This window comes from Phaeodactylibacter sp. (genome assembly GCF_022763345.1).
Taxonomy (GTDB): Bacteria; Bacteroidota; Bacteroidia; order Chitinophagales; family Saprospiraceae; genus Phaeodactylibacter.
Genome location: NZ_JALEGS010000076.1, coordinates 1 through 41694, shown reverse-complemented (window position 1 = coordinate 41694; position 41694 = coordinate 1). Strand labels below are relative to the sequence as shown.

General features: G+C 51.3%; 30 protein-coding genes. 13 read left to right on the top strand and 17 right to left on the bottom strand.

Annotated elements, in window-relative coordinates; translation table 11 throughout:
* The first annotated feature begins 181 nt into the window (after positions 1–181).
* On the top strand, positions 182–532 hold the full coding sequence (locus MRY86_RS20755; protein ID WP_293571861.1) for a translation initiation factor: 351 nt from the start codon (positions 182–184) through the stop codon (positions 530–532).
* Positions 533–535: 3 nt separating this feature from the next.
* On the opposite strand, the gene MRY86_RS20750 is transcribed toward MRY86_RS20755, so the two are convergent.
* Entirely contained in the window at positions 536–1618 is a 1083-nt protein-coding gene (locus MRY86_RS20750; RefSeq protein WP_293571859.1) for a DUF3810 domain-containing protein, read from the bottom strand.
* 173 nt (positions 1619–1791) lie between these two features.
* Here MRY86_RS20750 and trxA point away from each other — a divergent pair, with 173 nt between their 5' ends.
* Together trxA and MRY86_RS20740 are read left to right on the top strand one after the other, a co-directional pair.
* Positions 1792–2109: a thioredoxin gene (gene trxA, locus MRY86_RS20745; protein ID WP_282773789.1), complete on the top strand. Its 318-nt coding sequence runs from the start codon at positions 1792–1794 to the stop codon at positions 2107–2109.
* A 76-nt stretch (positions 2110–2185) separates the two neighbouring features.
* A complete protein-coding gene (locus MRY86_RS20740) occupies positions 2186–3118 on the top strand; it encodes a DUF58 domain-containing protein (RefSeq protein ID WP_293563836.1) in 933 nt (310 codons plus the stop codon).
* Between the two features lie 130 nt (positions 3119–3248).
* Here the strand turns inward: MRY86_RS20740 and MRY86_RS20735 are convergent, their stop codons facing one another.
* The 11 genes from MRY86_RS20735 to MRY86_RS20685 all read right to left on the bottom strand — a co-directional run bounded on the left by MRY86_RS20735 (position 3249) and on the right by MRY86_RS20685 (position 23792).
* Complete coding sequence (locus MRY86_RS20735; protein WP_293563834.1) at positions 3249–6497, bottom strand: fibronectin type III domain-containing protein; 3249 nt, start codon at positions 6495–6497, stop codon at positions 3249–3251.
* A gap of 114 nt (positions 6498–6611) precedes the next feature.
* Entirely contained in the window at positions 6612–7370 is a 759-nt protein-coding gene (locus MRY86_RS20730; RefSeq protein ID WP_293563832.1) for a LytTR family DNA-binding domain-containing protein, read from the bottom strand.
* Positions 7358–10240, bottom strand: a complete 2883-nt coding sequence (locus MRY86_RS20725) for a sensor histidine kinase (RefSeq protein ID WP_293563830.1) — start codon at positions 10238–10240, stop codon at positions 7358–7360. Before MRY86_RS20725 ends, MRY86_RS20730 begins: the two co-directional genes overlap by 13 nt.
* Positions 10241–10243: 3 nt before the next feature.
* On the bottom strand, positions 10244–10780 hold the full coding sequence (locus MRY86_RS20720; protein ID WP_293563829.1) for a YceI family protein: 537 nt from the start codon (positions 10778–10780) through the stop codon (positions 10244–10246).
* Between the two features lie 37 nt (positions 10781–10817).
* Positions 10818–11711, bottom strand: coding sequence for a DUF5777 family beta-barrel protein (locus MRY86_RS20715; RefSeq protein ID WP_293563827.1), 894 nt, complete (start codon positions 11709–11711; stop codon positions 10818–10820).
* Positions 11712–11840: 129 nt separating this feature from the next.
* The gene (locus MRY86_RS20710; RefSeq protein ID WP_293564607.1) at positions 11841–12395 is read right to left on the bottom strand and encodes a YceI family protein; all 555 of its coding nucleotides are present in this window, start codon (positions 12393–12395) and stop codon (positions 11841–11843) included.
* 45 nt (positions 12396–12440) lie between these two features.
* Positions 12441–12851: a hypothetical protein gene (locus MRY86_RS20705; RefSeq protein WP_293564605.1), complete on the bottom strand. Its 411-nt coding sequence runs from the start codon at positions 12849–12851 to the stop codon at positions 12441–12443.
* Between the two features lie 13 nt (positions 12852–12864).
* The gene (locus tag MRY86_RS20700) at positions 12865–13236 is read right to left on the bottom strand and encodes a hypothetical protein (RefSeq protein ID WP_293564603.1); all 372 of its coding nucleotides are present in this window, start codon (positions 13234–13236) and stop codon (positions 12865–12867) included.
* A 6-nt stretch (positions 13237–13242) separates the two neighbouring features.
* Positions 13243–14019: a c-type cytochrome domain-containing protein gene (locus MRY86_RS20695; RefSeq protein WP_293564601.1), complete on the bottom strand. Its 777-nt coding sequence runs from the start codon at positions 14017–14019 to the stop codon at positions 13243–13245.
* A gap of 90 nt (positions 14020–14109) precedes the next feature.
* Positions 14110–15393 (bottom strand): efflux RND transporter periplasmic adaptor subunit, encoded by a 1284-nt coding sequence (locus tag MRY86_RS20690; RefSeq protein ID WP_293564599.1) that lies wholly within the window; start codon positions 15391–15393, stop codon positions 14110–14112.
* Between the two features lie 11 nt (positions 15394–15404).
* A complete protein-coding gene (locus tag MRY86_RS20685; protein WP_293564597.1) occupies positions 15405–23792 on the bottom strand; it encodes a plastocyanin/azurin family copper-binding protein in 8388 nt (2795 codons plus the stop codon).
* Positions 23793–23963: 171 nt separating this feature from the next.
* Between MRY86_RS20685 and MRY86_RS20680 the strand changes: the two genes are divergently transcribed.
* From MRY86_RS20680 to MRY86_RS20670, 3 genes are read left to right on the top strand one after another with little or no spacing between them, the layout of a single operon-like run.
* Positions 23964–24938: a cation diffusion facilitator family transporter gene (locus MRY86_RS20680; protein WP_293564595.1), complete on the top strand. Its 975-nt coding sequence runs from the start codon at positions 23964–23966 to the stop codon at positions 24936–24938.
* Between the two features lie 26 nt (positions 24939–24964).
* Positions 24965–26074 carry a DNA replication/repair protein RecF gene (locus MRY86_RS20675; protein ID WP_293564593.1) on the top strand — a complete coding sequence of 370 codons (1110 nt, stop codon included), beginning with the start codon at positions 24965–24967 and terminating at the stop codon, positions 26072–26074.
* Positions 26071–26370, top strand: coding sequence for a DUF721 domain-containing protein (locus tag MRY86_RS20670; RefSeq protein WP_293564591.1), 300 nt, complete (start codon positions 26071–26073; stop codon positions 26368–26370). The genes MRY86_RS20675 and MRY86_RS20670 overlap by 4 nt, the downstream gene beginning before the upstream one ends.
* Before the next feature lie 80 nt (positions 26371–26450).
* Here the strand turns inward: MRY86_RS20670 and MRY86_RS20665 are convergent, their stop codons facing one another.
* A complete protein-coding gene (locus MRY86_RS20665; RefSeq protein ID WP_293564589.1) occupies positions 26451–28136 on the bottom strand; it encodes a S8 family serine peptidase in 1686 nt (561 codons plus the stop codon).
* A 272-nt stretch (positions 28137–28408) separates the two neighbouring features.
* Between MRY86_RS20665 and MRY86_RS20660 the strand changes: the two genes are divergently transcribed.
* Positions 28409–29239: a class I SAM-dependent methyltransferase gene (locus tag MRY86_RS20660; protein ID WP_293564587.1), complete on the top strand. Its 831-nt coding sequence runs from the start codon at positions 28409–28411 to the stop codon at positions 29237–29239.
* Here MRY86_RS20660 and MRY86_RS20655 read toward each other — a convergent pair.
* Positions 29213–31087: a gliding motility-associated C-terminal domain-containing protein gene (locus tag MRY86_RS20655; protein WP_293564585.1), complete on the bottom strand. Its 1875-nt coding sequence runs from the start codon at positions 31085–31087 to the stop codon at positions 29213–29215. The two genes, MRY86_RS20660 and MRY86_RS20655, sit on opposite strands and share 27 nt — an antisense overlap.
* A gap of 125 nt (positions 31088–31212) precedes the next feature.
* Between MRY86_RS20655 and rfaD the strand changes: the two genes are divergently transcribed.
* The gene (gene rfaD, locus MRY86_RS20650) at positions 31213–32178 is read left to right on the top strand and encodes an ADP-glyceromanno-heptose 6-epimerase (RefSeq protein WP_293564583.1); all 966 of its coding nucleotides are present in this window, start codon (positions 31213–31215) and stop codon (positions 32176–32178) included.
* On the opposite strand, the gene MRY86_RS20645 is transcribed toward rfaD, so the two are convergent.
* The 3 genes from MRY86_RS20645 to MRY86_RS20635 form a co-directional block, all read right to left on the bottom strand.
* Positions 32179–32628, bottom strand: a complete 450-nt coding sequence (locus MRY86_RS20645) for a hypothetical protein (protein ID WP_293564581.1) — start codon at positions 32626–32628, stop codon at positions 32179–32181.
* Between the two features lie 67 nt (positions 32629–32695).
* On the bottom strand, positions 32696–33379 hold the full coding sequence (locus tag MRY86_RS20640; RefSeq protein ID WP_293571857.1) for a uroporphyrinogen-III synthase: 684 nt from the start codon (positions 33377–33379) through the stop codon (positions 32696–32698).
* 21 nt (positions 33380–33400) lie between these two features.
* Positions 33401–34843: a DASH family cryptochrome gene (locus tag MRY86_RS20635; RefSeq protein WP_293566071.1), complete on the bottom strand. Its 1443-nt coding sequence runs from the start codon at positions 34841–34843 to the stop codon at positions 33401–33403.
* Positions 34844–35005: 162 nt separating this feature from the next.
* On the opposite strand from MRY86_RS20635, the gene arfB reads away from it, so the two are divergent.
* From arfB to MRY86_RS20610, 5 genes are all read left to right on the top strand, one after another.
* Entirely contained in the window at positions 35006–35407 is a 402-nt protein-coding gene (gene arfB, locus MRY86_RS20630; protein ID WP_293566069.1) for an alternative ribosome rescue aminoacyl-tRNA hydrolase ArfB, read from the top strand.
* Between the two features lie 31 nt (positions 35408–35438).
* The gene (locus MRY86_RS20625; RefSeq protein WP_293566067.1) at positions 35439–36305 is read left to right on the top strand and encodes a ChaN family lipoprotein; all 867 of its coding nucleotides are present in this window, start codon (positions 35439–35441) and stop codon (positions 36303–36305) included.
* A 6-nt stretch (positions 36306–36311) separates the two neighbouring features.
* Complete coding sequence (locus MRY86_RS20620; protein WP_293566066.1) at positions 36312–36938, top strand: SCO family protein; 627 nt, start codon at positions 36312–36314, stop codon at positions 36936–36938.
* Positions 36907–37311 carry a cytochrome c gene (locus MRY86_RS20615; RefSeq protein ID WP_293566065.1) on the top strand — a complete coding sequence of 135 codons (405 nt, stop codon included), beginning with the start codon at positions 36907–36909 and terminating at the stop codon, positions 37309–37311. Before MRY86_RS20620 ends, MRY86_RS20615 begins: the two co-directional genes overlap by 32 nt.
* Before the next feature lie 170 nt (positions 37312–37481).
* Positions 37482–41694 (top strand): choice-of-anchor L domain-containing protein (locus MRY86_RS20610; RefSeq protein ID WP_293566063.1); only part of this gene is annotated, 4213 nt, incomplete at its 3' end.

Sequence of the window (41694 nt, the reverse complement as noted above, 5' to 3'; positions counted from 1 at the left end):
CTTTTGTACTATTAACAAACGTACGAGCATCTACGCTGAGAAGTGGCTTGCGCCTGTCCTGACAAGCTACGCTTCGTCAGTGGCCGATGTCGCAAACTACTTCGTATTGCGTATATCCAAAATCCCGCCGGGTTCAACATCCTACCGGTAGGACCGTTTTTAGAATACAACCAACCAGTATATGGGAAAAAAGAATAAAAAGAAGCGCTTAGGCGTAGTGTACTCTACCAATCCGGATTTTGACTATGACTACAGCCAACCGGAAGAACAAGATGAAATCCCCGCCAATCAGCAGCGCCTGCGGGTGCTGTTGGACCGCAAACAAAGGGGCGGTAAGGAAGTCACCCTTATTACCGGCTTCCAGGGGCCAGCTGACCGCCTGAAGGAAATCGGCAAAATGTTGAAAACCAAGTGCGGGGTTGGCGGCAGTGCCAAAGATGGTGAAATCCTCATTCAGGGCGACCACCGGGACAAAGTGGTGGAGTTGCTTAAAAAAGAAGGCTTTTCGGATACTAAGAAATCCGGTGGGTAAGGCCTACGATTTCCGGGCTTCTTTCCAGGCTTTCACCATCATGACCACACGGCTGTAGTTTTTAATCCCCTCTTTGATTCCCTGTGCTTTGAGGTAAGTATCGTATGCAGCGTAGCGCAGCTCCGGCATGATATCAGGGTACTTTCGTAAATTGTCGTTGATGGCATCAAGGTCTGCCTGAATGCCTGTAGGCAGCTGTTCCCGAAATGCGAAGTAAGCTTCCCGGTCGTAGCGGAGGTAATGCGCGGCAAGGGTGCGGAAGTGATCCAGGTGGCCAGCATAGGCAATAAGCGGGTCAGCTGAGCGGGTGCAGGCTACATAGGCCCAGAAATTGCAAGTCCCTTCATCTCCAAAACCGTAGCCATGAGACAATTCGTGCGCCATTACCGGGATGACGGACAGCGGATCAAGCCCCGCATCCACCTGCCCTTCTCCCGACCAGGGGAAATACATGCCCGAAGAACTAAACCGGAGAAAGATTCCCCTAGGGTAGATCCGCTTAGCCCGAACTTTACCGGTAGTGGGGAAGCCCAGCTCGCTGAGTACGCTTTCCAAGTCTTCACGCAACTGCTCTTCCAAATCTTCCGGCAGAAAAGACGCATCAATAGCGGCGGTGTCCGCGCCCTGTATTTTTTTTCGTAGTGCGATTACCTGTTCCGCCTCATCGATCAGCTCCGCCTTCAGTGCCTCTATCGGCAGCGGGCTGAGCACCAAGCCTAATTGCTGCTCTACCGGCACCCGGCCATAGTTGTAGCCCCAAAGCACCAGAAAGAAAAAAACCGCCCCGCCCGCAAAGCCAAGCAGCCCGAGCACTGCCCGGATACCTTTTTCCAAACGGGATATCGGCATGCGCCAGAGTGCTCTTGTTTTCACGAAAATGCCGACCAGCAACGCCAGCACAATCAGGTAAAGGACCGGAAAGGGAAGATAAGCCACCGTATGGTCAATAAAAGTACGGATGCCCAGGAAAAAGCCCCGGCTGTAGTATTGTTCGGTCCATTCGGGGTAAGCCCCCAGCAAGAGGCGCAGCAGAATAGCTGAGACGCCCAACCCGGCCCAAACCAGGCTACTTTTGTATCTGTTCATGCAGCAATAAACTTTTCTTTTTGTGTGGTTGTTGTGTTCAGGTGACTAAAATCAGCAATTGGAGACGTCTTTCACAGGACGTTTAGATAAGAACAAAGTACTATCTTTGCAACCTCAGGCAAACAACTGCTGTTTTATTTCAAATCATTTAATAACTGACAAAACCACTGAAAATGGCATTTGAATTCACGGATGCAAACTTCAAAGATACCGTACTGGACAAAGAAGGCGTAGCTGTTGTTGACTTTTGGGCAGAATGGTGCGGCCCCTGCCGTATGATTGGCCCGATCATCGAAGAGCTGTCTAAAGAATATGATGGAAAAGCACAAATCGGGAAAGTCAATGTAGACCACAACCCGGAAATTTCCATGAAGTACGGCATTCGCAGTATTCCTACAGTACTCGTCCTGAAAAATGGCGAAGTGGTGGATAAGCAGGTCGGTGTAACGACGAAGAAAGTACTTGCCGATAAGATTGAAGCTCAGCTTTAATCCTTCGGTCAGAATAAAGTGTATCTTAAGCCCTTATCACGCGCAAGCGGTAAGGGCTTAAATTTTTATTTCCTCTATGACACTTAGCGACAATTACGACATTCGGGACCTGGATCAGCTGGAGCTTCTGGCCCGGCAGGTGGTGGAAGGCTTTATCATCGGGCTGCACAAAAGCCCGTTTCACGGCTTTTCTGTGGAGTTTGCCGAGCACCGGCTCTACAATCAGGGCGAAGATACCCGCAATATTGACTGGAAGGTGTATGCCCGAACGGACCGTTTATTTACCAAGCGGTTTGAAGAGGAGACCAACCTGCGGTGCCAAATCGTTATCGATACGTCTTCCTCCATGTATTTTCCGGAAGCGGAAGGCAAAGACCGGGGCAACTACCTCAACAAGCTCCGTTTTTCGGCACTCGGCGCTGCCGCACTAATGAACCTGCTTCAAAAGCAACGAGATGCCTTTGGGCTCAGCCTTTTCGACGAATCCGTAAAGACCCATACCCGCTGCAAAAGCAGTACTTCTCACTACCGTCTGATGCTCACCCACCTGGAGGAAGCCATCAATAATCCAGTGCGGAACCGCGCCACCTCTGCCGCCGAAGCTATTCATCAGATTGCCGACAGCATCCATAAGCGCTCCATGGTCATGATCTTTAGCGACATGTTTGACCAGTCGGGCGATACCGAGCAGCTGTTTTCTGCCCTTCAGCACTTAAAGCACAACAAGCACGAGGTCGTCCTTTTCCACGTGGTAGACAAGGCTCAGGAAATGGACTTTGACTTCGAGAACCGCCCTTACCTGTTTGTGGATATGGAGACGGGCGAAGAAGTGCGCCTGCAGTCCAATCAGGTAAAAGACTACTATATTTCTCAGATGAAGCAGTTCAAGGAAGACCTGAAGCTTAAATGCTTGCAATACCACATCGACTTTGTGGAAGCGGACATTAATGAAGGTTTTAAGACTATACTTCAGGGGTATTTGGTAAAGCGGGGGAAGATGCGGGTGTAAAGCTTAGACCGGGCAGAGCAAGCCCTACCCGGTCTGTATGATTTACATTAAACTGGAAGCGCCGGAGATTATTGCAGGGTTAAAATGGCTCTTTCCTTACCATTACACGGACCCGACGCATCAAGTCTGTTTATTTTATCAGTAACAATCGCCTGGTAACAGGTTTTTTCCCTTCCTGCGTTATCCGGATGAGTACTACTTGCTGGCTGATGCCCCAATCCCTCGTATTCAGGCTTTGCTTTTGTCCACCAATGATCCTGTACCTGCCCAGTTCCTGCCCTAACAGACTGAGGACCGTTACATCAGCCGCTTCTCTGCTATTGGTTTCCAGGAAGACTATGTCACCTGCTGGGTTTGGAAAAAGCTTGAAATCGGCCCTATCTTCTCCTTCCTTTACCAATATTGGCTGACTGCTGTCCTGGTTAGCGGCCATTGCGCTACCGCCAATATTTAAATTTGGACCTATGACGAAGCCAGAATTAGCATTATTGCAAAGCGCTTTAACTCTCCATTGCACAATAGACCCCGGCGATAAATTATTGACCGTATAGTCGGAAGTATTGATGTCCAGGCTTACAGGGCTTCCACCTATCGGGCGATATTGCAACCGGTAACTATTAGCGTTAGGGACAGCACTCCAGGAAAGGGTTCCGCTAGTACCTGAAACCTGAACGGCTTGTAAGCTATTGGGGTCCATACAGCCTTCGTCCAAATCGCATATGTTATTATTGTTACTGTCTATTAGCGTACCTGTACAATTACAATCTGTTCCATACACATCGTTTTCGGTACAAGCGTTGCCGTCATCACACGGTGTGCCAATAAGTGCATCATCAAGCCCAGGGCACTGATCTTCGGCATCACAAATGCCATCTGAATCTGCATCCGGACAGGTATCCGTATCGGTAGCAAAAGATTGAATATCCGAGAAAGGACTGTTCTCATTACCACAAATCGCACGGACTCTCCAAAGATAAACCGTTGACGCTGAAAGGCCGGTCAGGTGGTAGCTGGTACTGCTGACCGTTTCTGACACCAGTTGGCTGAAAGGGGCTCCTTGTGGCAGGTATTGCAAGAGATACTGGCTCGCAGGCCCTACCTGGTCCCAGGTCAGCAAAGCGGAAGTGCCCGTAATACCTGTAGCTTGCAGGCTTACCGGCGCTGTGCAGTCCGCTGTTTCGTCCAAGTCACAAATGTTGTTATTGTTTTGGTCAATAAGATCGCCAACGCAGTTACAGTCCTGCGTATAGACATCATTAATGGTACAAGGGTCACCATCGTCACAGGGCGTGCCGATCAGGGCGTCATCCAGCCCGGGGCACTGATCAGCCGTATCACAAACGCCATCATTATCGGTATCGAGACAATTAGTAGTGAAAGTGCCAATATCAGAAAAAGAACTATTTGCACCGGCACATATCGCTCTGACCCTCCACTGATAGGTTGTACTCGGTTCCAGTCCGGTCAGGTTTACCGAGGCACCGGATGCAGAGATGGTTACAAGTGCGCTAAACGGTGCACCCTGAGCGAGATACTGAAACTCGTAACTATCAGCAGTGCTAACTGTACTCCAGCCCACCAGAGCAGTAGCTGCCGTTACATTATTCACCTGTAGCCCAACAGGTGCGCTACAACCCTCGTCCAGGTCACAAATATCATTATTGTTCTGGTCAATGAGGTCGCCAACGCAGTTACAGTCCAACGTGTAAACATCATTAATAGTGCATGGGTCACCATCTTCGCAGGGGGCACCGATAAGCGCATCATTCAGTCCCGGGCACTGATCAGCAAAATCACAGATGCCATCCTCATCGGTATCCTGGCAATCGGTTACGAAATTGGGTCCCTGGGCCGGCTGAGCAACTCCGTTGCTGCAATTAGCGATAAGCTCCCATTCATAGGTCACGCCGTCCTGCAGATTGGAAAGTGTAGCAGAATTACCACTGACTAATACTTCCGCCCATATTGCATTGACGAAGGCGCGCCGGTAACGCAGGGAGTAATTCACTGCGCCAGGAGCTGCAGCCCACGAAACCTGAGCAGTAGAGCTGGTCACAACTCCTACCGTGAGCCCGGAGGGAGACGGACATACTCCCGCGGCATTGCCATACCTGAACAGCTCTCTGGAGCCATTACCTAGCAGGTAAAAGCCACCAGACGAAAGAGCGTGGACCTCAAGGCCGCTTGTGGACTCCTCCTGATTGATGATAGTGCACGCCCGATCGCCATTTGCGGGGTTATACTTAACCGTTACATTGCTCAACCGCATCAGACCAGTTGGACCATGAGGATACTGTGGCCCTCCACTGCCCGTAGCGTAGAGCAACCCGTCAGCTCCGAGATGCAGAGAGGCAGGGATTTCATCATTATTTGTTGTTTCGTTATAACGGTCTGACCAGAGCACGTTGCCCATGTTATCACCTTTCACCGTTATCCAATCCACATATGGCAAACCGGAAGTTTGGGTGGACTGACATAAAAAGTAATAGTTCCCGGTGGCGTCGACGACCATACCTTTAGGCAGTTCATAAACCCCGGTGTCGTACGTACGGTTTCCTAAGAAAGTGCCAGAGGCTGAGTATTCTGCAACCGTAATATCATTATTTGAGCCGTTGTGCGTAGTCGTCAGCGCGAGAATGTTGCCACCCGGAGCTACCATTACAGCTTGCACTCCATTGTAATCACTCGTGTTATTGACCTCCCACATGATATTGCCGGAAGGATCAAATTGGCTGAGGTATAAATGCCCTCCGGTAGGGCCGCTGCCGGCAAAAAGGACATTGCCCTCTGACGTTAACTCCATATCAGTAGGATAGTCTACGGCACCGGTACCTGCAAACGCCGACCATAGCAGGTTACCCGAAGCATCAAACTTGTAGAGCACCAGTTCGCCTTGTGTATCTGCAGCCAGATAGATATCCCCATTGCTGCCAATCCGGTGGGTACAAAGGTGGGAAAAACTAAATATTTGGAACATATAGACACTATAGCTTTTGCGCCATAGCATGGTTCCTGCGCTATTGTAGCGGGCTATCCAGACACTGTCGCCTACCGGGTTACCGGTTATGAAAGACCAGTGGAAGCCGGAAACCACGAGGTCTCCGTTACCCGCAACCGACAGGTTCGCAGTTTCTTCTGAAGGGTTATTGGAAACAGTTTCCCAAAGCTGTGTACCATCCGGGCTGTATTTACGAAGACTTGAACCCGATGCTCCACTTGCTGATACATACACATTGCCTGCTCCATCCACCGCCATATCTTCGCCGGTTTCAGAAGGTGTATTTTGATCGAACTGACGCCAAATCTGATCGCAGTCCTGAGCTTTGCCTAAGGTAAGGAATAGGCTGAATAATACTAGAAAAAATAGGGGTTGACGCATAACTGATGTAGCTTTTGATTTTTTGTAATTCTGTTGCAATTACTAAGCTACAAGCCTTTAAGCATCTGGCTTCTAATTCATTACCGAACGGGAAAAAAATCATCCCCAATGGGATCACTCCTCCCCAACCAGCCACTTTTTGAAGTGAGGAGAGCGTTCCGTACTCACAATAACCTCAAAATCGGAAGGTGGTTCCAGTTCAATTTTCACCCTTGACTTTGAGTAGGTATACATCTCTTTGATCGCGTCCAGCCCGACAATAATCTGCCGGTTGATCCGGAAAAAAAGGCGGGGATCCAGCAATATTTCCAGCTTTTCCAGGGAGTAATCTACCGGATAGCGTTTGCAGTCTTTGGTATTTACGAAGGTGATCTTGTCTTCTGTATAAAAGTAAGCCGCCTCCGCCACATCAATGACTTTGATCGATTGCCCGATTTTGACGAGAAAGCGGCGGCTATAGGTATCCACACGCAGGGCTTTGGAGAGTTTTTGGTAATCCAGAGGCTGCGCCATGGAAGTATTACGATTACGGACCTTTTTAAGTGCACCGGCCAGTTCTTCCGGCTTTATGGGTTTCAACAGGTAGTCCACCGCATTTACCCGGAACGCCTGAATAGCATATTGGTCATACGCCGTGGTAAAAATGATTGGACAAGTGATTTGAGTGTGATTGAAAATCTCGAAGCTCGCACCGTCAGCCAAGTGTATATCCAGGAGCACCAAGTCCGGCATTGGGTGTGCCGAAAACCAGTCCAGGGCGCTTTCTATACTATCCAGCTTTGCCAGGATATGAGCCTCAGAACGAATCGCCAAAATTTGTTTTTCCAGCCGCCGGGCAGCAGCCTGTTCATCCTCAATAATTAAAACATCCATGTTGAAAATCCATTTTTTTGCAAATCTGCAGTGGCATCCAGCAGAGGCAGCTCCACCCTGAAGAGATGATCGTCAGAAACTACCTCCAATGGGGGCGCACCCAGCATTTCATATCGCTGCCGCAGGCTTTCTAGCCCAAATGAGGTGGACGATTCCTTCGTGAACTTTGGTTGTACATTATTAGCCACTATAATTTTTCTCCTGCTAATTTCAATTAGTATCCTAAGCTTGCGTGTTGTGGAAATCACATTGTGCTTGACCGCATTCTCCACCAACAGCTGCAACGCAAAAGGCACCACCGCGTACCGGTCGGCATCGGGTACCTTGTATTCTATTTCCAGATTCTCTCCGTAGCGATATTTGAGCAGATACCCATAATCTCTGACCAAGCTCAGCTCTTCTGACAGATTGATCACCGCCTGCTCCCTGTACTGCAGGATGCTGCGGTAAAAATCCGATAGCTTATCCACATACTGAACCGCTTCTCCGGGGCTCTCCTCAATGATGGCCGCCAACGTATTGAAACTATTGAACAGGAAATGAGGGTTAATCTGACTTTTCAGTGCCTCAAACTGGCTCTGCACTTTTTCCTTTTCCAGGCGGGCTATCCGCTGCTGCCGCCGGTCCCGTTGCCTGATCCAGCTAACCAGCAACAGGAATAAGCCAGCAAGTGCGAGGAGAATGAACCACCATCTCTGCCAGTAAGGAGGATGGATTGTAAACGCATAAGCCACTACCGGCTCGTCGCTGTAAGTATCATTTTCAGTGGAAACCACTTTAAAGGTGTAGGTACCAGGAGGCAGGTTAGAGTAAATCGCTTGCTGATCGCGGGTGGAAATCCAGTCCAGGTCAAAACCATCCAGCTTGTAACGGTATCTCACGGCTTTGGGGTCGGTATACCATAGTCCGGTGAATTCAAAAACGAGGTTGTTTTGATTGTGATTAAAGGTGGAAACCAATGGATAATCCACAGGCTCCAAAAAGACAGAAACATTAGTGATCAGCGTTTGGGGGTGAATACTGAGGAGTTCTTCCAATGCGGTATACCTGAGCACCCTGTTTTCCATCCCCAGCCATACCGATCTTCCACTACCAGCAGCTACTGCATTGAGGTTGGGCTCCAGCCCCTTTACCCCGATTCCTTCGTCGTAGTAAATGATATGCCGGGTAAGGGGGTCCAGTAAGTCCACCCCTGAAGGATGAACGATTACGATATTGCCATCCGGTGCCGTGATCAAGCTTGTGATAGCCAGGTCGCGTATACCTTCCCTAAGGGTCAGGTGGCGAAAGCGAACGCCATCGTATTCAAAGACTCCTTCCCGGGCTGTACTGAACCAAATATGCCCCTGCTTATCTTCGGTAATGGAGTAAACGGCCTGAATATCGATGCTGTCAATAGTGCTATAGTTGTGAAGCTTTCCATCTTCAAGCACACTCAGGCCTTCCCCATCCGTCCCAAACCAAATCCGACCATGACTGTCCGGAAAAACGGTATAGGTGAAATTGGTCCCCAGTGCAGACTGCTCATCAAACCTGGGGGTGATGACAGGGCGCTCACCGAATGGGGCTTCCTGAAAGCTATTGACCCCGCCCAGGGTAGCCAGCCAAATAGTGGACCCGCTACCCGTGATATCCAAAATACTGCCGTTGGATAAGCCATCTTTTGCAGTCAGATGAAGAGGCGGCCTCCTATCTGAAGCTAATATATACAATCCCTGCCCAAAGGTGCCGGCATAAAGCTGCCCACCGGGGCTTTCGTACAGGCTGAGCGTATTTTCGGGCAAGATTTTCTCAAATTGATGCGCGTTAAAGTCATAGCGGAACAACCCCGACTGACACCCCACCCAGAGAGCCCCATCCCTGGATTCCAGGACAGCCTGTATGTCGGGTAGCTTTTGCAGCACCTGCTCGAATTTCCGGTTGGCTTTCGAAATGCCGCGAAACTGCTGAATGTTCCAAAGGTTTCCTTCTGCATCTTTCAATAAGTCTAGGATACGCCCATTTTCGAATGATGGATTTCGCAAATGCGTTAACAGGCTATCCCGGAAAGTGTAACGCAACAATCCATCCCCATCCGTGCCAATCCATAATTCCTGATTTTGGTAACTGACCATAGCATTGATCGGTGCATAGGGCCAATTTTCGAAAGGGACGCTTACTTCGCCCTTCGCAGCATTGCATAATGCCAGACCTCCGCTATGTGTACCTACCCAGAACAGCCCGGCCTGCCCGGCGGGAATAACCGCACGGACAATTTCGTCAGGCATGCCCTCTGCTTTGCCGATGGTGGTAATTTGTTTCTGCTCTGCTCTAACCTTACAACGGCTCAGCCCCCCATCAGTCCCTACCCACGCATCACCTTCAGGGTCCACATGAATAGTGTAAATATCATCTCCCGGCAAGCCATCGTCTGTATTGATATTGTACAGGTGCCTGCCGTTGTGGTAATATAGCCCTTCGCCGTAGGTTGCCACCCAAATCAACCCGTTTGCCCCTTGTCCGAACCCGGTTATTGGTGCATTTGGCAAGCCTTCTTCAATCTGCCACAGCTGAAACTTTGCCTTAGCCTGAAAGAATACGCAACCGTCCTCATACCCCACCCAAAGGCGATCGCCAATCTCACCTATTGCAGTTACTTTGTTGTTGCAAATAGAATCCGGCATTAAAAAAGGCTGATAATCCAGCCCGTCAAAGCGGAAAAGCCCTTGCTCCGTTCCTACCCAGATATATCGGTTACCAGCCTGGAAAAGGACAGTTGGCTTCACTTCCTGATATTGCTCGGGCATAGGCTGCAGCTCGAATGAAGGCACCTGCGCTTTCAGGAAGGCGGCAGTAGTAAGCAAGGTGAATATCAGGCTGATTTTATACATACATCAAGGCGTCTTGGGGAGGAAGACCGCCCTGATTTCCACTGCAATCTCTTCGGCAATTTTCTGATGAACGATCTTAGGGATGCTAATGTCATGCTCTGCCAGCAGGACTGTAAAGTCGGCGCGGACTTCGATCTGCCCCTCTTGCACCTGCAGCTCACTGCGGATGATCCGTTCCCGCTTTACGCCATGCACATTGAGCTGTCCTTTGGCTCTTACCGTATAAAGCCCATCTTTTGTGAAGTCAATGTTTTCGATGATCTTACCGGAGAACGTGGCATTGGGGTACTGCTTGCTTTCCATGTAATTTTCATTGAAGTGCACCCGCTGCAGCGGGCTGTTAAATCCCTCGAAGGAAGACATAGGCACTGAAAAGGCAAAGGTGCGCTCCTCCGCGTTGATCAGCCCCTTTAATTCCGTGGAAGATGCTTCGATAAGCTCCAGGGGAGCGTCAGACCGGAAGTATACCGAGCCTTCATTTACTTCGTATAGCTTTGCGAAGGTGAGGCCAATCAATGCTATTATCCAGGTAAACTTCATGTGCTTTCATTTCAGTAAAAGACGAATAGCTCCAAATTTATTGAATTTTCGGGCGGACTACCGTAAAGACCCGGGAAACATTAAAGCCAAAGTGAATACCGCCATTACCCCAGGTTTCAACGGTTTGGGTCACCAGGCCAGGCTCAATCATGGAGGTGGAATTGGTAAAGTGAAGCTGGAAAACATGCCCGCCGGTTTCAATATCAAACCCTACAGAAAGTGCATTCCGGAAGCCCGGAAGCAATTGATCAGGCAGTACGTAGGTGTATTCTGCATTCAGGGCGACCCGTTTTGTAAGTTTAATTCGGCCGGCAGCAGCAATAGCGTATACATCATGCGCCTCTGCCGCTGTTTTGACCAGATTCCGGTGCACCACAGTTGGCGAAACCTGCAGGGAAAAATTCTCACTGAATTTACGCCCTAAAATCAACTGAAAGGTGTAGTACATCCTGGAGCTGAAGTAATTCTCCCGGTCAGGGTTCTGCCATTTCATGGACTGAATGGCGGTGGTAGCCAAAAAGGCCGCCGTGACGGGCATCACTTTTTTTCCCTTGCTTTGCCGGAGAAACTTGTACTTCACAAAACCGTCAAAGGTCTTCTGATAGCTGCTCCGCCCCAGGCCTACGGTCAGTTGGTTGGTTATGCCGTAATCTCCCCCGATACGGATAGAGGCATTGTCCAGCCCAAAAAGCTCATACGCGCCCCGGTTAAGGGTACCAAAGCGGTGGCTGATCTTGATGTCCAGTACACCAGCTGCAGTACTTTCCAGGGAGTGCAGATTGATTACCCGGTTGGTCTTAAAGCTGGCATTAGCGAATATTGTGGTCTCTTCCTCTTCTCCAAGCAAAGCGAGCAGGTCGTCTTCCTGAGCATTGAGCAGAGGCCAGGAGCAGAGCGAAAACAATAATAAAAAAAGTGAAAGTTTGGACATAATCCGGCAAGATAAAGGAAGCCGGGCGCTCCGGGGGGAGCAGCCCGGCCTCTACGAAGAGATTAAATATTAGTTCTCATAGCCTTGAGGCAGATGCATGTGGTGAATCCAGTCCCCAAAATGCGCTGCTTAGCGGGACAGTGGCTGATAATCAATAGCGACCGTGACTTTTACTTCCTTAGCTATATTGTCTCTGACCACCGCAGGAATTTCAATGTCATAATCAGCTACAGCAATCGGGAACTCGGAAGCAGCAGAGATGGCATCTCCTTTAACCGTTATTACGCCAGGGGCTTCCACCGTTTGGGTAACACCGTGGATGGTCATATCTCCCGCTACGGTGACCGGGTACTCCCCGTCTTTAGACAGGCTGACCTTCGACCAGTCTTTCACAGCACCCTTAAAGGTCGCCTTGGGATAGGTACTGCTTTCCATGTAGTTTTCATTGAAGTGCTCCTGCATCAGGGCTTTTTCAAACTGAAAGGCTTTGATAAGAATGGCAAATTCCATGCGCCCGCTTTCGGCGTCGAGTACGCTTGTGGCTTTACTGTTGTGCGCCTCAATATTCTCGATAGGTGTGCTGGAAAAGAAAGCAACGTTGCCATCGCGGGTAAAGTATTTCTGAGCCTGCAGTGCCGTGCCTGCCATCAAAAGGCAAGCTACAGCAATTGTGATCTTTTTCATGGTAGTATGGTTTATGGTTGTTCAAAAAATAATAGGGACAAGGGCTTAGCCTTTTACAACGCAGCGTACTAGCACCACGTCCATTAGCATTCCGGTGCAGATGCCTTTTACGGTGACTTCTTCACCAGTTTCAAAGGCCGTTCTTTGGTGGTCCGTCAGTTCATCGAACTGGCAAATGACCCCAAACATATCGTTGCCGCTATTCAGGGTCAGGCTAATGCCGCCTTCTTCATTGGTGGACACCTGCTGCACTTCTCCTTTGACTTCCACCACCTTGTCCAGATAGGTTTCATTGGCAGACAGCTCGTCCTTTTCAAAAGCCTGGAAAAGCTCTGTTGCGGTCATGGTAACGTCCGCATCAGCTTTTTCCATGTTTTGGTGAGGCTTATTGTATTGATAAAATCCAACGGCAGCACCAATAACCGCCAATAACAGGAGGTATTTCAAGTATTTCATGGCAATTGAGTTTTTAGTTATCCGGGGCGCCATCGGTCACCCACTTTTCAATTTTTTCGATGGTGCAATCAACAAGCTGAGGAGCGCCCTGCGGCATAGCCGGAAAGCCACTTTCGTGACGAATGACGCCCAGTAGTTGCCCGTTGTCTGCATAAGTTTTAAGATTGTTGTGCCCTTCCAGTGTGACATTCCCGAAATTTGCGGCTGCGTTATGGCAGTTCATGCAGTTATCCTCAATAATCGGGGCGATAGTCGTAGCATAACCGACATCCAGCGTATCACAACCGGTATTCGGGTACAACTCCTCCTCCACATCATAATAGCAGCCCGGCAAAACCGTAAGCAAGGACATTATTGCGGCAAGGGGGATCAAACAGTTTTTCATCGTACATTAATTGTTAGGTGCGCCTGCTGCTACCCAGGATTCAATTTGATCAATCGTACACTGCGGCAACGGCGACTGTGCGCCCAGCGGCATGGGATCGTAACCGGGAGCCCAGCTGATGACCCCAACCAGCAAGCCTTGTTCCGCGACAGCTTTGATTTTTTCGTAGCTGCTCAGAGAAATACCAGCGTTTGGCACATCATCATTGTGGCAACCGAAGCAGTTGGTGTTGATCACCGGTAAAACCTGTACGGCAAAGCTGACCGCAGCTGTATCGCAACCACCGGCTCCGGGATTGCAGGTTTCGTTCTTTGCGCCCTGTAAGATCCATTTGCTGATCAGATTGATCTGCTGGCTCGTCAGCGGATTATTGGGTGGGGGCGGCATGCGTTTATCGGGGTCATCATCAGTAATCACTTCGTATAAATCGCTGCCATCCAAATCAAAGGCCTCGACATCAGCTGTATTGATCACTGATGTATAGGAGGTCAGGATTACACCATCCTGTGCACTGTTATCATCATGACAACCGCCGAAGGCACAGTTTGAACGTAGGATGGGCAAAACATCCAATTCAAAGTATACCACTTCCGGGTCGCAAGGCGTCCCTGAAGTATCTACCGGATTGTCTGTAGAGTCGATCGGGTTGGAGATATCAGTGGTATCTACCGGCGTGATCGGATCATCGCCCAATACCGGGTCATGCTTACAGCTATTGAGACTGAGCGCATAGAATACCGCGCCTGCAATAATGAATATCCAACTATTGTGCTTCCGTATCATCGATTAAATTTCTGGTCTAAAGGTAAGCCTGTTATGTGGGGACAGGCAATTATTTCCTGCTGAACCGGAAAAAACCTGTACTGAACCCGGTCAGTGTTGTGCGGCAACGGGCTCCTCCGCTACCCTGCCAGGGCTCATCATACTCCTTCCGCCTCTGAGCTGTGCGGCAGCATCTATGGCAAATACACCGTTTACGGCGATCTCCTCTCCGGGGGCAAGCCCATCTTCAATAGCGTAGAAATCTCCATGGGAAGGCCCTAAAACGACCGTTCGTGGCCGGAATACCGGTTGATTAAATGCCGAATCTCTAACATAGACCACGGACCGCTTTCCGGTCCACAGGATTGCCGATCGCGGCAGCAAAATCGGTGAATGGCCTGGGCCGGTACCTAATGCAACAATACCTTCCATCAGCATTTCCGGCTTCAGGCGGTGGCCGGGGTTGCGTAATTCCACGCGCACCTCTACGGTGCGGGTATCTGGGTCCACGACCGGGCTTATAAAGGATATCTTGCCCCCAAAGCGTTCGCCGGGAAAAGCCTCTGTGGTTAGGTGAACCTGGCTGCCCAGCCTTATCGATGACAATTGAGTTTCGTACACTTCGAGGACCGCCCACAGCTTATCCAAACTGGCAATAGTGTACAAGGTAGTAGGTGCTCCCATGTGGGCATTAGCGGTGTAATCTCCGGTATGGGTGAAATGCTCCAGGACATATCCTTCATAGTCTGCACTGATCGTCACCGGATGACGGTACTGCCCGGAAGCTACATCAAATTGTTGCAGGACTTCCAGGTCCAGATTCCAACTTTTAAGGTTATTTTTCGCCGCCCGCAGAATGGATTCTGAGTTGGTATTGTGCACGAAAGCTTCCACCACTGCAATCAGATCTTTGGAATAAATGGAAGCGATAGGTGCCCCCTTCTTCACATAATCCCCTTCAGCAGTAATGTATAAGGCCTCTATCCGGCCCGGTAGCCCTGCGACCTGCCTGCGGATTTGGCCTGGAGGTATTTTCAGGCGGCCGGATACCGGGATGCCGCCTCGGGAAGACTTCGGATCGCCTACAATCTGAGTTTCCACACCAGATAGGAGCAATTCTGCATCCGACAAGGCGACTAAATCGGGATTGAACTGCGGCAGGAGTCTTTTCTTAATAAGCTTCATGCCGCAAGCCGGGCACTGACCCGGTTCGGGCTGTTCCAAAGAAAGGTGCATGCTACAGGTGTAATAATCTGTGGTTTCTGCCGTACAATTTACGAAAGACTGCATAGGATGAGGGGCAGCGACTGGCGTATTCCCCTGCCCCAAATAATACCCAAGGCTCCATGCGATCAGAAAACCGGCGGCGATCCCTAACTTTAGATTGCTGGTCATTGTTTCTTATTTTATTGAAGGATAACCCTGCCCTGATAGACTCTGCGGCTGGACCGCAACTCAACGATATACATGCCTGCAGAAGCAGATAAGGGCACTTGCACAGACAAATCAGGTTCTCCCTTTACCTTTTTCTGAGTTAGCAACCGTCCCTGAAGGTCGTAGATAAAAAGCTGAAGGTCTTGTTGATAATCAGCAGGGTGTATCCCCGCTACCGTCCAGTTAGGCTGCCCCATCGGTGCCGGATTGGGGGCAATCGTAACTTTGTAATTGACCTGTGCTGTGGCCACACTCCCGGTAGTACCGATGAAAACACTTTCGCACAGGGCTTCATTGCAGCCCGTTATCGTATCCTGTACCAGTAAGCAGATCGTATAAGTATCTGAAGAGGAATAAGTGTGTACCGGGTTTTGCTGATGCGAAGTCATACCATCCCCGAAGCCCCATAGCCATTGGTTGGGCGTTCCTGACGTCAGATCGACAAACTGCATGGATAGCGGATTGTCAGGATTAACAGTATAAGTAAAGTCAGGTGCAAACAAGAGGCAGGGCTCTGTAAGGTCAATCTCCTGGCAGATTTCACCGCTGCACCCATCAGCTGATACTTCCAGGCAGATCGTATATATACCCAGATTTTCATAAGTGTAGGTAATACTGTCCTGACCGGAAATGGTTGTCCCGTTGCCCAGGCTCCAGGACCAATCCTGTACCGGGGCGGTACTTTGCGTAGCATCCACCAAGGTAACCGATAAACCCTCTGAGGACAGGGCAAAATCAATATTACAGAGGGAGCTGCTCACTTCCACCTCTGAACAGTGCATATCCAGACAGCCCGAACTATTATCCATAACCGTAAGGCAAACCGTAAAGGTACCGGCTGCAGGGAAGGTATGTACAGGGTTTTGCTCAGTACTGCTTGCCCCGTCTCCAAATGACCATGACCAGGAGGTGACGTCCTGCTCCGTTTCATCGGTGAAGGCCACCTCAAGACCGTTATTGGTTGGTGCGGCACTAAAGCCAGCAGAATAACCCAAACAAGGGTCCGAACAATCCGGCATTTCCACTTCTGTGGTGAACTGACAGTCTACCTCGAGTGCATCACGCACCTGTACCTCGTGAACCTGGCCATCAGCAGAGATAGGAATAATGACCGATTGAGCAGCACCTGCCTCGAAAGCATAGGGACTACCATTTGTCAACACACCATCAATCAGGACTTCAAAACCTGCAGATCCTGTATTGACAGCCTGAAAGAAAATCTCTGCATTAAGCATGCCATCAGCACAAGGCTCCACAGCGGTGATCAATCCAGCCATACCAATGCCACCTGGCCCACCGTGCGGTACGCAATAATAGGGGTGCGACCCGGCAGTGGTGATGGTGACATCGAAAACAGCACCTTCTCCCAACAGGCCTGAGTTCCAGCTATCCGGACCGGCAGTGGCATCGCTTGTAGCGGTATGAGGAATAGCACCCGTCCATACAAAACGGACCACATCTCCAACGGCTACTTCCAGATTAGCTGGCAGGAAATCAAAATCCCGCACTTCCACTACATGAACGACCGCAGGGTCTATATCTAGGCTATCGAAGCTCAACAGGCAGTCCTGACTGCAATCCGGTGTCACTACAGACAAGGTATCGGCACAAGCAATACTATCCACATCTGCAACAATGATCTGATGGGACAGCCCATCACCCTCTAAAGTAAGTGTTGCCGGCAGGTCGCTGTAGCTAAATGGCGATCCGGTTTGGAGCACGCCATCTACAAAAAGGTCGTACCCGGTACCACCGGTATGCATACCAGAAAGACCAAGAGTATAGTTAACCATTCCATTTTCACATCCACTGCTTGGATCAAGCGCGAGGCTGAGATCACAAAATACAGGATCATCTGTCCCACATATTGGGGTAACGAAAGTCAATGTATCAGCACACTCCACTGCGTTGACATCCCTGATAATAAGTTCATGGGATTCCCCATCGCCAGGCAGATAAACAGCACTGCCCGTACCGTTAACTGTAGCCCATAACACGCCATCCAAGCTCACCTCAAAGGGGCCCTCCGCGTTGGTATCGGAAAAGTATATCGTGGTTAAGATACTATCCCCCTGACACGGTGCAGATGCGTTGATTACACCAGCCATACCAATGCCGCCGGGGCCTCCGTGCGGTATGCAATAGTAAGGATGACTGCCGGGCTCATTCAGGACCACATCAAAGATAGCCCCCTGTCCCAGCAAGCCACTATCCCAGCTGTCAGGCCCACTTGTGGCATCTGAAGTGGCGGTATGCGGTATGCTCCCCGTCCAGATAAACCGAACAGTATCTCCAATATACAGATCTAACTGAGCAGGCAAAAACTCAAAGTCCTCCACCAGCACCTCATGTAGAGCCGGGCTTGGGAATTCGACGCTCAGGCTATCTACGCTGCAAGGCGCACTGCAGTCCGGTACCAAGACGGAGGTGGTCGCTGCGCAGAACCCAACCTCCAAATCCTGCACAGTAATAAAATGCTGCTGACCGTCTCCCGGAAGGTTGACAAATACCATATTGGTTCCCATCGGGTTAGCGTAGGAGAAGGGAGCCCCTTCATTTAATTGACCGTCAATAAACAGGTTGTAGCCTTGAGCACTGCCATTGGTGACGTCAAACATTACGGCAACCTGAACGCTGTCTTCCATGCAATCCGGATCCGCAACAATCATACCTGCCATGCCAATCCCTCCCGGTCCGCCATGCGGAATACAGTAATAAGGATGTTCGCCCGGCTCCTGAATATTGACTTCAAAGGATTCCCCCTGCTCAAGCAATCCGCTGTCCCAGCTATCCGGCCCGTTGCTGGCATCAGAAGTAGCAGTATGGGGGATTGCCCCCGTCCAGTTAAACCGTATGGTCTCTCCTACCCTTACGGAAGTAAGTGCCGGAAAGAAATCAAAGTCTCTAACTTCAATGATATGGGCAATGCCTGCACCAACGTTGGCCTCTAAATTCAAAATTGCACAGGGCACCTCACAAAGCGGGGCAGTAAAAGTGGTACTCGCAGCGCAAAAGCCGACCTCCAGGTCCTGAACAGTTAGGGTATGCAACAAGCTGTCACCAGGTATAGTAATTGAGGTCGTATTGAACCCCGTAGGATCATCATAGGCAATCGGGCCGGCTACCAAATTCCCGTCTACAAATACCTGGTAGCCCATCGCACTGCCGTTCGTAGTTTCAAAACTGACCCCAACGGTGGCTTGACCAGCGTTGCAAGGATCCTCAATATGAATGGTTCCAGCCATACCGATTCCTCCCGGTCCACCGTGCGGAATGCAGTAGTAGGGATAACTTCCTTCTTCATTCAAAACCAGCTGATAAACTGCCCCTTGTCCCAGCAACCCGCTGTCCCAGCTATCCGGGCCACTTGTGGCATCCGAGGTGGTGGTGTGAGGAATGCTGCCAGTCCAGACGAACGTAATCGTATCTCCGGGCGCTGCAGTAAGAGCAGCAGGCTGAAATTCAAAATCTTCAACCAAAATCTGATGATTGGCTGCGCCGCTGCTATTGACGGACAGTTGCTGTATTTCACAAATTGCGCCACATTGGGGCACCTCCAAAGTAGTGGTTGCCGAACAGTCCAGGCTGTCCGAATCCACCACCTCAAAATTACGCATCATACCATTACCTGCAAGCAGGATAGACAGCTGTGTGACGCCCCCTTGTGCATAGCTGAACGGGCTGTCAGGATGAGTAATACCATCAACCAGTAATTGAAAACTATTTCCCGTAGTTCCGGTATGCGCGATGGTGAGGTCTACCGGCACTTGATTGCTGGCATCGCAATCTCCGGCTACCGCAGCTGAGAGGGAAAGCCCGCACGGTTCAGTGGTATTACAATCAGGAGCGACAAAGGTGTAGGTCGCCCCACATCCTGCGGATTGTGCATCCTGAACGAGTAAGGTATGCTCCTGGCCATCACCTGGGACAGACACCTGCACGGACTGTAATGAGCCCGGTTCGTATGGGAATGGACCTGCCGGAAGGGCTGTGCCGTCCAGCAATACGTTGTAATCATTACCCCCTCCCATGATACTGAAAGTCGCCAGCAGATTGATCTGCCCCTCATTGCAAGGCGGCTCCACGGTAATGTTTCCGGCCATTCCAATGCCTCCCGGTGCCCCGTGGGGGACGCAATAATAAGGATGCTCACCTAAAGTCTCCAGAACAACGTCATAAACAGCCCCCTGCCCCAATAATCCGCTGTCCCAGCTGTCCGGGCCGGATGTGGCATCTGAGGTCGTGGTATGCGGAATAGCCCCTGTCCACAGGAAGCGAATGGTATCACCGGGAGCAACGGTCACCTGCTGAGGAGTAAACTCAAAGTCTTGCACTTCAACAGTGTGCACTACCGGGTTGCCAGAAGTATTGAGTATTAAATCATTGATTTCACAGGGGATCGCGCAGTCTGTGGTCGTCAGGCTGGCGGTGGCCGTGCAGGCGCCATCTTCCAAGTCCGTAACCTGGATATCGTGCGGCTGCCCGTCCCCGGCTATCGGTATTTGTACGGTGGTCGTGCCCGTACCGCTGTAGCTGAACGTGCCTGCGCTGGCGCCGTCTACCTCCACCTCAAAGCCCAGGGCGCTGCCGCCTGCGTCTGATACCGTCAGCGTGGCGGTGATATCCCCATTGTTACAGCCGCCCGTCTCTTCCGCCGAAACGCTCAGCTGGCAGGACGGCGCATTGCAGTCCGGCGTGGTTAAGGTGGCGGAGGCGCTACAACTGTTGTCGGCTACATCCCGCACGGTAATGTTATGCGTGCCGCCGTCGCCCGGGACCGGTACGGAGGCACTGTTCTGACCGCTGCCATTGTAGGTGAAGGTGCCCGCCAGGGCCCCGTCCACCAGTACTTCGTATCCGTCCACGCCCGTGCCGCTGGCGCTGAAGCTCAGGTTCGCCTGCACCTGCCCGTTCGTGCAGTCGGCCTGCACGGTGATGGTGCCCGCCATACCCTGACCGCCGGGGCCGCCGTGCGGGATGCAGTAGTAAGGGTGCACCCCGGCGCTTAATACCGGCGACTGGTACACAGCGCCCTGCCCCAGCAGCCCGCTGTCCCAGCTGTCTGGGCCGGACGTGGCATCTGATGTTGCAGTGTGCGCAACCGAGCCGGTCCATGCCCACTCCACGATGTCACCCGCAGCAATGGTGATGCTCTGCGGGCTGAAGGCAAAGTCTTCCACGTTGACCGTGTGCACAGCGCTGCCGCCGGTGCTGGCCGTCAGATTGGTTATAGCGCAGGGGATGGTGCAGTCGGTCGTCGTCAGGCTGGCGGTGGCCGTGCAGGCGCCATCTTCCAGGTCCGTAACCTGGATATCGTGCAGCTGCCCGTCCCCGGCTATCGGTATTTGTACCGCAGTCGTGCCCGTACCGCTGTAGCTGAACGTGCCTGCGCTGGCACCGTCCACCTGTACTTCAAAGCCCAGGGCGCTGCCCCCTGCGTCTGATACCGTCAGCGTGGCGGTCACATTGCCGCCCGAACAGCCGCCCGTCTCTTCCGCCGAGAGGCTCAGCTGGCAGGTTGGCGCATTGCAGTCCGGCGTGGTTAATGTGGTGGAGGCGCTGCAGCTGTTGTCTGCTACATCGCGCACGGTAATGGTATGCGTGCCGCCGTCCCCGGGCACCGGTACGGTAGCGCTGTTCTGCCCGCCACCATCGTAGGCGAAGGTGCCCGCTAAAACGCCGTCCACCAGCACTTCGTAGCCGTCCACGCCCGTGCCGCTGGCGCTGAAGCTCAGGCTTGCCTGCACCTGGCCGTTCGTACAATCGGCCTGCACGGTGATGGTGCCCGCCATGCCCTGACCGCCGGGGCCACCGTGCGGGATACAGTAATACGGGTGCACACCGGCGCTCAGTGCCGGCGACTGGTACACGGCGCCCTGACCAAGCAGCCCGCTGTCCCAGCTGTCTGGGCCGGACGTGGCATCTGAGGTCGCTGTATGGGCAACAGAGCCAGTCCACACCCATTCCACGATGTCGCCCGCAGCGATGGTGATGCTCTGCGGGCTGAAGGCAAAGTCTTCCACGTTGACCGTGTGCACAGCGCTGCCGCCGGTGCTGGCCGTCAGGTTGGTTATAGCACAGGGGATCGTGCAGTCTGTGGTCGTCAGGCTGGCCGCTGCCGTACAGGCGCCGTCTTCCAGGTCCGTAACCTGGATATCGTGCGGCTGCCCGTCGCCGGCTATCGGTATTTGTACGGTGGTCGTGCCCGTACCGCTGTAGCTGAACGTGCCTGCGCTGGCACCGTCCACCTGCACTTCAAAGCCCAGGGCGCTGCCCCCTGCGTCTGATATAGCCAGGGTGGCGGTCACATTGCCGCCCGAACAACCGCCCGCCTCTTCCGCCGAAACGCTCAGCTGGCAGGACGGCGCATTGCAGTCCGGCGTGGTTAATGTAGTAGAGGCGCTGCAGCTGTTGTCTGCTACATCGCGCACGGTGATCGTATGCGTGCCGCCGTCCCCGGGCACCGGCACGGAGGCGCTGTTCTGACCGCTGCCATCGTAGGCGAAGGTGCCCGCCAGGGCCCCGTCCACCAGCACTTCGTAGCCGTCCACGCCCGTGCCGCTGGCGCTGAAGCTCAGGTTCGCCTGCACCTGGCCGTTCGTACAGTCGGCCTGCACGGTGATGGTCCCCGCCATGCCCTGCCCGCCGGGGCCGCCGTGCGGGATACAGTAATACGGGTGCACACCGGCGCTCAGTGCCGGCGACTGGTATACGGCGCCCTGCCCCAGCAGGCCGCTGTCCCAGCTGTCCGGGCCGGACGTGGCATCTGAGGTCGCTGTATGGGCAACAGAGCCGGTCCACACCCATTCCACGATGTCACCCGCAGCAATGGTGATGCTCTGCGGGCTGAAGGCGAAGTCTTCCACGTTGACCGTGTGCACAGCGCTGCCGCCGGTGCTGGCCGTCAGGTTGGTTATAGCACAGGGGATGGTGCAGTCTGTGGTCGTTACATTAGTGCTTCCGGAGCAGGCAGAGTCAGCTACGTCTTCCACAACAACTGTGTGATCTGTTCCATCACCTGGAACGTCTGCTATTACGGTAGTAATTCCACCAGTATTATAGGAAAAAGGGCCATTAGGGTCAGCAACGCCATCTATCAGGACATTAAAGCCATTAGCCCCCGGATTAACTGCATTGACGGTAAGTTCATAAGGTATCATGTTACCGGTAGTGCACCCACCATTCTGCTGAGCAACGACCGATAAGGTACAGGTAGGTGCCGCCCCGCAGTCAGGTGAAAGAAAATTCCGCGAGAGCGTACAGGAAGGATCCGCAACATCCTGGATTTCGATTACATGGGGAGCCCCATCTCCGGGCAAATTGATCGTCTGCGTCTGCGCACCAGTCCCAGTATAACTAAACGGGCTTCCGGATACCGGCACACCATCAACTAAGAGTTGGTACCCCTGAGGGTTGGCAATGGAAGTGTTAAAGCCAACGGAGACTGTAAACTGTCCACCGGGCGGGCAGTTGCCAATAATCGTTCCAGCCATCCCTTGTCCGTTGGGCCCGCCGTGGGGCAGGCAGTAGTAACCATGCACACCAGGATTTGTAATATTTACATCGTAGGCTGAACCAAACCCAATCACCCCGGAATTCCAGCTGTCCGGACCTGTCGTTGCATCTGAGGTCGTGGAATGCCCGTCCCCAACCCATTCGAATCGGACGATATCGCCAATTACGATAGTGACGTTTTGAGGTGCAAAGAAATTATCCCCTACATCAACGATATGAGTTGTCCCACCGGTAATATTGGCACTCATACTCGACAAAAAGCAGTCAGAAGTGCAATCTGGCACCGAAAACTCATAAGTAGCAGTACAGGTGCCTACGTCTTCGGATTGAACGGTTACTACGTGGGTAAGCCCGTCTCCCGCAACCGAAGCATTCACGGTAACAGGCGCATTGTCATCAATATCAAAAGGGCTTCCGGGCAGCAGTACACCATCGACAGAAATATTGATATCCCTTGCTGCATCATAGGGATCAGATACGTTGATGGTAAGCGGTATTTCATTATTAGCATTGCAATCACCAACGCTTACGGATAGCTGGAGTACACAGGTTTCAATTTCAATACACAACTGATCGGTACAGCCGTTGGCCGTCTGTATCGTCAGGCAAACATCGTAATTATCGGGGTCCGGGAAAGAGTGAGTAGGGTTTTGCTGGGTGGAGCCTGAGCCATCACCAAAATCCCAATTCCAGGACACAATGGGATCGTCAGCTGCAGAAGCAGACTGATCATAAAAATCAATCGTTAGATCTGTTGGGCCGAAAGTGAAGTCAGCCATGCAATTTTGCGTGAAGCCGACCGAGGTAGTAAGTACGAACAGCAGTAGGGTGATCCGGGCATTCATGTTTAATGTATCTGGGTTATAGTTCGGATTTAGGCTCTAACCTAATTGAAATCAGGTACATTTGCGTGCCCGACTACCCTGAACGGGAAAAATTGCCCACTGAACGGGAAGAGGCCCGGGGATGTTCCTATATAGCAAACCTGGTGCAAAAGCCTGAAGAACCTACTAAAAATGCAAAACCGCACTGCTCAGCGCATAGCGTTATTTGTTGGCATGGGCCTGATGGCGCTCAAATTCCTCGCCTGGTGGATCACCAACTCCAATGCGATTTTAACCGATGCACTGGAGAGTATCATTAATGTAGTAGCCGCCAGTTTTGGGTTATACAGTATCTGGCTCTCCGCTATGCCACGGGACGAGAACCACCCTTACGGCCATGGAAAAATTGAATTCATCTCTGCCGGCTTTGAGGGCGCGCTGATCCTGCTTGCCGGGCTAAGCATTATGGGCAAAGCGGGGTACAACCTGCTTTACCCTCAGCCTATTGGGAAACTGGACCTAGGCTTGGTCCTCACCGCAATTGCAGGAGGGGTTAACTTTGGCCTGGGCTATTACCTGCAAAGACTTGGACGCAGACAGCACTCCCTTATCCTCACCGCTAGCGGGGCACACCTGAAATCAGACGCCTATTCCTCTCTGGGGCTGATAGTCGGGTTGGGGTTGGTCATACTGACAGACCTGCCCCTGCTGGATAACCTAATTGCTATTTTCTTTGGAGGTGTCATACTATTTACGGGATTCAAACTTGTGCGTACCTCCATAGCCGGTATTATGGACGAGGCTGACGATCACCTGATCCGGGAGATGGTGCAAGCTTTGCAGACCGAACGCCGCCGGCAGTGGATAGATATACACAACTTCAGGGTCATCAAATATGGAGCCACTCTTCATATAGATTGCCATATGACGCTACCTTGGTACTTCACGACCCGGGAGAGCTATCAGGAAGTTAAAGCTTTTGAACAGCTGATGATGGCACATACGGAGCGCCCGGTAGAGCTTTTCGTCCACATCGACCCCTGCGACCCGCCCGAGAATTGCAGGCTATGCCCCGTTAGAGATTGCCCAGAACGGAAAGCCCCTCAGGAAGAGCGGCTCGATTGGACCCTGGATAACATCAAGGAAAACCAAAAGCACCGAATTTAAATTATCTTAGCAGCAAAAATCACCACTTGCGACTGACTTCCTTCAAGCTAACGCAATTCAAAAACTACGACTTTCAGTCTGTGGCCTGCGATGCGCCACTGGTCTGCTTCATTGGTGCCAATGGTATGGGCAAGACCAACCTGCTTGATGCTATCTACTACCTTTGTATGGGCAAGAGTTATTTTAATGCCCCCGATAGCCTCATTGCCAATCATGACAGCGATTTTTTCCGCCTGGAAGGGCAGTTTGAGGTCAATGGCACTCCGGAGCATATCGTAGCGAAGGTCATCCCCCGCAAGAAAAAAGAACTCGAACGCAACCGCATCCCCTACCCCCGTCTTTCGGAACACGTTGGCTTACTGCCGGTGGTCATGATTGCCCCTGATGATACCTACCTCGTCAGTGAAGGCAGCGAGGCGCGGCGGAGTTTCCTGGACAATACGCTTTCGCAAATTGACCCGGATTACCTGGGGCAGCTGATTCTCTACAACAAACTTTTGCAGCAGCGCAATGCCCTGCTCAAGCAATTTGGCGAAAGCCGGACCTACAATGCAGCGATGATGGAGGTGTACAATCAGCAGATGCTGGAGCCCGCCCGATTGCTGCATGATGCACGGGCCCGGTTTATGGAGCAATTTCGCCCCATTTTGCAGGAAGCTTACACCCAGATTTCCGGCGCAGCAGAAACGGTAGACTGTACCTATCGTTCCAAGCTTTCTGATGCCCCCTTTGAAGAGCTGCTGAAGGAAGCAGCAGAGAAAGACCGCCTGTTGCAACGTACCACTGTAGGCCCTCACCGTGATGACCTGGTCTTCACCATTGCGGGTTACCCCCTTAAGCGGTTTGCTTCACAGGGGCAGCTAAAATCCTTTGTGCTATCGATTAAGCTGGGGCAATATCAGATGCTGGGGCAAGAGAAAAAAACTGCTCCCATCCTTCTTCTCGATGATATTTTCGATAAATTGGACCGGCAACGGGTGCAGCACCTCCTCCACCTACTGCAGGCACGAACTTTTGGGCAGGTCTTCATCACGGATACAGAACAAGACCGGCTTGCAGGCATCATTCAACAAACCGGGCAGCACTTTCTGGTTTACAATATTCAGGAAGGTACCGCTACACAAATTCATCCATGATGGAAGACCGCGGCAATAATCAGACCACGTTAAAAGAAGCGCTCAAAGCCATGCTGGAGCACTACAAGCTCAAGGGCAAGCTCAACCAAAGCCGCATAAGGCATCAATGGGAAGAAATGATGGGGCCCTCTATTGCCAACTACACGAGAGACATCAAGCTTTACAACGGCAAGCTGTTCATTATTATTGATTCGGCACCGCTTCGGCAAGAACTGTCGTATGGAAAAGAAAAAATCAAGCGCCTGCTGAATGAGCAGCTTGGAGAAGAAGCGATTCAGGAAGTTATTATCCGCTAATCGTTGCTGCTACAAATGCAAAACCGCCCGGTGAAACTCAATTCACCGGGCGGTTTTGGTTTAAGGGTTATGCCCAAGCCTTATGGACGTACGGAGTTGTCATCCCCTTTGCCTTTCTTAGCATTAGACGCGCCACCGCCATTGCGGCTTACGCCTTTCTTTTTGCCCTTGGTCTGTTCGGCCAGCTTCACCGCTTCATAAGCGTTGACGATACCGCCGGTTACACTAAGGGTAGAGAAAGAAACCATATCCTCTTTGGAGCCTGGCTTCTTCACCTTCGTCCGGTCTTTCACGGCTGACTGCATCAGGATGCTTTTCACTTGTTCTGCAGTCAGGTCCGGATAATAAGAACGGAGCATTGCTGCAACGCCTGCAACCACCGGAGCCGCCATACTTGTGCCCTGAAGGTCCTCGTAGCCGTTATCTGGTGTGGTTGAATAGATGGCCATACCAGGTGCGAAAAGGTCCACATACTCGGGGCTGTAATTGGAGAATGGAGCAGCGAGGGTTTCGCCTGTTTTCCAGTTGAGGGCGCCCACTTCGATCCAGTTATCGGCGTACTTCGAACCAAAGAGGTTTAGGAAGCCACGCTTCTCAAACCGGTCCGTTGGGAAGTTGTTTAGGTTGGTCACTTCTTTACCATCGTTGCCAGCTGCATGAACGAGCAGCACGTCGTTCTTGAGTGCATAGCGTACCGCCTCATCTACAACGTCTTTGCGTGGTGAAGCGCCTTTGCCAAAGCTCATATTGATGACTGAAGCACCATTATCAACCGCATAAACGATAGCTGCTGCCACGTCTTTGTCACGCTCGTCTCCGTCAGGCACGGTGCGGATAGACATGATCTTCACATTATTGGCCACACCCTTCATGCCCAGGTCGTTATCACGTTCTGCAGCGATAATGCCAGCTACGTGCGTACCGTGAAGTGCATCCGGGCCACGGACATCACCATTGCCGTAGTCACGGTCGTAAGGATCTTCGTAGTTATCATTGATTAACGGGCGAGGATTGAAGTCCGGGTTGTAGTGGTATTCGTACTGTCCCTGCAGGTATTCTGCGTAACCGTTCAGGTCCTTTTTGATTTCCTCAAAAGTCTGCCCCTGTGCCATGAGTGACTTGACGATTTGCACGGCGTAACCCACCATTGGGTCCGAGGTGTCGAGCCCATCCAGGTCTTCGGCGGAAATATCTTCCTTGCCGACTTCCTTTTCGAGCTTATCCAGGGCTTCGGCAATCGCGGCGTATGTCCCGGCATTCTCTTCCAGGCTCTTTTGCTTATCCTCTACGACCTTCTTGTACTCCTCGTACTTGGCGAAAAGCGCTTTTTCCTTTTTGGAAAGGTCTTCGGGGTCTTTGCCCTCAAACATCTCTCCGTATTTTTTGTACAGACGGGTTACTTCCAGATTATCGTGCTCGATATTTTCGCCGCTCTTGTTACCCAGAAAATTCCAGCCATGGATATCATCCACATAGCCATTGTTGTCATCATCCTTTCCGTTGCCGGGAATCTCATCGACATTCACCCACATCACATCATCGAGGTCTTCGTGCTCATAGTCTACACCGGAATCAATCACCGCAACAACGACTTCCTGTCCTTTTTTACCTTTGAGCAACTCCTGGTAAGCTTTTTCTGTGCTTACACCGGGCACACCTTCGGATGGGTCCAGGTTAAACCAGTTTTCCGGCGCTTTGTCCTGCGCTGTAAGGGCTACAGCACCCATCAAAAACAGGTAGAGCCCGATCCATTTCTTGTTCAACATCTATTAGCTTGTTTAATAATTTTAATCAATCAGCTTATTCCTGCAAAAGTAGCATTGTTTCCCTGCGAAGACAGGGTAAAAAATTGCCATTTTAGCGGCCCGCCGATAATTCTGCAAAGGTAGGATTTCTGGTGAATTTCTCCTTTCCTAAACGGGCTAAACCCTAAAATGACTGAGTATGCCACCTGATTTTTCAGGTTTTAACCCGGCTTTAACCAAAAAGCAGTATTTTCCGCCGCTGTATGAAGTGGATAAAACTTTATTTCCGTTTGATGCTGCGTTACCTGCAGTATTTCCTCAGCGCGCGTACCCGTTACGACCTGCACGCGCCATTTGCCTATGAACTGGCTGAGCATGTCCTGGAGGACACGCGCCGTTTCTACGCTTTCCAGGATATTGAATTCCTCCGCCAAGGCCTGTTGAAGAATCAGGATTCGGTTCAAATCCAAGACTACGGGGCAGGCTCTTTGGTGAGTGCTAATCCGGTTCGGCAGGTCAGAAGCCTTGCGCGTTACAGTGCCATTAGCGCGGAGTCCGGTGCATTGCTATTCCGGTTGGTACAGTTCACGAAGCCTCAAAAAATGCTAGAACTGGGCACTTCTCTTGGTTTGTCAGCAGCCTATCAATCACTGGCAGCTCGCAATGCAGAGATGATCAGCATTGAAGGGTGCCCGCAAACGGCTGCTTTGGCCCGCCAAAACCTGGCAAAGCTGGACATTCAGAATGTAACCCTTTTTGTTGGTACGTTTGAGCAGCAACTATCCCGGGCTTTGGAGCAGCTCAAACAGGTGGATTACCTGTTCATTGATGGTGATCACCGGGAGGGGGCAAGCCTGACCTATTTTGAAACCTGCCTTCCTTATCTGCATGAACAGAGCGTAGTCGTCATGGCGGACATCCACTGGTCCAATGAAATGGAATCCGCCTGGCGGACCCTGCAACAGCACGAGCAAGTCCGCCTTTCAGTAGATTTATTTCATTTCGGGCTTTTATTCTTCCGGCCTGAAATAAAGGTTAAATCCAGTCTCGCACTGATCCAGGCCAGGTACAAACCCTGGCGCATGGGCTTTTTCCCATCATCTGATCAGGCGCACACTACCTGAGTATTCTTTGACCAGGCCATCTAAAAACACGACCCTAGCCACATAAGTATACTGCCCCAATGGCATGGGCTTCCCATTTTTGGTGCCATCCCAGCCATCGCGTGAAGTCTGAGGCAGGTAATCCTGTTTTTCATAAACCAGCCCACCCCACCGGTCAAAAATTTCCAGGCTGGCAACAGATTGCACATTCGGCACGCTGATGAAGGGCCGGAAGGTATCGTTACGCCCGTCAGCATTAGGAGAAAAGGCGGTAGGCAGGTAAACCCTGCGCACGTCTTCGAAGGCAATGCTTATGGAATCCGACGCGGAGCAACCGCCTGCCTGCTGCACTTCGTAAAGCACTGTCATTTCACTCAGCGGAAAGAATTGAATGGTTTGACAGTCCGCATCCTGGCAATCGTAGTCAACGGGAAGATTCCATATTGCATCGTCTATCGATTGATTGACCTGAGCCTGTACCACTGCCGCTTCTCCCAAGTCTACACGCTCCGGTCCAAACAAGTCTACCACTAGCGGCAAAGGGCTGAGAATAGCAACGGTATCTTCCAAAGTACACCCGAAGCGGTCCTTAATACGTACCGGATAGTCGCCAGGAGATAGCCCCGAAAAGTTGCCGTCCGGGCCGGGCACTAAGCTCTGCCCGATCAGCTCAATAGTCACTGGGAAAAAAGCATTTTCCACTTCAGCCACCGTAACCACACCGTCATCTGTACTAGCACAAGAGGTCGTGTCTCCGGTAATCATGGCTGTAATCAGAGGGTCGGGCACCACTTCCAGGTTTAGGATAACGATGCTGTCACAGCCGATTGACGACTGTAGGGAATCTGTATAAGTCCCCGTTTCGGTGAGCATTTCCTGGCTAAATGCATAAGCCCCACCCTGGCAAAGGGTATCCGCGATAGTGAAAAACTTGGGCTGTACATATACCACCTTAATATTGGAAATAATTCTGCACCTGGAATTTTCCAGGTTCCCGGGAGAGTTGGCGACCAAAAAACGGTAGTAGTAATAGCCGCCCGACAGCTCCGCATGCATTATGGTCTCGGTATTGCCACCAGGGACATCTTCCCAGGTTTGGCCCTCATCGTAGCTGATTTGCCATTTGACAGCCGGGTTGTCGTATTGGTCGCCGGCTACGGTTGCATTTAATGGGATAGGGCTGCCATTTTCACAAATGTTTTCAATTTCATCGGGTAGGATAAAAGCCTCAGGGCCGCAGGGCCGAAATGCGATATTATCCAGCGCAAGGTCATTGCCAATACCGCCGGGGGCATTATTTCGAAGCGTTAGTGTGACTGCCGTTTGCCCGGGTTCTGTAGTAAAGGTAAAACCATAGGTCTCCCAGGTTTCGTTCTGAGGCAGGGCGCCTGTGGTATACCGGACATCCCCATCAATCAAAAATGAGACATTAGGCCGGATGTGGCCCGTAACAGACGACCGGATCAAATTAATAATATCTGCCGAAAACTCATACAAGGTGTTCTCGCACAGCCCATCTACTTGCTGCTCATAGAACACCCCTTCGTCATAGCTCGCGTTCACCACCATCATATAGCCGTTGGGGTCCGTGCTATTATCCCCAATAGGGAGCCAGCTATCCCAGAGCGGCCAGGGAGCGGTATGGTTGGTGATGGTGTAAAAACCATCATTGGGAGGAGGTGAGGTGGAGTACAGATAGCCCGGAGCGATACCAGGATCTGAAAGCAAGAAATTAGCTATTCCACTGCCAAAGTCACCAGCTTCAAAAATATTCTCGCCGAAGTTGCCCTCGCAGGTGTCCTGGGCGCTGAGCCGGAACACACAGCTCGATATAAATAAGTACAACAGCAATTGGCAGCGGATGCTCATAGATTTGCATTTTGATTTTAGTGACTGAAGATAACATATTTGTGGAAGAATCGCTCCTACTCAACAAAGAGAACGGCGGGTACACGACGGAAAATATCTCTATATTCGCCCAAAATGAAAGGATTATGATCGTAATAACCGGCGCAGCGGGTTTTATCGGCAGTTGCCTGGCGCGCCATCTCAACGACCTCGGCTACGAAAACCTCATTTTAGTAGATGATTTCAGCCGGGCAGACAAAAACCGGAATCTGGAGGGAAAAGCCTGGGCCGAAAAAATCCACCGCAATGACTTTCCGGGATGGCTCTGGGAGAAGTACTATTTTGTGGATGCTATCTTCCACATCGGTGCCCGTACGGACACCACCGAGCAGGACTGGGATATCTTTCAGGAACTCAACCTGGACTATACAAAAACACTGTGGGAGCTTTGCGCACAGCACCAAATCCCATTTATCTACGCTTCAAGTGCCGCCACTTACGGGCTGGGGGAACAAGGTTACGAAGACCGCCACGACGTGGTCAACAGCCTTAAGCCACTCAACCCTTATGGTGATTCCAAGAATGAATTTGACAAATGGGCCTTGCAGCAAGAGGTACAGCCTCCACACTGGTACGGGCTGAAATTCTTCAATGTTTACGGCCCCAATGAGTACCACAAAGGGCGAATGGCCTCCGTCATCTTCCATACCAGCCGCCAAATCAAGTCTACCGGGCAGATGAAACTGTTCCGCTCGCACCGGGCTGACTACGAGGATGGGCAGCAGCAGCGTGATTTCATCTATGTGAAGGATGTGCTAAGGGTCATGTACTGGCTTTACCACCGTAAGCCGGAAAGCGGCCTTTACAACCTGGGTACCGGACAAGCCCGGTCGTTCTGGGACTTAGCCGTCAACACCTTCAAGGCACTGGGGCTGGAGCCCAAAATCAGCTTCATTGATACGCCTGCGGATATTCGTGATACCTATCAGTACTTCACCGAGGCCAATATGGCCAAGCTCCGGCAAGCTGGCTATCAGGATGATTTCCACAGCCTTGAAGCAGGGATTGAAGACTATGTCAGAGAATACCTGTCAGAAGAAAAAATTTACTGATTACCTGGATTTTGGGATGTTGTTGAGCCCGGCATAGTAGATAAGGTGCCAACCGTCTTCCAGTCGGGAGAAACGCCGCTCAATCTGAAGGTTGTACTCCGGCTGTACCAGTTTTTCGATGATCAGGTCTTTGCTTACCGGGATAAGCTCCCGCTTAAAGTTGGAGCTTTCCGGGTTCAAGGGGCGTTGCAGCCTCCAGGTCTCCGGCGTCCAGCGGTAAAGCCCCGAGGCAATCAAGGCGCTATCGGCTTCTCTGGGCAAACCGGGCAAAGGGAAGAGAATGCGCTCCATCTGAAAAGCAGAATCCTGATGAAAGCGGTCGTAAAATGCCGCAAACTCCTGATAGGGCTCCGCTTGTCCCTTTGTTCCCGTTGAGGTGTCGGCAGATTGATCGGTGCCGCAGGAAATACTGCCTATTGCCAACAGGGCAAGAAGTAAGAATCGGTTCATAAGCTACATCTGATTTAAAAGGAGAACGAAGGTAGCCAAATTCTCATTTTGCTCAAGGGGTGTTATTTTACTCGCCCGCCAGGCAATGCAGTACTGCCTGTGCCAGCGCCTCCTCATTAGGTGCGGAAGCCAGTAGAGGGTCTTTCCCAAGGCGGCGGCAGGCGGATGCCGTTGGGTTGCCGATTGCAACGAGTTGTTGCCCCGGCAGCATATCGTGACGGTTCAAATACGTTTTTGCATTGAGGGGGCTGGTAAAAACAAGTACTTCAGAACAGCGAAGCGGAAAGTCCGCAGCAGGATGATTGTCATAAACAATAAGATCTATGCTTTTTATAATGGAGCCAAGCTTGTTCTGTACCGACTGCCGGGAATGACGAGCCCGGGGGAAAAGGACCCGCTGCCCCTTCGCCACCTGGGCAAATGCATCCGCTGAAGCGCTGGGCTCACCGGTACCGGTGAAGGCGATCTCATAGCCAAAGTCTGTGGCGATCTGAGCGGTGGAGGGTCCAATACTGCCCAGTTTTACCTTCGTAGACAGAGGGCATGGCAGATTGCTCAGGAAAAAACGAGCAGCACGCGGGCTGTAGAAGAACACCCAATCTGCATCTGGCACTACGCTGAAGGGGATTGGTTCGAAGTGGATTAGGGACTGCCCTTCTACCTTAACACTATTCGCTTTCAGAATTTGCCGAAAGGCACTCTGAGCCTGAAGGTTACGGGAAATGTAGGCGGATCTGCGTTGTAGCTTCATTCCCGCAAAAATAGCCAAAGCTTAGCGAACCCGCCAGCGATCGGTCGAAATGACTGCCACAGGGTAGTCTGCCCCAATTTGCAAGTGGAGTTGATCCTGTTCGTCCGAAGAAAGCAAATCCGGCTGATGTATCATTTCTGAAGGGACCCCTGCCAGTTGGGGCAGCCACTTTTTGACGTATTCTCCCTTTGGGTCATATTTCATGGCCTGAGAAATGATATTGTAGTGCTTATCTTCCTTTGGATCGGCGCTGATACCTGCGGCATAATTCCAATTCATCCAGTTGCTGGTCACATCGTAATCTATGAGGACAGATTCAAAATATTCCGCCCCCATTTGCCAGTTGACCAACAGGTCTTTAACGAGAAAGCTCGACACGTTTTTACGCCCCCGGTTAGACATGTAACCTGTGGTGGCTATTTCCACCATATTGGCATCAATAAATGGCACGCCGGTGGCTCCGTCTATCCAACGTTGCAACAACCGCTCATCATCACGCCAGCGCGGGTCTGCCACTTCAATTATCCCTCCTTTTTCAAATACTTTAAAACCGTGTTTTTTTACCATTAAGCGGAGAAAGTCGCGCATGAGCAAGCTATGCAATAAGCTTTGTACAGACTCTGATGCGCCCCGCTGCTGCTCATAAGCTCTAAGGTGATGATAAACCATTTTGGGAGAAAGGCACCCCTGAGCAAGCCAGGCTGAGAATCGGGAGGAGTGCCCTGCGCTGCTTACGCCACAATGGCTGTGCGCATATTCCTGCACAGTTTCCTGTTCCCAAATATACTGATGCAGGTATTCAAGGCCCGCTGCTTCTCCGCCTTTCCACACGAAACCCTCCCGGTCAATCGAAGCAAATGGGACATGCCCGAGGTCAGCCAGGGCAGGAATCTCACCTTCGTCTAGCTTCACCATGATGGGAGCCATCTCTTCCGGAGCAGGTAGTGGTTCACGTATGGGCACATAGCGCTCCACTTCCTTTCTGAACTGCGAAAAACTATCGGGCGTATGGGTAATCGGGAATGGCAAGTCAGCAGTATAATAAAGCATCTTGCCTCTGGAAAAACGAATTTCCTGACCGATCGTCCATAGTTTTTGCTCTAGAGTGTCCTGGACATAGACTTCATCCGGGGTACGCTCCCGGTTACAAAACACCCAATTGGTCTTAATTTTTTGAGCGAGTTCAAAAATTTCTTCTTCCGGCTTGCCCACTCTCACAATAAGGTTGCTCCCGATAGCCTGAAGAGCGTCCCGAAGGTGCTGCACGCTTTCAATGATGAACTGCGCACGGAATTTGCCGGTTTTGAGAAAGCCAAAACGATCTGTTTTGCCAAGGAAAGTACGTTCGTCAAATACATAAACAGGGATCACTTCATCCAGAGAGCTAATGGCGTCATGAAGGGCTTCATTATCGTGGAGCCTCAAGTCTTGCCGGAACCATACAATGCCCCTTTTTGTATACATAGGCCGTTGGAGGTTAATTGTTTCAAAAATCTTTGAAAGGCAACACGGGAGCTAAATAATGGTTGTGAGATTTTAGTCATTTTGATGTGCATTTATCCGGATGAACTAATCTGCCTGCCCTCTCGTTGCAGACAGGGAAAGAGCACAGAACCGTATTCTACAATGGATCAACAACAAATAGAAAAAGAACTAAATTTTTTAACCTCCCGAAGCTCCGGCAGCGGTGGGCAGCATGTCAACAAAACGGAGACGAAAGTTGAAGCCCGTTTTGAGGTAGACGCCTCTTCTGCCCTTTCGGCAGCTGAGAAGCGCAAAGTCCATAGTGCCTTGGGCAACCGCATCAGCAAGGAAGGGATACTAGCTGTGAGTTCGGACAGCCGGCGGTCCCAGGTCCTCAACCGGGGCGCTGCCGTTAAGAAGCTGCTGCGGCTGATTAAAAAAGCCCTGCGTGCCCGCAAGCCCCGAAAAGGTCCACAGCCCCTGAAAGCCAACCCTCGAAAGCGGCTCGAACGAAAGCGCAGGCAATCTGAGAAGAAAGCCCTGAGGGGAAAAATTAAAATTTAACCTACTTTTGGGGCAAAATAAATTCATTCGCATGCGCTACGGACTATTACTGATTGCCTTTTTGGTTATCGCCAACCTATCCGCCCAGGACAAACCGAACTACCGGATTTTTGATAAAAAAGGTAACCCGGCAACCTTTGAAGACCTTCTAAAAGATAGCCGAAAGTCTGACATCGTTTTCTTCGGAGAACTCCATAACAACCCTATCGCGCACTGGCTGCAGTATGAGCTGACGGCTTCCCTGCATTCGACGATAAAAGGTGAACTGGCACTCGGTGCAGAAATGTTTGAAGCGGACAACCAACTGCTGCTCGATGAATACCTCTCCGGCACAATAAAGGAAAAAACCTTTGAGGAAGAAGCCCGGGTCTGGAACAACTATGCGACGGACTACAAGCCACTGGTTGAATTTGCCAAAGCCAATGGTTTATCCTTCACCGCGACCAACATCCCGCGGCGCTACGCAAGCCTGGTGTTCAAGGGCGGTTTCGAAAGCCTGGAGGATTTGCAGGAGGCCGCGAAGAGCTATATCGCTCCCCTGCCCGTAAAGTACGATGCCAACCTACCGGGCTATCAGAAAATGGTGGAAATGATGGGCGGCCACGGTGGCGGTTCTGATAACTTCCCAAAGGCGCAGGCGATCAAAGATGCAACGATGGCTTACTTCATCAGTGAAAACCTGCCGGAAAAAGGCGTGTTTATCCACTATAACGGGTCCTACCATTCTGACAATTACGAAGGCATTGTGTGGTACCTGCAAAACGACTACGCCCCGAAAGCCAAAATAACGACCATTACCACTGTGGAACAGAGCGATTTGTCCGCTATTGACGAAGAATATGCAGGCAAAGCGGATTTCACTATTGTGGTTATTGATACCATGACCAAAACTTACTAAATATTTATGCCGGTAAGGTTGCTGCCCTTTTTGCTCGTCGTTTTTGCCACGCTAAGCTGTGAGCCTAACGATTCTTTACCCATTCTCAGCAAAGCCGAAAATACGGAAGGGCAAACGGTCTACAAATCCATACCTGATTTCACTTTCGTTAATCAGGATAGTCAGTTGGTTACACCAGCCACTTTCGAAGGCAAGGCTTATGTCGCTGATTTTTTCTTCACTTCCTGCCCGACGATATGCCCCATCATGGCCCAAAACATGCTGGAGCTTTACGAGGCTTATGCGGACGAACCGCGATTGGCTTTTCTTTCGCATACTATTGACCCTGCCCGGGATACGGTAGCCAAGCTGAAGCACTACGCCACCAACCTTGGCGTGGATGACCAGCGCTGGCACTTTGTCACCGGGCAAAAGGATAGCCTCTACGCTATTGCCGATGATTACTTCAATATCGTTGTGGAGGACCCTACCCTGCCTGATGGCTTTGACCACAGCGGGCGGTTTGTGCTGGTGGATACCAAAGGCTACATCCGCTCCTACTGCAATGGAACGCAGCCAAACGAAGTCGAGGCTTTTAAAAAAGATATAGAAAACTTACTCCATGAAATGGAAGACCCCAATACTGCTCACTAGCCTTTTCAGCCTGTTGATATGGATGAGCTGCCGGGATGACCCCTACAAACAGGGGCGTATTTTATACCAGAACTTTTGCGCAAGCTGCCATATGAACGATGGTAGTGGCTTGCAAGGCGTGATGCCCCCGCTAGCCAAGGCGGACTATGTTGCCGAAAACCAGGACCGATTAGCTTGTATTATCCGCTATGGTATGGAGGGACCTGTTGTCGTCAACGATACGACTTACAATCAGCAAATGGCCGGCATCCCTCAACTTACGGACTTCGAGGTCACCAACATCATCAATTACATCAACCATTCCTGGGGCAATGACTACGGCTATATGCCCTATGCTGAAGTAAAGGCAGCACTGGAAGAATGCAAGCCTTAAGTCACTAAAACGGTTTTTGCCAGCCGCGCACTCTTTTATTTTCGTGGGAATTGCTACTTTAGGGTTTACAAAATTGAATTCCTAAACAAATGATTCACACCTCATTGATCTTCAATGATTTAAAGATTTTGAGGTTTGTCTTTTAACCGTCTAGCAGTTCCTTGCGTGTTATGATGAAGAAAATTACCCTGCTTTTTTTAGTCCTTCTGCCGATTATAGTTTTTGCTCAACCCGAAAATGATGATTGTGCAGGCTTGATTGACCTGGGCGTGGCTCCTGCCTGCCCGGACACCGTATTCTTCTCCAATGTGGACGCCACGTCCAGCGATATTGGATTTGACAACATACCCAGTTGCTTCAACGGTGGTGTGGTGGGCAATGATGTATGGTTCGCCTTTACGACCAGCGATACCATATTTGACTACACCATTACTGCTACCGGAATCTCCGACCCCAGCGGGTCTGCTCCCTTGAGCAGCCCGCAAATTGCGCTCTACCGTGGTGTCTGCGAATTCGACAACCTCGCTGAAATCGCTTGTGAATCTACAGAGCTCGGCACCTCGGTTGTTGAACTTGACGTGCAGGGGCTGACCCCCAACGTCACCTACTTCATCCGGATTACCGACTATAGCGCAACCGGCACCCCAAACTGGGGATCTTTCCAGCTTTGTGTGGAGGAGCAGGAGCCTGCCTCTACCATTGACGAAGGCGGGTCTAACTCCTGTAGCGGCATCCTTTATGATACCGGTGGGCCGGATGGCGACTATGGCAACGATGAAAATAATGTCTTTACGATCTGCCCGGATCAGCCGCATGACTGTATCCTCTTCACCATGAATTATTACAACCTGGAGCCAGGAGGATTTCCGATCACTGATGTGATTTCCTTTTACGATGGCGATGGCACCGACAGCCCGTTGATTTCGCAGCTGGGCGATGGCGACTTCCTAAATAATGATGAAGGGGGCGGTGGTGTTTGTTTTCAGGTGCAAGCCACAAGCGGCTGCCTCACTGTTGAATTCATATCTGACGGGACCACCACTTTTGAAGGGTTTGAAGGTATGTGGGAATGTCAGCAAAACTGCGAACCGCTACAGCCAATCACTGTGAACGGGGGCGTGACGGAAGAAGAGATTGTCAACTTCGTTTCCACGCCCGATGTTACGGCTGAAATCACCAATATTGACTGTCCCGAAGAATCCTACGGAACCTTCGAAGGGGGTGATATGACAGACCTCGGACTCGAGCGGGGCTTACTTTTGACTTCCGGTAGCCGTGACTATGCAGTAGGCCCTAATACCGGTGGCGGTGGCGGAAGCCCGGGCACGGATAACGGTGCGCCGGGTGATGCCGACCTCGATTACCTCTCTACTGTTTTTGGTGAGGGCACTACTTCTCAAAACGCTTGTGTGGTGGAGCTTGACGTCTTTGTCGCTACCGATGAACTATCCTTTGAATACGTCTTTGCTTCCGAGGAATACCCTGAGTTTGTCAATACGACCTTCAACGATATCTTTGCGTTCCTCGTTTCCGGTCCTGGCATCACTGGCGACCCTAACCTTACGAACAATGCCGTAAATATTGCCACCCTGCCCGATGGTACCCCGGTACAGATCAACAGCGTAAACAACCTCCTTAATTGGGAATATTACCGCAACAACCTCGGTGGCCAAAGTATTCAGTACGATGGAATGACCTCTGATTTCCTGGGGGTCAAGAAAAGCCTGACGGCCAGTATTGGGGTAGAGCCTTGTAATACCTACAGCCTCAAACTCGCTATCGCTGACCGGGGCGATTCTTCTTATGATTCCGGTGTGTTTGTTTCTGAGCTGAAAGGTGGTACGCCAAACCTAACCGTACAGTTCAACTCTGGCATTGATTATCTGGTGGAAGATTGCGTTAACCAGAATGACGAAGTGATTGTCTCCCTGACTGATCCGGTCGAAGACACCACCACCTTTCTGGTATCCGTAGGCGGTACAGCGGAAAACGGGCTGGACTACCTCTTGGAGATACCGGACACGGTGATTTTCCTGCCTGGCCAAAACGAATTGTCCTTCCCGCTGACTACGCTGTCAGACATTCTAACGGAAGGCACAGAAACCATCATTCTCACCCTCAGCAATGACTTTGGGTGCGGAGAAGTCATCTACACCGAGCTTGTGGTTGAGCTCCGTGATCAAATTGACGTAAGCATTGAGGCCATTGAAGTGGGCCAGGATACCGTACTGGTTTGTGCGGACAGCTCAATTGTGCTCAACGTAACCGGAGCGGCATCGTTTTTCTGGAGCCCGGTCAGCATATTTGATGAGCCCACCTCTCCCAATCCAACTGCCTCTCCTACAATGAGCCAATGGGTTCAAGTGGAAGGCATCGTCGGGCCTTGTGTCGATACCGACTCCATCTTCCTGCAAATTATTGATCCGGAGATTGCAGCTTTCCCGGAAGACTCCCTCTTTATTTGCCAGGGCGATATGGTGCAGCTCAACTCTACCAATAACGCCAATAACAGCAACCTGGCATGGACACCTGCTGCCGGTCTAAACGATTCTACCCTTGTTAACCCGGTTGCTACCCCACAAGTTACCACGGACTATATCGTAGCCGTGGATATAGCAGGTTGTGTAGTGCAAGATACCGTTCATATTGATGTGGCACCGTTTGACTTCCCTGAAGTTCAGAATGATACGACAATTTGTGAGAATTTTGGGGTTCAATTGGCCAGCTTCATTGATCTGAACGAGACCACGACCACCTACCAATGGACACCCAATATTGGATTGGACAATGATACCATTTCCAACCCGATCGCCTTCCCGGAAACAACGACTACCTATCAACTGATTGCGGAAAGTGGTAACGGAGCTTGCGCGGACACAGCAGAAGTGACTGTAACGGTCTTGCCTGCTAATGTGGAAATTCAAGGGCCTGACTCTCTGGAAATATGCCTAGGCACCGTTGTAGACCTTGAAGCGATTACGAGTACCGGAAACGGCGAGACCTTGGTGTGGTCCCCGGATAACGGAACCATTAGCGACACCACCGGGCTGACCACTCAGGTCACCACCGATGTCACAGACTGGTATTTCGCAGAATTCACCATCGGTGCCTGTACGGTTTTCGACTCGGTCTACATCCGGGTCGATTCACTGCCAGCTACGATGATCACGCCGGATCCTGAAAAGGACAAGTACTGCGAGGGTGAGATCGTGACGCTTTCTTCACCGGTCTATGAACCCAGCTTCTTCCCGGATATTGAATTCAGCTGGATAGAACCTCTGGGCGCAGAAACGCCCGATACCCTATGGAATATGGTCCTCACGCTTCAGGACACCTTCCTGTATGAGCGTATTACAACCAACAGGGCCTGCGTGGATACGGCCTCGATTCTGATCAATGTTCAGGCCGTGCCGGTCGCGACGATTACGCCTTCAGACTCCGTAGTTTGCCTGGGCGATGCCGTTGATTTCCAACTAGAAATAACCGGCCAGTATGAGTCTTTCGAATGGATGGGCAGTGGCCTGAGCTGTACAGACTGCTTCGACCCCACTGCATCCCCGGCAAGCGGGCAGTATACCGTTGAGATTGATGCAGATGGCTGCGATGCCAGTGTTAGTGCCAGTATTCAGCCGGTGGAAATTCCGTTTTTGGGCAACAGCCAGACCATTTGCCCGGGTGAAAGTGCCGAGCTTAACCTCGGTGGGCCATTCGGGCCTAATGATACCTACACCTGGTCGTCATCCACCGATCCTGATTTTAGCAGCAATGAGCCTAATCCGGTGGTCAGCCCTGAGGTTACAACCACCTACACGGTGGTGGCAGAGAATGGCGTTTGCCCGCCTTTGGAGGAAGAAGTGACCATTACGATTTCAGATTTTGCAGAGATTGTGAGCGTCGACCTTTCACCAACCGACTTGTGCCAAAACGAGGAAGCTAACTTTACGATTGAAGCCACCAACCTGTCTGACGGAGACCGTTTCGAATGGACGGACCCTAATGGCATGCAGCTCATTGGTGGCACAAGCACTTCCGGCTCCTTTAACCCTACTGTGAGCGGAACCTACACCCTGACTTATATCAACGCCAACGAGTGCGGCACGCTGACCGAAACGTTCGAGCTTTCCGTGCAGCCTGCCCCGGCCGTTGAGCTGGCCAATGATACCACCATCTGCCTCGGACAGTCCGTGCAGCTCAACTTCGCAGAAGATGAAAATACGACCTACACCTGGACGTCTACGGACCCACTGTTCAGTGATTTCAATAATCCTCAACCAGTGGTCAGCCCGACGGAGACCGCAACCTACACCCTAACGGCAAGCAATGGCGTATGCGATGACTTTGTGGGCTCCGTTACGGTGGAAGTCATTGGCAACATCCTGCTGG

Bases quoted from the DNA above. Each gene is read 5' to 3' on its own strand.
- MRY86_RS20735 (WP_293563834.1), bottom strand. From the start codon at position 6,497: ATGCGTCAACCCCTATTTTTTCTAGTATTATTCAGCCTATTCCTTACC.
- MRY86_RS20725 (WP_293563830.1), bottom strand. From the start codon at position 10,240: ATGTATAAAATCAGCCTGATATTCACCTTGCTTACTACTGCCGCCTTC.
- MRY86_RS20635 (WP_293566071.1), bottom strand. From the start codon at position 34,843: ATGTATACAAAAAGGGGCATTGTATGGTTCCGGCAAGACTTGAGGCTC.
- MRY86_RS20690 (WP_293564599.1), bottom strand. From the start codon at position 15,393: ATGACCAGCAATCTAAAGTTAGGGATCGCCGCCGGTTTTCTGATCGCA.
- MRY86_RS20620 (WP_293566066.1), top strand. From the start codon at position 36,312: ATGCCGGTAAGGTTGCTGCCCTTTTTGCTCGTCGTTTTTGCCACGCTA.
- MRY86_RS20685 (WP_293564597.1), bottom strand. From the start codon at position 23,792: ATGAATGCCCGGATCACCCTACTGCTGTTCGTACTTACTACCTCGGTC.
- MRY86_RS20740 (WP_293563836.1), top strand. From the start codon at position 2,186: ATGACACTTAGCGACAATTACGACATTCGGGACCTGGATCAGCTGGAG.
- MRY86_RS20705 (WP_293564605.1), bottom strand. From the start codon at position 12,851: ATGAAATACTTGAAATACCTCCTGTTATTGGCGGTTATTGGTGCTGCC.
- MRY86_RS20730 (WP_293563832.1), bottom strand. From the start codon at position 7,370: ATGGATGTTTTAATTATTGAGGATGAACAGGCTGCTGCCCGGCGGCTG.
- MRY86_RS20645 (WP_293564581.1), bottom strand. From the start codon at position 32,628: ATGAACCGATTCTTACTTCTTGCCCTGTTGGCAATAGGCAGTATTTCC.
- MRY86_RS20665 (WP_293564589.1), bottom strand. From the start codon at position 28,136: ATGTTGAACAAGAAATGGATCGGGCTCTACCTGTTTTTGATGGGTGCT.
- MRY86_RS20710 (WP_293564607.1), bottom strand. From the start codon at position 12,395: ATGAAAAAGATCACAATTGCTGTAGCTTGCCTTTTGATGGCAGGCACG.
- MRY86_RS20755 (WP_293571861.1), top strand. From the start codon at position 182: ATGGGAAAAAAGAATAAAAAGAAGCGCTTAGGCGTAGTGTACTCTACC.
- rfaD (WP_293564583.1), top strand. From the start codon at position 31,213: ATGATCGTAATAACCGGCGCAGCGGGTTTTATCGGCAGTTGCCTGGCG.
- MRY86_RS20655 (WP_293564585.1), bottom strand. From the start codon at position 31,087: ATGAGCATCCGCTGCCAATTGCTGTTGTACTTATTTATATCGAGCTGT.
- trxA (WP_282773789.1), top strand. From the start codon at position 1,792: ATGGCATTTGAATTCACGGATGCAAACTTCAAAGATACCGTACTGGAC.
- MRY86_RS20695 (WP_293564601.1), bottom strand. From the start codon at position 14,019: ATGATACGGAAGCACAATAGTTGGATATTCATTATTGCAGGCGCGGTA.
- MRY86_RS20625 (WP_293566067.1), top strand. From the start codon at position 35,439: ATGCGCTACGGACTATTACTGATTGCCTTTTTGGTTATCGCCAACCTA.
- MRY86_RS20715 (WP_293563827.1), bottom strand. From the start codon at position 11,711: ATGTCCAAACTTTCACTTTTTTTATTATTGTTTTCGCTCTGCTCCTGG.
- MRY86_RS20680 (WP_293564595.1), top strand. From the start codon at position 23,964: ATGCAAAACCGCACTGCTCAGCGCATAGCGTTATTTGTTGGCATGGGC.
- MRY86_RS20720 (WP_293563829.1), bottom strand. From the start codon at position 10,780: ATGAAGTTTACCTGGATAATAGCATTGATTGGCCTCACCTTCGCAAAG.
- arfB (WP_293566069.1), top strand. From the start codon at position 35,006: ATGGATCAACAACAAATAGAAAAAGAACTAAATTTTTTAACCTCCCGA.
- MRY86_RS20615 (WP_293566065.1), top strand. From the start codon at position 36,907: ATGAAATGGAAGACCCCAATACTGCTCACTAGCCTTTTCAGCCTGTTG.
- MRY86_RS20660 (WP_293564587.1), top strand. From the start codon at position 28,409: ATGCTGCGTTACCTGCAGTATTTCCTCAGCGCGCGTACCCGTTACGAC.
- MRY86_RS20750 (WP_293571859.1), bottom strand. From the start codon at position 1,618: ATGAACAGATACAAAAGTAGCCTGGTTTGGGCCGGGTTGGGCGTCTCA.
- MRY86_RS20700 (WP_293564603.1), bottom strand. From the start codon at position 13,236: ATGAAAAACTGTTTGATCCCCCTTGCCGCAATAATGTCCTTGCTTACG.
- MRY86_RS20640 (WP_293571857.1), bottom strand. From the start codon at position 33,379: ATGAAGCTACAACGCAGATCCGCCTACATTTCCCGTAACCTTCAGGCT.
- MRY86_RS20670 (WP_293564591.1), top strand. From the start codon at position 26,071: ATGATGGAAGACCGCGGCAATAATCAGACCACGTTAAAAGAAGCGCTC.